At 41.5% G+C, this 50,766-nt stretch carries 46 protein-coding genes (1 of these 46 only partly in view); 40 read left to right on the forward strand and 6 right to left on the reverse strand.

Annotated elements, in window-relative coordinates; translation table 11 throughout:
• The 29 genes from bchE to dusB all read left to right on the forward strand — a co-directional run.
• Positions 1–577 carry the final stretch of a magnesium-protoporphyrin IX monomethyl ester anaerobic oxidative cyclase gene (gene bchE, locus F9B85_RS07305; protein WP_151619723.1) on the forward strand. Its footprint begins 1,103 nt before the window's first position, so the window shows 577 of its 1,680 coding nt (coding positions 1,104–1,680); its start codon lies off the left edge, out of view; it ends in the stop codon at positions 575–577.
• Positions 574–1,407 (forward strand): ferredoxin:protochlorophyllide reductase (ATP-dependent) iron-sulfur ATP-binding protein, encoded by an 834-nt coding sequence (bchL, locus tag F9B85_RS07310; RefSeq protein ID WP_151619724.1) that lies wholly within the window; start codon positions 574–576, stop codon positions 1,405–1,407. Before bchE ends, bchL begins: the two co-directional genes overlap by 4 nt.
• On the forward strand, positions 1,388–2,698 hold the full coding sequence (gene bchN, locus F9B85_RS07315) for a ferredoxin:protochlorophyllide reductase (ATP-dependent) subunit N (RefSeq protein ID WP_151619725.1): 1,311 nt from the start codon (positions 1,388–1,390) through the stop codon (positions 2,696–2,698). The genes bchL and bchN overlap by 20 nt, the downstream gene beginning before the upstream one ends.
• Positions 2,699–2,734: 36 nt before the next feature.
• A complete protein-coding gene (gene bchB, locus F9B85_RS07320) occupies positions 2,735–4,264 on the forward strand; it encodes a ferredoxin:protochlorophyllide reductase (ATP-dependent) subunit B (protein ID WP_170270291.1) in 1,530 nt (509 codons plus the stop codon).
• 43 nt (positions 4,265–4,307) lie between these two features.
• A complete protein-coding gene (gene bchI / locus F9B85_RS07325) occupies positions 4,308–5,402 on the forward strand; it encodes a magnesium chelatase ATPase subunit I (RefSeq protein WP_243138108.1) in 1,095 nt (364 codons plus the stop codon).
• Positions 5,399–7,381 carry a magnesium chelatase ATPase subunit D gene (gene bchD / locus F9B85_RS07330; protein ID WP_151619727.1) on the forward strand — a complete coding sequence of 661 codons (1,983 nt, stop codon included), beginning with the start codon at positions 5,399–5,401 and terminating at the stop codon, positions 7,379–7,381. The genes bchI and bchD overlap by 4 nt, the downstream gene beginning before the upstream one ends.
• A gap of 13 nt (positions 7,382–7,394) precedes the next feature.
• On the forward strand, positions 7,395–11,294 hold the full coding sequence (bchH, locus tag F9B85_RS07335) for a magnesium chelatase subunit H (protein ID WP_151619728.1): 3,900 nt from the start codon (positions 7,395–7,397) through the stop codon (positions 11,292–11,294).
• A gap of 61 nt (positions 11,295–11,355) precedes the next feature.
• A complete protein-coding gene (locus F9B85_RS07340) occupies positions 11,356–12,912 on the forward strand; it encodes a phytoene desaturase family protein (RefSeq protein ID WP_151619729.1) in 1,557 nt (518 codons plus the stop codon).
• Between the two features lie 195 nt (positions 12,913–13,107).
• The gene (locus F9B85_RS07345; RefSeq protein WP_170270293.1) at positions 13,108–15,666 is read left to right on the forward strand and encodes a SpoIIE family protein phosphatase; all 2,559 of its coding nucleotides are present in this window, start codon (positions 13,108–13,110) and stop codon (positions 15,664–15,666) included.
• A gap of 181 nt (positions 15,667–15,847) precedes the next feature.
• Positions 15,848–17,263, forward strand: a complete 1,416-nt coding sequence (tilS, locus tag F9B85_RS07350) for a tRNA lysidine(34) synthetase TilS (RefSeq protein WP_151619731.1) — start codon at positions 15,848–15,850, stop codon at positions 17,261–17,263.
• 113 nt (positions 17,264–17,376) lie between these two features.
• Positions 17,377–19,182, forward strand: a complete 1,806-nt coding sequence (ftsH, locus tag F9B85_RS07355; protein ID WP_151619732.1) for an ATP-dependent zinc metalloprotease FtsH — start codon at positions 17,377–17,379, stop codon at positions 19,180–19,182.
• 93 nt (positions 19,183–19,275) lie between these two features.
• Positions 19,276–19,725, forward strand: a complete 450-nt coding sequence (ndk, locus tag F9B85_RS07360) for a nucleoside-diphosphate kinase (protein WP_151619733.1) — start codon at positions 19,276–19,278, stop codon at positions 19,723–19,725.
• A 245-nt stretch (positions 19,726–19,970) separates the two neighbouring features.
• Positions 19,971–20,273, forward strand: coding sequence for an STAS domain-containing protein (locus tag F9B85_RS07365; protein ID WP_151619734.1), 303 nt, complete (start codon positions 19,971–19,973; stop codon positions 20,271–20,273).
• 97 nt (positions 20,274–20,370) lie between these two features.
• Positions 20,371–22,032, forward strand: a complete 1,662-nt coding sequence (locus F9B85_RS07370) for an ABC1 kinase family protein (RefSeq protein WP_151619735.1) — start codon at positions 20,371–20,373, stop codon at positions 22,030–22,032.
• Between the two features lie 23 nt (positions 22,033–22,055).
• Complete coding sequence (locus tag F9B85_RS07375) at positions 22,056–22,316, forward strand: hypothetical protein (protein WP_151619736.1); 261 nt, start codon at positions 22,056–22,058, stop codon at positions 22,314–22,316.
• Positions 22,317–22,436: 120 nt separating this feature from the next.
• Complete coding sequence (locus F9B85_RS07380; RefSeq protein ID WP_170270295.1) at positions 22,437–23,348, forward strand: TIGR01777 family oxidoreductase; 912 nt, start codon at positions 22,437–22,439, stop codon at positions 23,346–23,348.
• Positions 23,349–23,438: 90 nt separating this feature from the next.
• Entirely contained in the window at positions 23,439–23,831 is a 393-nt protein-coding gene (locus F9B85_RS07385; protein WP_151619738.1) for a thioesterase family protein, read from the forward strand.
• 27 nt (positions 23,832–23,858) lie between these two features.
• Positions 23,859–25,529: a formate--tetrahydrofolate ligase gene (locus F9B85_RS07390; protein ID WP_151619739.1), complete on the forward strand. Its 1,671-nt coding sequence runs from the start codon at positions 23,859–23,861 to the stop codon at positions 25,527–25,529.
• A 67-nt stretch (positions 25,530–25,596) separates the two neighbouring features.
• Positions 25,597–26,118, forward strand: coding sequence for an HD domain-containing protein (locus F9B85_RS07395; protein ID WP_151619740.1), 522 nt, complete (start codon positions 25,597–25,599; stop codon positions 26,116–26,118).
• A gap of 26 nt (positions 26,119–26,144) precedes the next feature.
• A complete protein-coding gene (gene folP, locus F9B85_RS07400; RefSeq protein WP_151619741.1) occupies positions 26,145–27,329 on the forward strand; it encodes a dihydropteroate synthase in 1,185 nt (394 codons plus the stop codon).
• A gap of 1 nt (position 27,330) precedes the next feature.
• Positions 27,331–28,206 (forward strand): 2-amino-4-hydroxy-6-hydroxymethyldihydropteridine diphosphokinase, encoded by an 876-nt coding sequence (gene folK, locus F9B85_RS07405; protein ID WP_151619742.1) that lies wholly within the window; start codon positions 27,331–27,333, stop codon positions 28,204–28,206.
• A gap of 213 nt (positions 28,207–28,419) precedes the next feature.
• Positions 28,420–29,268, forward strand: a complete 849-nt coding sequence (gene panC, locus F9B85_RS07410; protein WP_151619743.1) for a pantoate--beta-alanine ligase — start codon at positions 28,420–28,422, stop codon at positions 29,266–29,268.
• Positions 29,269–29,272: 4 nt separating this feature from the next.
• A complete protein-coding gene (panD, locus tag F9B85_RS07415; protein WP_151619744.1) occupies positions 29,273–29,662 on the forward strand; it encodes an aspartate 1-decarboxylase in 390 nt (129 codons plus the stop codon).
• Positions 29,663–29,786: 124 nt separating this feature from the next.
• Entirely contained in the window at positions 29,787–30,722 is a 936-nt protein-coding gene (gene nadA, locus F9B85_RS07420; protein ID WP_279237739.1) for a quinolinate synthase NadA, read from the forward strand.
• Between the two features lie 84 nt (positions 30,723–30,806).
• Entirely contained in the window at positions 30,807–32,408 is a 1,602-nt protein-coding gene (gene nadB / locus F9B85_RS07425) for an L-aspartate oxidase (protein WP_151619745.1), read from the forward strand.
• A gap of 34 nt (positions 32,409–32,442) precedes the next feature.
• Complete coding sequence (gene nadC, locus F9B85_RS07430) at positions 32,443–33,330, forward strand: carboxylating nicotinate-nucleotide diphosphorylase (RefSeq protein WP_151619746.1); 888 nt, start codon at positions 32,443–32,445, stop codon at positions 33,328–33,330.
• On the forward strand, positions 33,299–34,300 hold the full coding sequence (locus F9B85_RS07435) for a biotin--[acetyl-CoA-carboxylase] ligase (protein WP_151619747.1): 1,002 nt from the start codon (positions 33,299–33,301) through the stop codon (positions 34,298–34,300). The genes nadC and F9B85_RS07435 overlap by 32 nt, the downstream gene beginning before the upstream one ends.
• Entirely contained in the window at positions 34,284–35,066 is a 783-nt protein-coding gene (locus F9B85_RS07440) for a type III pantothenate kinase (protein WP_151619748.1), read from the forward strand. The genes F9B85_RS07435 and F9B85_RS07440 overlap by 17 nt, the downstream gene beginning before the upstream one ends.
• A 5-nt stretch (positions 35,067–35,071) precedes the next feature.
• The gene (dusB, locus tag F9B85_RS07445; RefSeq protein WP_243138110.1) at positions 35,072–36,085 is read left to right on the forward strand and encodes a tRNA dihydrouridine synthase DusB; all 1,014 of its coding nucleotides are present in this window, start codon (positions 35,072–35,074) and stop codon (positions 36,083–36,085) included.
• 119 nt (positions 36,086–36,204) lie between these two features.
• Here the strand turns inward: dusB and F9B85_RS07450 are convergent, their stop codons facing one another.
• The 5 genes from F9B85_RS07450 to F9B85_RS07470 are packed head-to-tail and all read right to left on the reverse strand — an operon-like array spanning position 36,205 to position 40,605.
• Positions 36,205–37,068 (reverse strand): chlorophyllide a reductase iron protein subunit X, encoded by an 864-nt coding sequence (locus F9B85_RS07450; protein WP_151619749.1) that lies wholly within the window; start codon positions 37,066–37,068, stop codon positions 36,205–36,207.
• A 28-nt stretch (positions 37,069–37,096) separates the two neighbouring features.
• The gene (locus F9B85_RS07455; RefSeq protein ID WP_170270296.1) at positions 37,097–37,375 is read right to left on the reverse strand and encodes a DUF3593 domain-containing protein; all 279 of its coding nucleotides are present in this window, start codon (positions 37,373–37,375) and stop codon (positions 37,097–37,099) included.
• 16 nt (positions 37,376–37,391) lie between these two features.
• Entirely contained in the window at positions 37,392–37,721 is a 330-nt protein-coding gene (locus F9B85_RS07460) for a DUF2499 domain-containing protein (RefSeq protein ID WP_170270298.1), read from the reverse strand.
• A gap of 11 nt (positions 37,722–37,732) precedes the next feature.
• The gene (locus F9B85_RS07465; protein ID WP_151619752.1) at positions 37,733–39,241 is read right to left on the reverse strand and encodes a nitrogenase component 1; all 1,509 of its coding nucleotides are present in this window, start codon (positions 39,239–39,241) and stop codon (positions 37,733–37,735) included.
• A gap of 2 nt (positions 39,242–39,243) precedes the next feature.
• Positions 39,244–40,605 carry a nitrogenase component 1 gene (locus F9B85_RS07470; protein ID WP_151619753.1) on the reverse strand — a complete coding sequence of 454 codons (1,362 nt, stop codon included), beginning with the start codon at positions 40,603–40,605 and terminating at the stop codon, positions 39,244–39,246.
• 394 nt (positions 40,606–40,999) lie between these two features.
• On the opposite strand from F9B85_RS07470, the gene F9B85_RS07475 reads away from it, so the two are divergent.
• The 6 genes from F9B85_RS07475 (at position 41,000) to F9B85_RS07495 (ending at position 45,230) form a co-directional block, all read left to right on the forward strand.
• Positions 41,000–42,463, forward strand: coding sequence for a cytochrome c (locus F9B85_RS07475; protein WP_151619754.1), 1,464 nt, complete (start codon positions 41,000–41,002; stop codon positions 42,461–42,463).
• 143 nt (positions 42,464–42,606) lie between these two features.
• A complete protein-coding gene (locus F9B85_RS07480) occupies positions 42,607–43,437 on the forward strand; it encodes an alpha/beta fold hydrolase (protein ID WP_151619755.1) in 831 nt (276 codons plus the stop codon).
• Positions 43,438–43,471: 34 nt separating this feature from the next.
• Positions 43,472–43,621, forward strand: coding sequence for a hypothetical protein (locus F9B85_RS14375; RefSeq protein ID WP_170270300.1), 150 nt, complete (start codon positions 43,472–43,474; stop codon positions 43,619–43,621).
• 19 nt (positions 43,622–43,640) lie between these two features.
• Positions 43,641–43,919 carry a hypothetical protein gene (locus tag F9B85_RS07485; protein ID WP_151619756.1) on the forward strand — a complete coding sequence of 93 codons (279 nt, stop codon included), beginning with the start codon at positions 43,641–43,643 and terminating at the stop codon, positions 43,917–43,919.
• Positions 43,920–44,027: 108 nt separating this feature from the next.
• On the forward strand, positions 44,028–44,258 hold the full coding sequence (locus tag F9B85_RS07490; protein ID WP_151619757.1) for a hypothetical protein: 231 nt from the start codon (positions 44,028–44,030) through the stop codon (positions 44,256–44,258).
• A 12-nt stretch (positions 44,259–44,270) separates the two neighbouring features.
• Complete coding sequence (locus F9B85_RS07495; RefSeq protein ID WP_151619758.1) at positions 44,271–45,230, forward strand: bile acid:sodium symporter family protein; 960 nt, start codon at positions 44,271–44,273, stop codon at positions 45,228–45,230.
• A gap of 86 nt (positions 45,231–45,316) precedes the next feature.
• Here F9B85_RS07495 and F9B85_RS07500 read toward each other — a convergent pair whose 3' ends face one another.
• Entirely contained in the window at positions 45,317–45,823 is a 507-nt protein-coding gene (locus F9B85_RS07500; protein WP_170270302.1) for a flavodoxin domain-containing protein, read from the reverse strand.
• Between the two features lie 168 nt (positions 45,824–45,991).
• Between F9B85_RS07500 and F9B85_RS07505 the strand changes: the two genes are divergently transcribed.
• The 5 genes from F9B85_RS07505 to F9B85_RS14590 all read left to right on the forward strand — a co-directional run.
• On the forward strand, positions 45,992–46,912 hold the full coding sequence (locus tag F9B85_RS07505; RefSeq protein ID WP_151619760.1) for a quinate 5-dehydrogenase: 921 nt from the start codon (positions 45,992–45,994) through the stop codon (positions 46,910–46,912).
• Between the two features lie 10 nt (positions 46,913–46,922).
• Positions 46,923–48,074: a shikimate dehydrogenase gene (locus F9B85_RS07510; protein ID WP_151619761.1), complete on the forward strand. Its 1,152-nt coding sequence runs from the start codon at positions 46,923–46,925 to the stop codon at positions 48,072–48,074.
• 178 nt (positions 48,075–48,252) lie between these two features.
• A complete protein-coding gene (gene greA, locus F9B85_RS07515) occupies positions 48,253–48,729 on the forward strand; it encodes a transcription elongation factor GreA (RefSeq protein ID WP_151619762.1) in 477 nt (158 codons plus the stop codon).
• 73 nt (positions 48,730–48,802) lie between these two features.
• Positions 48,803–50,272 carry a lysine--tRNA ligase gene (gene lysS, locus F9B85_RS07520; protein WP_207707069.1) on the forward strand — a complete coding sequence of 490 codons (1,470 nt, stop codon included), beginning with the start codon at positions 48,803–48,805 and terminating at the stop codon, positions 50,270–50,272.
• Positions 50,273–50,568: 296 nt separating this feature from the next.
• The coding region (locus tag F9B85_RS14590) for a hypothetical protein (RefSeq protein WP_207707070.1) at positions 50,569–50,766 on the forward strand (198 nt) is incomplete at its 3' end.

Here is a 50,766-nt window from a genome sequence, read left to right on the forward strand (position 1 = left end):
TATGGTGAACTGGAACATGTATACACCTTGGCCCTTCTCAGAGATGTTCGAAGAACTTGGTGAAAAAGTTGAAGTTAGAGATTACTCTAAGTACAACTTCGTAACACCGATCATGCAACCTGATGAAATGGATCGGGAAGAAGTTCTCAAAGGTGTATTGCGCAGTTATGCTCGTTTCTATATGCGCAAAAGTTTTCTTGACTACCCCTTTATTAAAGATCCCTATAAGCGTAAATACATGATGGGTTGCTTGAAAGCTTTCATCAAAATGACGGCTAACAAACGTTTTTATGATTTAGGTCGTGTTAAGCGCAAAGGCTTATCTGCTGACGTTGATCTTGGTTTCGATAAATCAAAAGTTCTTACAAAAGAAGAAATCAAAGTATTACGTGCAAATCGTCAGGAAGTAGAAGCAGACGTGGACTTCAAAGGTGTATCAGCATGTGGAGCTCCTCGAGATTTACCTGATTACAAAGAAGAGATTTCTGCTTGCGGTGCTCCTCGTGACTTACCAGAATACAAAGAAAATGATGACGACAAAAACAATCCTAATATGAGAGGCATGATTAAAATATGATCATCGCCAATTATGGAAAAGGCGGCGTCGGAAAATCAACAACAACATCCAACCTGGCTGTAGCTATGGCCAGGTTGGGTAAAAAAGTTCTTCAAATTGGTTGTGACCCCAAAAGTGACTCTACTTTTACTATTGCTGGTCGCATGATTCCTACAGTTGTAGAGATTCTAGACAAACATAACTACCATTATGAATCTATTGAACCAGAAGACCTCGTGTTTCCTGGCTATGCCGGTGTTCATGTCGTTGAAACAGGTGGCCCACCTGCTGGTAGCGGCTGTGGTGGTTACGTAGTTGGAGAAACAGTTAAGCTCTTAGAAAACCTTAACTTGTTGAAGAATTATGATGTAATCTTTTTTGATGTTCTTGGTGACGTTGTATGCGGTGGTTTTGCTGCACCTCTACAATACGCTGATTTAGCTTGTGTCGTATCGTCTAATGACTTTGACGCTCTTTTTGCGGCCAATCGTATATGCGATAGTGTTGTAGAAAAAAACATGTCAGGCTACAAAGTAAAGCTGGCTGGTCTGATTGGCAATCGTTGTGACCAAAAAGACTTATTACAGACTTTTTGTGAACAGACAGGTGCGCCTTTAATAGGTGTTGTCCCAAGAGCAGAAGATGTTCGGCAATCTAGAGTCAAAGGCTATACGCTCTTTGAACTAGAAGAAATGGGAGAACCAGTGCAAGAACTTACAGCAGAGTTTCTAAAAATGGCCAAGTATCTTCTCAATGATCCTCCCGGCGTAATTCCAAACGTTATTGGAACTAGGGAGATGTTTGAAATATTCCGAGGGGAGGATACAGGCCATGGACGGAATTCAGCGTGAAAACGGCTGTCTGAACACGTTTTGCCCAATCGCCAGCGTTGCATGGTTGCATCGGAAGATGAAAGATTCGTTTTTTCTCATCGTGGGAACTCACACTTGTGCACATTTCATTCAGACAGCTTTAGACGTCATGGTCTATGCTCATTCTCGCTTTGGCTTTGCAGTGCTTGAAGAGTCTGATCTCGTTGCACCTTCTATGACTGGTGAGTTGAGTTCTGTCATCGATGAAGTAGTAGCAGAATGGAATCCAAAAGTAATCTTTGTGATGACCACATGCAGTGTTGATATTTTAAAAATGGATTTAGAAGTTTCTTGCAAAGAAATTTCTAAAAAGTTAAACTTCCCTGTTTTACTTACTTCTGCTTCTGGGATTGATGGCATCTTTACGCAGGGAGAAGATAAAGTTCTAAAAGCGTTACTTCCTTTCTGTCCTACTGTAGAAGAGGAAGAGAAAGAGCAAAGTGAAGAGCGTAAAAGCAAGTGGTTTTTCTTTAACAAAGAAGAAGAAAAACCTGTAGAAAAGCCAAAGGTATCTAACCTTGTACTGGTCGGAGCTGTTACAGATGGAACAGCGCAACAGTTGCAATGGGAGCTGAAAAAGCTAGGCTTAGACAAGGTAGATGTTTTTCCAGAAGGCGATCTTGCCAAAATGCCTGTAATTAACGAGCGAACTGTAGTTGCACCATTGCAACCTTATCTAAACGATACACTAGCTACTATTCGTCGTGAACGAGGCGCTACAGTACTAACTACTTTGTTTCCTATAGGTCCTGACGGAACTGCACAATTTCTAAAAGATATTTGTCAGCATTTCCAAATCGATGCTAGTAGAGTAGAAGAGCGAGAAAAGCAAACCTGGCAGGAGCTAGAACCGCAACTACAGATGCTGCGTGGTAAAAAGATTATGTTTCTTGGTGATAACCTTCTTGAACTTCCTTTAGCACGTTTCTTAACTGCTTGTGGGGTAGAGATTGTTGAACTGGGAACACCCTATGTTCATAGCAAAGATATGAAAGCGGAGCTGGAAACACTTTTAGCAAAGCAAGTTCCTATTATTGAGGGCCCTGATTTTCATCTTCAATTGAAGCGGATTCAGGCTTACAAGCCTGACTTAATTGTAACTGGATTGGCCCTTTGCAACCCTCTTGAAGCAATGGGCTATAGAACAGCTTGGTCTATTGAGTTTACATTTGCACAGATTCACGGCTTTGTGAATGCCATTGACTTAATAAAAATGTTTACTAAGCCACTTAGAAAATGGCAGGCTTTACAAGAGCATGGATGGAATTAACAACGAAATTATATGTAACCCCAGGGGTGAATGGTATTGAAGTTAGCCTACTGGATGTATGAAGGTACAGCTTTATCTGGAATTGCCCGTGTAACGGGGAGTATGAAAAAGATACATACGGTAATTCATGGTCCCCAGGGAGACAGTTATATCAATGTTATGTTTTCCATGCTGGAAAGATTTCATGAACTGCCGCCCTTTACTTTATCGGCCATTGGACGAAGAGAAATGGCTAAAGGCTCAAGAGCAAGGCTTGTTGAAACAGTATTGAGAGTCGATGAAGAGCAAAAACCGGATGTTATCGTCATTACTCCGACCTGCTCATCAACACTGCTACAAGAAGATTTAGATGCTGTTGCCCATACATTACAAGCTCGAACTAATGCTACTCTCATAGTTCCCAAAGTAAACGCTTTTCGCGATTTAGAACATTATGCAATGGATCAATTTTTGACACAAATGGTTGCTACTTTTGCAGAAGAGCAAAGCAAAAGTGAGCGCTTTTCTGTTAATATAATTGGTCCATCTTATCTAGGCTTTCATCAAATTCACGACTTAGAAGAGATCAAAAAAACGTTACAGGACCTTGGAATTGAGATTAATTTAGTAGTTCCTTATGGCGCATCTGTAGAAGCTCTGCGGAATATAACGAAAGCACACTTGAATATTTCTTTATATCAAGAATACGGAAAAAGTGTATGCGACTATCTAAAGGAACGCTTTGGGATGGACTATCTATCCATAACGCCTTTAGGCATTCGACAAACAGGTCGTTTCCTAGAAGAAATAGGCGAAAAAGCTGGCATTGATGTACATGCTTATATTCGCCGTAATCTCAGTCCAGCATCTCTCATCTCACGTTGTGTCAATTCTGTAGATGCTCTTTCCTCTCTTTATGGAAAAAGAGCCGTTGTTTTTGGAGATTACAGCCATGCAGTTGGTGTGACCTACCTGCTACGCGAAATTGGTATACAAGTTGAGTGGGCTGGAACATACATGAAAGCAATGGAAAGCTCATTCAAGCAAGAACTTCAAGGTCAAGCAAAAGAAGTTTTTGTATGTGACGATTTCCAGAAGATAAGCAACAAAATAAAAGAGACACAACCTGATATTGTTTTTGGAACTCAAATGGAAAGGCACAGCTCAGCACGACACGATTTTCCTTGTGTTGTAATTAGCAGTCCTGCCCATATTCTCAACTTTCCACTACATGCTTCCCCCATACTCGGCTATAGTGGAATAACACGAATTCTTGACAATATTAACGGTACTATTAAGCTCGGCTTAGAAGAACACTTGGTTAATATGTTTGGTGAAGATTCACAAGAAGAAGAAGTGCAAATAGCAATAGCAGAAGTAGCAGCTAGCACTGAGAAGAAAGAGTTATCCGCTGGTGCTTCAGAAGAGATTAAATGGACGCCAGACGCTTTGAATACACTAAAGCAAATACCCTTTTTTGTTAGAGGAAAAGTACAGCGTAATACGGAAACATATGCTAGAGAAAAAGGACATAAAGAGATCACACTGGAAGTGATTTATGCAGCCAAAGCACATTTTGAAAAGTAGTGCTTTGGCGCAATGGTTATCGCTAAGGGGAGGAAAAAACGCAATGATACTAGCGGCCAACGAACAACGCAACAGGCAGCAATCAAAAGCGATGAAATCGCCAACCTATCCCTTTACCGCCATTATTGGGCAAGAAGAGATGAAATTGGCTTTGATTCTAAATGTAATTGATCCTCGCATAGGTGGAGTCATGATTATGGGCGATCGTGGTACAGGGAAGTCAACAACAGTTCGAGCACTGGCCGAGCTGTTGCCAGAAGTTCCTACGGTATCAGATTGCCCTTTCGGCTGTCATCCAGAAAGAAAAAATGAAATGTGCGCTAGTTGTAGGGAACGTTATGCTGAAGTGGGCGAACTACCTTCAATTTATCGTGAAACAAAAGTAATTGACCTACCACTAGGAGCGACAGAAGATCGTGTTTGTGGGACTATTGATATACAAAAAGCCTTGTCAGAAGGTGTCAAAGCTTTCGAACCTGGCTTGTTAGCTCAAGCTAACCGTGGTTTTCTTTACGTTGATGAAGTTAACTTGCTTGACGATCACCTTGTTGATGTCCTTCTTGACTGCGCTGCTTCTGGTGTAAACGTAGTGGAACGGGAAGGAATTAGTGTACGCCATCCTGCTCGCTTTGTTTTAGTAGGATCAGGTAACCCTGAAGAAGGTGAATTAAGGCCGCAATTACTTGATCGCTTTGGATTACATGCCCAAATTCGCACACTTAGAGATGCTTCCAAGCGGGTAGCCATCATTAGAAGTCGTAGTGAATTCGATCAAGACCCTGACATTTTCAATGAAAATTATAAAGTTCCACAAAAAGAGTTGCAAAATAAGATAGTACATGCTCAAGAAATGCTTGCTGATGTATTTATCAGCGATGAGCTTCTTGAAAAGATTGCGCAACTATGTATTGACTTGGAAATTGACGGTCACCGAGGTGAATTAGTTCTATCGAGAGCGGCTAAAGCACTTTCTGCTTTTGAAGGTAGAACAGAAGTATCCGATGAAGATGTATGCCGAATTGCTGTAATGGGTTTACGACATCGTTTGCGGAAAGATCCTCTGGCAACAATGGACAATGGCCGACGGGTTCAAGAAAAGGTAACAGAAATATTTGGAGTTGAGAAGGCGGGAGCATGAGAGCGCAAAGCTTGCCATTTGCGGCAGTAACAGGTCAAGAGGTAGCCAAACTAGCATTGATGCTCGTTGCCGTTGATCCTGCACTGAAAGGACTTTCTATAGCAGGTAGACGTGGCACTGGCAAGACTGTCTTAGCACGAGGTCTTCAATACTTGTTACCTGCCATTGAACAGTTAGAAGGCTGTCTTTGCCATTGTGATCCTGAGCAATCTCGTTGCTGGTGTAGCGACTGTCGGCAAAATTTCGCAGACGAAGATAATTTACCTGTTCGTAGAATGAAGGCTCCTTTTATGGAGTTGCCTCTAGGGACAACAGAGGATAGATTACTTGGTGCTATCGATGTAGAAAAAGCCCTAGGAGCAGGAGGGCGCTCTTGGCAACCAGGGTTACTTGGGGAAGCTAACCGAGGCGTCCTTTATATTGACCAACTTAATCTTCTTGACGATAGCCTTGTCAATTCTTTATTCGACGTAATGTCTGGTGTTACTCGTTTAGAGAGAGAAGGCATATCAGTACAATATCCTTCGGATTTCATCTTGGTGGGAACATACGATCCAGAAGAAGGCCCTTTAAGAGCTCACCTTGCTGATCGATTTGCTATTCATGTCAGTAGCGTAGCAATTTTAGATCTGGAAAAAAGAATAGAGATCTTAAGAAGACAAGAATTGTTTCATGAAGATCAAGAAGCTTTTGTAGAACTTTATCGAGAAGATCAAGAAGAGGTTTTAAAAAACATAGAGAAGGCAAGAAAGTTACTCAGTGACGTAAAAATTACGGAGGAACAAACGCTCTATTTAGTCGGTCAAGCCTTAAAAAGGCAGGTGCCAGGTCACCGTGCTGACCTCTTCGCGGTGCGCCTTGCTAAAGCCCATGCCGCTTTACAAGGAAGAAAAACAGTAGAGCCTATAGACTTAGCCATAGCACTAGAACTAGTTATAAAACCTCGCCAGCTTATTGATCTGCCAGAGAATGAAGAAATGGAACCACCACCTCCTCCACCGCCACCACCACCACCAGAGCCCGAAGAGAATCAACAAGATGAGACGCCACCAGATTCACCACAAAACAATGAAGAAACCATGATGTTACCAGAGGAATTCTTCTTTGATAGTGAAGAAGTGCCTGTTGATGATGAGCTTCTAGCTTTGCAGAACAAAGTGCAAAAGCAAGCAAGAGGCGGAGCTCATGGAAAACAAAAAAGTTTAGAACGAGGCCGTTACACACGAGCTCTATTGCCGCCACCAGGCAAGCCAACAAAAGTAGCCGTTGATGCGACCTTGCGTGCTGCTGCACCTTTTCAGGCCCAGAGAAGACAGTCTGGTAAATACGGTGATCGACAAGTAATTGTGACCGAAAGCGACCTTAGAACAAAACAATTTGTTCGTAAATCGGGAGCTTTGATTGTTTTTGTCGTTGATGCAAGTGGCAGTATGGCCTTCAATCGCATTCGCAGTGCGAAAGGGGCTGTGGCAACCTTACTTAATGAAGCCTATGTAAACCGAGATAAAGTGGCAATGGTCATATTCCGTGGTCAGGAAGCAGACGTAATTGTACCTCCCACACGCAGTGTAGAGCTTGCGAAGAAAAGATTCGATCAAGTTCCTGTAGGAGGTGCTTCCCCGCTAGCTAGTGCGATTGCCCAAGCCCTCGAACTGGGAGTCAAAGCCATAGGAGGCGATGTAGGGCAAGTTATTATCACCTTGCTGACCGATGGTCGTGGTAATATACCACTGAATTTGCAAGAAGGAAAAAAGATGAATCGTGAACAACTTAATGAAGAAGTTCTAGCCCTTTCTAGAATGGTGGCAGATAACGGCTTCTCCATGTTGGTCATTGATTCATCTAATCGCTTTACATCCACTGGTTTTGCTCAAAAAATTGCTGATGCTGCAAGAGGTCAATATTATTATTTGCCGAAAATGTCGGCTGAGGCATTAGCAGAAACCGTAAAGAGCGGTGTTCACGCTCTCAGAAAATAGAGGGGGAGAGCAAGTGTCAAATCGGATTATGCGCTTTGTCCATATCTATCTAGAACGGCAGATGTCTACTGCTTTTACTAGAGCAGTAGAGAGTATCAATAAAAGCGACCAACCTATATCGATTGAAATAGAAGCCTTTTGTGTTCACGAGTTAAAAGAAGCCGATAAAGTAGAAGCATTTCGAGAAGCTGTAATAAAGGCCGATTTGCTCTATATAGCGCACGTTTTCGTTGACGATGTAGCTAGAACAATTGCTTCAATTGTCCGTGAAGATGGCAAGAGCGTACCGACCGTTGTTATATTAAATGCTATGCCCGAATTGATGAAGCTTACTCGTATGGGTGGTTTCAAGATGGGCAGTGATCAATCTAGTGAATATGTAAAACTGCTCAAAAGATTTAAGCGTAGCAAAGACGAAGATAATCCAACGGCTAAAAAGTCATCGGGACCACCTCTGAAAACAGATCAGATGATGACTTTAATCAAAACAGTTCCCAAAGTTCTTAAATTTATCCCTGGCAAAATGCAAGATTTAAGAACTTACATGCTTTGCTATTTGTACTGGCTTAATGGTTCATCGAAAAACTTAACTAGCATGCTTCTGATGTTATCTAAACAGTATTTTGCTCCTGATGAAGCTATTACTTTTGATGCGCCTATAGAGTATGCCGAAGAAGGTATCTATCATCCTGATGGAGACCGTTGGTTTACTTCAAGAGCTGAATATGAGGCATGGTATCAAGATAAAGCTCCGTCAGACTTAAGAGTGGGTCTTATTGTCTTACGCACTAGTCTTTTAGCAGATAACCATGATCATTACGATGCTGTAATTCGAGCCCTTGAAAGCAAAGGAATCGGCGTTATGGCAGGAATTGCCAAAGGTTTAGACTATCGACGTGTTGTTGAAAACTTCTTTATGGCTAAGGGTAACTATGGAAAAGTAGATGGTGTAATTACCCTCTCATCCTTTAGCCTTGTGGGTGGTCCTGCTTCTAATGATGCTGAAAGTGCTGTAAAAGTACTTAAAGAATTAGGCGTTCCCTACTTATCAGCTATTCCATTGGAGTTTCAGACTATTCAAGAGTGGAAAGAGGACATGTCAGGCCTCAATCCTGTACAGGTAGCTCTGAACGTGGCTATTCCAGAGTTAGATGGCCTTGTAGCGCCTACTGTCTATAGTGGCTATCATATCCATGGCGCCTCAAAAGCTATTCCAATTGCAGACCGTATTGAACTGTTAACAGAAAGAATGCGCCGCATGTTGGTACTGCGCAAGAAAAAAAATAGCGAGAAAAAAGTTGGCATAGTGCTTTTCAGTTTCCCACCTGACAAAGGAAACGTAGGTACAGCAGCTTACTTAGATGTCTTTGAATCTCTCTACTTATTACTTCAAAGATTACAAACAGAAGGCTATACTGTGGAAATTCCTGAAAGTCGGGAAGCTCTGATCAAAGCAATTGTCGAAGACGAATCTTCCTTATTGCCTTCAGCAAACTTAAACGTTGCCGCTCGTCTTAAAATCGATGAGTACGAAAAAATAAATCCTTATTGGAAAGAAATAGCCCATAACTGGGGCGATCCGCCAGGTGAACTGAATACTGATGGTGCTGAATTACTCATCTTTGGTCGTCACTTTGGTAACGTCTTTATCGGAGTACAACCTTCTTTTGGTTATGAAAGTGATCCGATCAAACTGCTCTTTACTAGAAATGCTTCACCGCACCATGGTTTTGCCGCTTTTTATCGTTGGTTAGATCGAGTTTATGGTGCCGATGCTTTATTACACTTTGGAACTCACGGCGCCTTAGAATTTATGCCTGGTCATCAAGTGGGTATGACCGATGCTTGCTGGCCCGATCGACTCTTAGGCCCTGTTCCTAACTTCTATCTCTATAGTGTAAACAACCCTTCAGAAGGTACGATTGCCAAACGTCGTAGCGCCGCTACCTTAATTTCTTATCTTACGCCGCCAGCGGAAAATGCAGGACTCTATCGAGAACTGCGTGATCTGAAAGACTTAGTTAGTATGTGGCGAGAAAATCGTCACAATGCTCGTGGACAATCAATCTTAGAAACGATTGTTGAAAAAGTTATCGCCTTAAATCTTGATCAAGATGTACAGATACCAGAAGAACCAGGACAAGATTTTATCGGAAAACTATACGTTTATTTAACAGATCTAGAAAACAGACTTATACCTACTGGTTTACATATTCTTGGTCAAGCACCAGAAGTGGCAACTTTAGCAGACTACTTAACAGCTATCAGTTATTATGATCGTCCTGAATTCGATGTAAAATCCCTAGCGGCTTTATCAGCGGAAGCTATGAGTAAGAAATTAGAGGATTTAGAAAAAGCATCAGAAGCAGGCGATGAACAGGCTATTAAGGATCTTGAACTAGTCCGCGAAACCGTAAAAATCGGTGTTGAAAAAATGATGGAACAGTTCATGGAGCGCGATACAGGCGGTACTTTCCGCTTCTTACGCAGTAAGTCTGAAACGATTGCGGCTAAGACTATGCAAGAAAAACTTCGTCAATATGCGGCATCATCTGTGGAATTTAATGTGACAGCAGCGGCAAAAACTTTTGTCTATTTGCAAGGTGTTCTCAAAGACATCGTATTGTCTCAAGAAATGCCTAGTTTATGCCATGCCTTAGAAGGTAATTATGCTATTCCGGGTCCAGGCGGCGATCCTGTGCGTAATCCCAAAACATTACCGACAGGCAAAAACAGCCATGCTCTCGATCCTCAAGCTATCCCTACACCTGTTGCAGTTAGGGCAGGTAGACGAGTAGCTGATATGATGTTGCAAAAGCTTTACGATGCCAGTAAGACTTATCCAGAATCAATAGCTGTCGTCTTGTGGGGAACTGATAATATCAAAACTTATGGTGAAGGCATTGCTCAAGCTATGGCCTTAATGGGCGTTGAGCCTGTTCCCGATGACTTAGGAAGAATGAGTCGACTAAGATTAATACCCCTTGAAGAATTGGGAAGACCTCGAATAGATGTAGTAGTGACTGTGTCGGGTATTTTCCGTGACATTTTCCAAGGACAAATGGAATTGCTAGATGAAGCTGTTAAGTTAGCCGCTTTAGCAGAAGAATCATTAGATATGAATTATATTCGCAAACATACTTTAGCTCAGGCAGAAGAAATGAATATTCCTCTGGAAAGTGCAGCTACTAGAATATTTTCCAATGCACCAGGAAGTTACGGTGGTAACGTCAACCAGATGGTTGAGAATAGTGCTTGGGAAGAAGCAGGAGAGCTGGCCGATACCTTTATTAAGCGCAAAGGATTTGCCTATGGCAAGCAAGTTCGCGGTGAAGTAGCTGATGCTATTTATCGTTCTGCGCTCTCGAGTGTTGACACGAGCTTCCAGAACATAGATTCTTCAGAAGTTGGCATTGTTGACATTGATCACTACTACGAGTACTTAGGTGGAGTGACGGCAGCTGTGAAAAGCATTCGAGGAGAAAAACCGAATGTATTAGTAGCAGACACAACAACGCCAAAAGTACAGATTCGCGGTCTTGAAGAAATGATTCGTTTTGAAACTAGAACAAAAACCTTAAACCCTAAGTGGTATGAAGGAATGCTTAAGCACGGCTATGAAGGTGTGCGAGAGATTCAATCTCGTGTTGACAATACCTTTGGTTGGAGTGCGACAGCAGAAGCAGTAGACAATTGGGTTTATGATGAGATTACAGAAGTCTATGTAACAGATGAAGAAATGCGTAAGCGATTACAGCAGCTGAATCCCCATGCTTTACGCGGAATTGTCAGAAGGCTTCTTGAAGCGAATAGTCGCGGGTTCTGGGAAGCTGATGAAGAGAAGCTAGAAAAGCTTATGGAGATCTATCAGGATATAGAGGATGAAATCGAAGGTGTTAGTGTACCTGCTTGATTCTTTCTCTACCGCTGATAGAAGCTAAAAATGTGATAGACATAGTGGGGAGAAATTACGAGTGAATAGTAAATCAACTAGTAATAGAAAAGCGATTATCGTTGGTGCTGGCGTAGGTGGTCTTAGTACAGCAGTGCAGCTAGCTCACAAAGGCTGGAACGTTACCATTTTCGAAAAAGAACATAAACCAGGTGGTCGCCTTAGCGCTATTGAAGCAGAAGGATATACGATTGATATAGGACCAACAATATTGATGATGAATGATGTTTTTCATCAATTTTTCCAAGAGATTGATCGTGATCTGAATGATTATGTAGAACTCGTACGACTAGATCCCTGCTATCGTTTAAACTTCGCTGACGGTACTTCTATGTCACCATCAAACGACATCAAAGTTCATCTTGATGAGATACGCAAGTTTAGTCCTGACGATGTAGAAGGCTACTTAAAGTACTTGGCTCAAATCAATCCACGTTATCTTGCTGCACGTCATAAGTTTATTGAGAAATCTTTTAATAGCTTAAGTGATTTCATTAATGTAGAAACACTTGTTGGCATGTGGCAACTAAAAACTCTAAATAGCATGTACGATGATATTAGTCGCTACATCAAAGACGAAAGATTGCGCATTGCTTTGACTTTCCAGGCCATCTATCTGGGCATTTCACCTTATGATGCTCCTTCTATTTATACGATTATCGCTTATGTGGAACATGCCTTAACAGGCATCTGGTATCCCAAAGGTGGTATGAATGAAGTCTCCAAAGCACTAGTGAAAGTCCTTGAAGAACTAGATGGCAAACTTCATTTGAACCAAGAAGTTGAAGAGATCATAATTGAAAAAGGCCATGCTAAGGGAGTGCGCTTAGCTAACGGTGAAGTTCACTATGCTGATGTAGTTGTATCTAACATGGATTTCCCCATGACTATGGAAAAGCTTATTGCGAAACCTTATCGCGGCAAATACAGTACTTCAAAAATACAGTCCATGACCAACTCTTGTGGAACTTTGATGCTTTATTTAGGCACTAATAAGCGCTACGAAGATATGGATGTACACAATATCTACTTTACAAAAAGCTATAAAGAAACACTTGATCAAATATTTAAAGAGAAGGTCTTTCCTGACGATCCTGCTCTTTATGTGTATTCACCAACGAAAATTGATTCTTCAGTAGCGCCAGAAGGCAAAGACGTAATATATGTGCTCTGTCCTGTGCCTAATCTGGAAAGCTCGATCAACTGGAAGACCGATCTAGCAGGTTATCGAGAGAAAATTCTACAAAAATTAGAGCGTTCTGGCCTTACCGATTTGCGCAAGCACATAGAATTTGAAAGAGTTTATACACCAGAAACATTTCAGAATAACTACCACACTTACCAAGGCTCCAGCTTTGGCTTAGCGCCTACTATTTTTCAATCAGGCTACTTCCGTCCGCATATCAAATCAAAAGAAGTATCCAATCTCTACTTTGTAGGAGCTAGTGTCCATCCTGGGGGCGGTGTCCCTGTTGTTCTTGTCTGTGGACAACTAGCGGCAGGACAAATCAGAGTTGATTTTAAAGAAGCTCAGAGGGTGGAAAAAGTTTTTTCTATGCCAGTACAAGCAAAAGCATAAAAAAAGAAAAGCCTAATAAAAGAAGCAGAAACTACAACTTTGTTGCAGTTTCTGCTTCTTTTGTTGTTTTATAGCGAAAAAAACTTTTGATTAGCTTGCTTATGACGACAAAGTTTGCTCCCTCTTTTCAGTATAATGGAAAAGAATTCCAATTTATAACATTTATTTTTGTAGATGGGAAGTGAGGGATGCTTATTGTGGGATGAGCCTAACGTTTATCCTTTTCGTCGTGAAAGAGTAGAGGGAACTCACCAAAATCAGCTATCTATGAAAAACTGGTGGAAGCAAGGTCGTGAAAAAAGAGCAGGACCGCTCTTTTCTAGCACTACAGTTTTGAAAAAACCTTGGTTTTGGATGCAAAGTAGTGCTCAGAAAGTAAGTGCTTCCGTAAGTCAAACTATTCCCCAGAGTAAAAGGAATATCAAAAAGCTAGATCTAACAGGCTGGCTATGGTGGCTTACACTCTTTTTTCTAGCAAGAGGATCCTTACTAGGAGGTCTTTCAGCAGGAGCACCTGCTATGATAGCTGTAGTAGCCGCTCGAAGACCAGATCGACTTTTTTACGCACTAGCGGGATTAGTTGCTGGTTGGGCTTCTTTATGGATTCCAAAGGGTTTTGCTTATGGAACTATGGATCCTTTAAGTTTGAGTCCCCTGTGGCAAATTTCAGCTACGCTGATTTTAGCTTTGCTTGCCTTTAGCTTAGTACGTTATCTTAAAGAATCACTTTGGCCATTAACACTATTGACAGCCCTAACGATCTGGGTTGTCCAAGCTGTTGGCTTACTTTGGACAGGACCTACATTATATGGTTCACTGCTAATTTTCTTTGAGGGACTACTAGCGTCTTTGCTTATTGTGGCCATGGTTACTGTAGTTGATAATCTACAAGGTACTCCTGCAAAACCATGGAAAAAAGAGGTTATCATAAGTATAACGCTAATGATTGTACTCATTGCTTTGGGAATACCTGAAGAACCATTGTATGGGGTATCACCTTTAGCAATATTTTCTGGCCTGATGATTCTCCTCGGTGCCGCCACATATGGCGTAGCTGGTGGAACTATAGCAGGAGTTGTTTTCGGTTTGTTGCCTTCTATAGCCAACTTTGGTGCTCCTGCATCTATGGCCTTATTAACCATATCGGGCTTGTTGGCTGGTTTATTTCGTAATTGGGCGAAACCTGGAATTATAGCGGGCTACTTTATGGGGCATTTTCTTTTATCCATTTATCTGCTTCATTCCGAACAAATAGCTCAATTGCTTATAGAAGTCGCTTTAGCTAGTGCAATATTTCTTCTCCTTCCACCTCGTTGGCTAACTATGATGCACCAGCGGATCAAAAGTAACGTCGAGAAGAAAGGCGAAGAAGTGGCCCTTTCTGTAGCGGTTCAGCGCTTAGAAGAAATGGGTGGGATATTTCGCCATCTTGCTCAAACTTTTGCCGATATGTCACAGAAGCCGGAGCGGACTGAGAGAAATTGGACAGGCTTGTATGAAGCCATTGAGGAAAGAGTCTGTACAAAGTGCTCTAGCTATGGACTTTGTTGGGAAAGAGATAGAGAGTTAACCCATAAGCACTTACAAAGCTTGTTAGACGATCTTGAACAAAAAGGTGAAATAACACCTCGAGATCTGCAAGCACAATGTGTTCGTTGGGAAGAATTATCTTCTACAATTCGTTCTCTTTTTGAGACCGTAGAAGTAGATCGATACTGGCGAAGGCGGATGGAAGAAAGCAAAAACTTAGTAAGTGCCCAATTCAAGGGGCTCTCACAATGGATGGGTGCCTTATCTCGAGATATGGTCATGGAAAGTGCACCAGAAAAAGCTCTGGAGAAAGTTAGAGAAGTAATTAGGCAAAAAGGCTATCATCTGAAAAGTATAGAAAGAGAAAGTTTTCCTCAGCAATGGTTTTTAGAAGTAACAGGACCTGGCTGTGGTAGTCAATGGTCTTGTGCTGAGACTATTGCTCCTCTTGCGGCGCAAACGCTTGGAAAACCGGTAATAGTTAGCAATGCCTATTGTCCCGGTCAGAAAGGTAATTGTGCATTTACACTTACTTCAGTGAATCCTTACGGACTAGAAATAGCGATAGCACAAGTACCTCGTTATGGTAGTGCTGTGGCTGGTGACACTGTTTCAACTTGGGAAAGTGCTAGCTCCAAAAAGATTGTTGCATTGAGCGATGGCGCCGGCATTGGTCCAAAAGCGGCAAGAGAAAGTGGCGCTACCCTTGCTTTGCTGGAGCAACTGTCTAAAGCAGGTGTAGAAGCAGGTGAAACTGTTTCAGCTGTTAATGCGCTTGTTGGATTGACTACAGAAGATGACTCTTTTGCTACTGTAGATATGGCTCTTTTTGACTTGTCCTCTGCAGAGCTAGAACTAATAAAGTTAGGTGCCGCCCCAAGTTATCTAAAAAGAGGAAGAAAAGTACAGGTTCTACAAAGCTCTTCCTTGCCTCTTGGCATAATAAATACAGTAGAGGTAGATGCTCTTTCTCTTTCTCTTTTGCCAGGCGACTTGTTAATTATGCTTAGTGATGGCATCACAGATGGGAAAAATAGGCGTAAAGAACAAGAAAAATCAGGAAATGAAGATTGGGTACACCAATTTTTATTGGCAACTGAAGAAAGAGAGCCACAGAAGCTGGCGGATACAATCATGGATGAGGCTTTAAGAATCGATGATGGTCAGGCCAAAGACGATTGTACAGTCATTGTGGTGGCTGTTAGAAATCGTGTGGAAAGCTAAGTTAGAAAACAGGTCTACCGGGTGGGAGACCTGTTTTTTTATGGAAAGTTCAGGCAAAGATACTAATATCACTTTTTCAATGTAGAATTCTACTAAGGCTTTATTATTTTTCGTCTCTTCAGGGGAAGGGAAATAGTTAGAGATTGTAGAATTAGATGGCAAAAGAAGTATGGTGTGATATATGAACACATTGACCAAAGGCTTTTGTCAGTCTTTAGAAAACGTAGAGGGCTTTACAAAAGGTCAAAAAATTGTGTTGGCTATTTCAGGAGGCCTTGACTCTACCGCGATGCTCTGGCTTTTTCATGAAGTAGCTTACCAATATGGTCTCCAGCTTGTTGTAGCACATTATAACCATAATCTACGTGGGCTAGAGTCAGATGGAGATGAGGCCTTTGTAAAAGCTTTAGCAGAAACACTGCAGTTACCTTTTTATTCAGCTCGCCCTCAAGAAGGCTACTGGCAGTCTTCCCAAGGTAACAAAATGGATCGTGCCCGGAGATTGCGCTATGCTTTTTTTCAGGAACTAGCTCAAAAAGTAGATGCCCAATGGATAGCTTTAGCCCATCATGGTGATGATCAAGCAGAAACGATTCTATTTCAGCTACTAAGAGGAAGTGGCCTAAAAGGTTTAGCAGGAATGCCTTTATATCATGGTAATCTAATGAGACCTTTGCTACCTTTTCGTAGACAAGAACTAGAAGATTATATGAAGAGTCAGTCAAAGGCTTGGCGTGATGATAGCAGTAACGAATCACTTGAGTACAGTCGAAACCGTTTGCGACATCAGGTTATGCCACTGCTAAAATCTTTTAATCCTCGTTTCGTAGAATCAATAAATAGAACGGCTGAGCTTGTCAGAGCTGAAGATAGGTATCTTGAGCAATGTGCCATTGAGTCTTTTGAAAAGATTGTTGCCGAGGAAAGCATCCATGTACCTTCCTTACAAAAAGAAGCACTAGCTCTTCAAAGAAGAGTTTTGCAGATCTATCTACAAAAAAAGCTTCCCTCTGCCTTTATCGGACTAGAAAAAATCGATGAGATACTCCATAAATTACGTTTAGAAGTATCAGCAAACGGCGAGGTTACACAAGTAGCAGGACATCGAGTTATTCGAGAAGGCCAATTAGTTAAGTTGCTTAAAGATTTGCCGCAAAATGATTTGTCTTATGCTTATAAGCTTTCTTTACCTCTAATTAATGAGGGTAGAACTGTTAAGTCAATTCCTGAAGCATTTGGCACAGTAACATTAAGCTATTACGAGATTAATGAAGAGAAAAAGAGTTTTTTTGAAGCATTTACCAAGCAGAGTAACAAGCAGATTTTCCTAGATGAAAAAGTCTTACAAGCAGGGGACTTGGTCGTACGCAGTCGCCAACGAGGCGATCGCTTTTATCCTACAGGTATGGATGGTAGTAAAAAAATTAAAGACTTTCTCATCGATAAAAAAATTCCTCGATGGGAACGTCAGCATATCCCCTTATTAGTTGCTGGTAAAGAGGTTATCTGGTTAATGGGATATCGAGCTGATAGGAGGTATGTAGCTAATCGTGAAAGTCGAGGTGTAATTGAAGTAAGATGGGACAAAAATATTTGATATGCTGGTTAGAATTGTGATACAATAGCAAAGACTGGCTGAAATTTTCCAATAACTCGCTGGATGCCTAATAGTCGATTAAATAAAGGCAAAACAGTGATAGGAGGTTGCAAGTGAGCCGGATCGTCAAAAATCTTGCCATATACATTCTAATCGTCCTTCTGGCGATTGCTGTGCTGAGGATGACTACGCAGCCCGAACCTGCCCAAGAAAGGCTGAATTACACACAGTTTTACCAACTACTGGTCAATGATCAAATTAAGGAACTCACTGTAATTACAGAGGCAGACCGCAATGAGATCACCGGGGTTAAAGCAGACGGAACAACGTTCTTTACCTTAGGTCCAGTAGACATTAAGCGTGTAACAGACAATGTTCTCGATAAGCAGATACCATTCACGCAAGAGCCAGCTCCCAAACCACCTTGGTGGACTGGTTTGTTGACCTACATGTTGCCTATCCTCTTAATTTTTGGTCTATTTTTCTTTATGATGCAGCAATCACAAGGTGGCGGGTCCCGTGTAATGCAGTTCGGGAAAAGCAAAGCAAAACTACACAACGATGACAAGAAAAAAGTAACTTTTGCTGATGTTGCTGGCGCTGATGAAGTAAAAGAAGAACTTACGGAAGTCGTTGAATTCTTAAAACAGCCGAAGAAATTCATTGACGTAGGCGCTAAAATTCCCAAAGGTGTTCTTTTATTTGGGCCACCAGGAACAGGTAAGACTCTACTTGCCCGTGCAGTAGCTGGTGAAGCAGGTGTACCCTTTTTCAGCATCTCGGGTTCTGACTTTGTGGAAATGTTTGTCGGTGTAGGTGCCTCTCGAGTTCGTGACCTTTTTGAACAAGCCAAGAAGAACTCCCCTTGTATTGTATTTATTGATGAGATTGATGCAGTCGGTCGTCAAAGGGGTGCAGGACTTGGTGGCGGTCATGATGAAAGAGAGCAGACTCTAAACCAGTTGCTTGTTGAAATGGATGGCTTTTCAGCTAATGAAGGAATTATTATTGTAGCGGCAACTAACAGACCTGATATTCTAGATCCTGCCTTATTAAGACCTGGTCGCTTTGACCGCCAAGTTGTTGTCGATCGACCTGATGTAAAAGGTAGAAAAGAGATTCTAGATGTTCACATCAAAGGGAAGCCTTTGGAAGAAGGTATAGACCTAGAGATCTTAGCTCGTCGTACACCAGGTTTTACAGGTGCTGATTTGGCTAATATGGTCAACGAAGCCGCCTTGTTATCAGCGCGAAGAGGCCAGAAGAAAATTACTATGGATGAACTAGAAGATGCTATAGAACGTGTTCTAGCAGGTCCAGAGAAAAAGTCACGTGTAATTAGTGATTTTGAGAAAAAGCTAGTGAGCTACCATGAAGCGGGTCATGCTCTTGTCGGCGGTTTACTAGAACATACAGATCCCGTCCATAAGATTTCTATTATTCCTAGAGGTCGGGCTGGTGGTTATACACTATTGCTACCTGAAGAAGATCGTCACTACATGACGAAGTCGCAAATTCTAGATCAGGTTACGATGCTCTTAGCAGGTCGGGTTGCTGAGGCACTAGTATTGAAAGAAATTTCTACTGGTGCATCTAACGACTTAGAGCGTGCTACTGATCTGGTACGCAAGATGATCACCGAATTTGGTATGTCTGATGAACTGGGACCACTTATCTTTGGTCACAAGCAAGAAGCGGTCTTCTTAGGTCGTGACTTGGCCAGAGATAGAAACTACTCTGAAGCAGTAGCTTTTTCAATTGACAAAGAAGCTCGTCGTATCATCGAGGAATCTTATGATAAGGCGAAAAATTTGTTAGAGACTAATATGGATACATTGCATAAAATTGCAGATACCTTAATGGAAAAAGAAACAATTGAGGCTTCGGAGTTTTCTGAGATACTACAGAACGCTTCATAAAAAGAAGTTATAGAAAGAATCGGGAGCAGTGTCATCCCACTTGCGCCCGATTCTTTTTAATCTACACTGTACATCACAAAAGGAGAGAGCAAGATGGAACGCACTTACTTAATGATTAAGCCTGATGCAGTACAACGAGGCTTAATTGGAGAAATTATTTGTCGTTTTGAGCAAAAAGGATTCAAATTAGTGGCTATGAAATTTATCCGTTTAACTAAAGAAATGGCAGAGAAACACTATGGTGAGCATGCTGACAAGCCTTTTTTTGCAGGCTTAGTTGAGTATATTACCTCCGGACCTGTCGTAGCTATGGCATGGGAAGGTAAAGACGTTATCGCTGTTTCTAGAGAAATGATGGGAGCTACTAATCCTTCTAAAGCTGCTCCTGGCACAATTCGTGGAACTTTTGCTGTTGATATTGGACGTAATGTCATTCACGGATCTGATTCACCAGCATCTGCAGAAAAAGAACTGGCTATCTATTTTGAAGAAGCAGATTTCGTCGAGTGGAATCGTACCGTAGAAAGCTGGATAGTAGAATAATTGAAAAAAATGGCACGCCTCACAAGGCGTGCCATTTTTTTTGGCGAAATCTTTTTTAATTACAACGGACCATCTTTATCTTCTAAGCAGGAAGATATAGCCTTCATGGAGAAAGAAGATAGTGGTAAAACTACTTGTTAAAAAAACCTCATGACCAAACAAAAGGATGTTTCTTTGTTGATTAGTGAGCGTATAATAACGAGAGTCAGTAGTCATCAGCTACATAAAGGAAAGGAAGGCTATGGATGAAAGAAAATATTCAAATGATCAACAACCAAGTTACAGTTAGGCTTACAGGCAGTGTATCTGTCAAAGAGGCGACTGCTTTAAGAGAAGCACTTCTAGAGTATGTAGAGCAGGGTCATAACCGTTTTATCATTAACATGGAAAGCCTCGATTTTATTGACAGTGCTGGATTAGGTGTACTTGTAGCTATACACAAGCGAGCTCGTCAGCAAGGTGGAGAATTAATTTTACAAGGCGTAAAAGGAATGGTCAAAGAAGTTTTTGAACTGACTAGACTGACCAAAGTTTTCAATATACAATAAAATATTTTTCCTATCGAGTTATTGTAATTAGAAAAAGAAATTGTTATATTAATAATTTCAATTACGTACTTTCTATTGTCAAAAAAGGAGCAAGACCATGAATCGCTATTACCGTATCTGGCGCATTACCAGCATGTTTATATCATTTTTCATTAAAGTTTGGTGGTATAAGAAACGGGAAGAGCGGTTAGGTAAACGTGTGATGGCACCTCGTTGGACGGCGCTTTTTCAAGATATGGCTCATCGATTTTGTGAGACAGCTGTAGAACTTGGTGGACTACTTATCAAAGCAGGACAATTTTTTGCCACACGTGTCGACTTGCTGCCCTCAGAGATTACGAAAGAGCTCTCTCAATTGCAAGATGCAGTTCCAGCGGCTTCTTTTGACCATGTGCAAAAAACGATTCAAAAAGAATTAGGCAAACCTTTAGAAGAAGTATTTTTGAGCTTTAATAAAGAACCAATTGCGGCGGCATCTTTAGGACAGGTGCATCAGGCTGTTTTACCAAAGGGAGATAAAGTAGCTGTCAAAATTCTGCGACCGAAGATTGATCAGATCATCAATGCCGACTTTGCAGCCATACGTATAACCATGATCATGGCCAAATTTTTCACTGATCTCTCCAAACAGCTAGATTTAGACGCCATTTATCAAGAAATGCATCAGACTTTCTCTGATGAATTGGATTATCGCTTAGAAATCAAAAATGCTGAACGCTTTAGAAATAATCTTGCTGAATTTGAGAACATCTATATCCCTCGCATGTATAAAAGCCATTCAACATCGAAAGTTTTGACAATGGAATTTATCGAGGGACAAAAGATCGATAATTATGAATTTCTAAAAAAGCATAACATAGATCGAGAAGAGCTTGGACGTAGGCTTATTCAATCTTATTTACACCAAGTAGTAGTTGATGGATTTTTCCATGCCGATCCTCATCAAGGAAACCTTTATGTGAAAGCAGATGGTACCCTTGTATTCCTGGATTTCGGTATGGTTGGTGAGATTTCTAACAGAACAAAAGAAAACTTACGGAATCTACTTTTTTCTGTAGTAGAACGAGATAGTGAAAAAATGGTAGATGCTATGGCTAATCTCGGATTCTTACGACCTACAGCTAATCGCAATCTTGTTCGTAAGGCAATGCAGTTTTTCCTAGATAACCATACGCCTGAACAAATGAAAGAGATGGAGAAAACGAAGAATCTTGGACCTATTGGTGCTGATCTTCGAGAATTTATCTATGATCAACCAATGCAAATACCTGCTAATCTAATTTTTATGGGTCGTGCAGGCATTACCGCTTTCGGTGTAGCTTTTGGTCTTGATTCAACCATGGGCGCAGAAGTAGCAGGACCTTATATCAAAAAACTCATGGAAGACAAAGACGGAGGTCTTACTAATGTAGTTCTGCAACGAGTAAAAGACTACGGTACAACTTTAATTACCTTGCCCGGCTTACTGTCACGTACTTTGAAAAAAGCTGACTTAGGTGAGCTTTATGTAAAAGTTGGTAACCTAGGTGATATTCAGCGAGCCGTCCTTTTTCAGACTCGCTTAGCCAATCGACTCGTTCTAGCTTTGTTGACTTCGACGGCTACATTATGTGCTGTTATCTTCTATACACAAGATTTTTACTCGGAAGCTCGTGGAGCGGCTCTTATTGCCGCTTTCCTAGGAATCCTTCTCTTATGGCATTCCCGTAAAAAACCGAGAGACTCCAGTCAACCTTTTCATCGTAATGGTCCATTTTAGTGAGTAAAGGAGGTGAACCTCAAGTGAGCGAAGCTCAAAAAAATTGTCAGCAAGATGTTTCATCACAAGAAGATGAAAAGAAAAAGAGCTGTAGTCCTTGGGAGTTTTCTATCAAAGAAACTGATGAGGGCTTTTCCATCAACATTAAAGGCGATAAAGATAGATTAAAAGCTCGTCGGGAAGCCATTGAAGCTTTTAAGGAATTTCAGCAAAAAGCTAGAAAAGCTGGTTTTTATCATCCCTTTATGCAATTTTTCTCTCAATACGATTGCGACAAAAAGTAAATTTTTTTCTTAAAGATTGACCATCAGAAATTGGAGCATCGCATATAGCGTTGCTCCTTATTTTTATTGACTTCTCTTTCTTCTTATAATTAAAAATTAAAATTGAGAGGAGCAAGTAGGTTGAATATTTTCGTTACTGGTGGTACAGGCTTTATCGGCTCTGCCTTAGTAAAAAGACTTGTCCAAGAAGGTCATACAGTATGGGTTCTTTCACGACATGAGCAAAAATCTTCGACCTCTGTTAAGTACATAAAAACACCTTTATTGGGACAACCTTTATCTTCTGCTGTTTTTGATTCTGTTGATGCTGTTATAAATCTTGCTGGAGAAAATATTGCAGGCAAGCGCTGGTCTGAGCAAGTAAAAAAAGATATAGTAGTAAGTCGCCTAAATACAACAAGCACTATTGTAGAAAAACTAAAAGAAGTAGCTAGAAAGCAGAAAAAACCATTAAGCTTACTTAATGCATCAGCTATCGGTTTTTATGGCACATCACTTCAAAAAACTTTTACAGAAGATAGTGGACCTGGCAAAGGTTTTTTAGCGAATTTATGTCAGGAATGGGAAGCAGAAGCCTTAAAAGCAAAAGAATGGGGAGTATCAGTTGCTTTGCTTCGCTTTGGCATGGTGCTAGGTCCTAACGGTGGTGCTTTAAAGTCTATGGCTCTACCTGTTCAATGGGCTGTGGGAGGTATCATAGGTGAAGGTAATCAATGGATATCCTGGATTCACCGTGATGATTTAATCAATGGAATTATCTGGGCTCTTGATAAGAAAAAAGAAGGGCCATTAAACCTCGTAAGTCCTCAGCCTGTGACAATGAAATCTTTCATGGAAGAGCTGGGGAGAAGCTTAAACAGACCGTCCTGGACAGCCTTACCTGCTCCTTTAGCGAAGCTTTTATTTGGTGAAATGGCCCAAGAAATGTTGCTAGAAGGACAGAAAGTAATACCACAGCGATTATCAGAAGCAGGCTTTACCTTTACTTACAGTCAACTAGATAGGGCACTGCAAGCCATCTATAGTAAATAAGCAAAAAGCTATTGGACTTACCATTGAAGGATCGTATAATGGAAAAGACTATTAGGAAGAAATATTTGCAAAGGCTAGGTGAAAAGCACCATGGAAAACCTTAATGTAGGTCTCAAAGCAATCAAGGAAGAAATGGTTACGGAAGAAAAAACGGCTAAGAGCTATGGCTCTGGTGGTGTCGATGTTTATGCTACACCCGCAATGATTGGTTTAATGGAAGGAGCCGCTTTACAATCTGTAGATCCGCTTTTGCCAGAAGGAATGGCTACTGTAGGAATTCATTTGGATGTAGCTCACCTGTCTGCTACGCCAGTAGGCATGAAAGTCCGTGCCGAAGCAGAATTAATTGCTATAGAAGGCAAAAAACTTACTTTTCATATTACTGCCTATGATGAAGTCGATAAGATCGGGGAAGGACGTCATCAGCGCTTTATTATTTCATCAGATAAGTTCATGAGCAAGGTTACAGTCAAAGGAAAGTAAGCGCAAGATTAAGGAGTGGGCTATCGAATGAAGACGGACATTCAGATTGCACAACAAGCTGAGCTAAAGCCGATTATGGACATTGCCTCTACATTGTCCATTCCTGCTGAAGAAGTTGAGCTCTATGGTAACTACAAAGCAAAGATCTCCTTAAAAGCTTTGGAGCGTTTGCAGGACCAACAAGAAGGCAAGCTTATTCTAGTTACAGCTATTAATCCCACGCCAGCTGGCGAAGGTAAAACCACAACAACAGTAGGTCTCGGTGATGCCCTGAATAAACTTGGCAAAAAAGTAGTAATTGCTTTGCGAGAGCCTTCGCTCGGACCTAGCTTTGGCGTAAAAGGTGGTGCCGCTGGTGGTGGTTACGCTCAAGTTGTACCTATGGAAGATATAAATCTGCACTTTACCGGAGATTTCCATGCTATAACATCAGCTCATAATTTGCTGGCCGCTATGCTTGATAATAGCTTGCAACAAGGCAATCCATTAAATATTGATCCACGGCAAGTCGTTTTTCGTCGTGTGGTAGATCTAAATGATCGGGCCCTTCGTAATACAATAATTGGTCTCGGCGGTCGCAACAATGGCGTGCCTAGAGAATCGGGCTTTGATATTACTGTTGCTTCTGAAATAATGGCCATTTTATGTCTAGCCAAAGACTTGATGGACTTAAAAGAGCGCTGTGGTCGTATTGTTGTTGCCTATACCTATGATGGCAAACCTGTTACAGCCGCTGAATTAGAGGCGGCAGGTTCTATGGCTGTACTAATGAAAGATGCTATTAAGCCTAACTTAGTACAGACGCTAGAGCATACACCAGCATTCGTCCATGGCGGACCTTTTGCTAACATTGCCCATGGATGTAACTCTGTTATTGCCACACAAGTAGCTCTAAAGCTTGGCGATTACTGTGTCACAGAAGCTGGCTTTGGTGCTGACTTAGGAGCAGAGAAGTTTTTCAACTTAAAATGTCGCTTTGCTGACTTAAAGCCTGCTTGCACCGTTATTGTGGCAACTGTAAGAGCCTTAAAATCACATGGCGGTGTCAAAAAAGAAGACCTAGGTCAAGAAAATTTATCAGCCTTAGCTAAGGGCTTTGAAAACTTAGAAAAGCATCTAGAGAACGTAGCTAAGTTTGGTGTTCCTGCTGTTGTGGCTATTAATGCCTTTCCAACAGATACAAAAGAAGAGCTCAACTACCTCTATCAACGATGCCATGAACTAGGCATTGAAGTAGCTCTATCGGAAGTATGGGCCAAAGGTGGGCAAGGTGGCTTAGAACTAGCTGAAAAAGTTGTAAAAACTATCGAAAACAAAGAGTCTAAATTCCAAGTTCTTTATGAGAGTAGAGAGCCAATTAAAGATAAGATTCAAAAGATTGTGCAAGAAGTTTACGGCGGTCGTGATGTAGCTTTTACGGCAGAAGCCGAGAAGCATATTCAGAGATTTAACGAGCTTGGTTATAGTGACTTGCCTATTTGCATGGCAAAAACACAATACTCGCTCTCTGACGATATGACCAAAAATGGACGACCTAGTGACTTTACTGTTACTGTTCGAGAAGTAAGGCTTTCTGCAGGAGCTGGTTTTCTCGTTGTCATAACCGGTTCTATCATGACCATGCCTGGTCTTCCCAAACGTCCTGCCGCTTGCGCTATCGATATTGACGAACAAGGCAAGATAGTAGGTCTATTTTAGAGAATAAAAACCCCGGACCAGAGATTGTCCGGGGTTTTTCACGAGCCAATGAAGGGAAAGAACAAGATTGGAACGGATTGATCGCCTTTTAGAACATTCACTATTTATACAATGTCTACAGCAAAACGAAATGTGGGAAAGGCATCGCCCTTTCTGTCACCATGATCTAGCTCACCTCATTGATGTAGCTCGGATTGCTTACGCTATGGCCTTAGAACAAGAAAATTATACAGAATTTTCACAGAGTCTTGGTCACCTTAATCAAGAAAAGACGAAAGAAGTTATCTATGGAGCGGCCTTGCTCCATGATATGGGCAAGTGGAAACAGTACGAAGAAGGAATTGATCATGCCATCATCGGGGCAGAAATCTGCAGTGATGTACTTACAGAGTGCGGTTTTTCTACTTTAGAAATAGATACTATAGCAGAAGCTATTCGTTGTCACAGGCACAAAGGAAAAAAAATTAGCAGAACCTTTCTAGGACGTATACTAGCCTTGGCCGATTACCATTCTAGGCTTTGCTTTCGCTGTTCTGCCAAGGGAGATTGTAATTGGCCTGAGCGTAAACAAGGAAAGCTTGTCTACTAAAAAGCGTCAAAGGAAGGAACGATACGATGGGACCAGTGCAAATTATACAGATTAAAGAGCGGCAAAAAATTGCTGAGCTCGTTCAAGAAACAGGGTGCGATCCTGCTGGAACAGCCTTAATGGTTCCCAAAGCAGTGCACTATTTGATACGTATCTCTGATGTACCTGCGAAAGCCGCCAATCTATTAAAACAAGAAATGCTAGCTAAAGGCGGCGACTGTGCTGTATCGCGCTGTACTTGTTCCTTAGAAGTTGAGAAAACGACAGCTCTGCTCATGGGTACGGAGAAGCAATATAAAGCACTTTTGCAAAAGCTCAAAATGCAACCTTTTGGCTTAGTTCTTCTCGGTGAGGAAATTGCTAAAGCGATGAAGCAATATGAACAAAAGCGAGTTAGAAAGCTTTCCTGTCGGGGAAAAGAGATTAGCGTGGGAGAACGTAGTCTTATCATGGCTATCTTGAATCTAACGCCCGATAGTTTTTCAGACGGAGGATCTTATAAAGACGTAAAAAAAGCACTAGAGAGAATGGAAGAAATGGTTACAGAAGGGGCAGACCTTATTGACATAGGTGCTGAGTCAACGCGACCAGGTGCAATACCGCTAACGGCAGAAGAAGAAATTGCTCGTTTACAGCCTTTTCTTCAGGAGCTAGTGAAGCACTGCCCTCTACCAATCTCCATTGATACCTACAAAAGCCAGGTTGCGCGTTACGCTCTAGAAGAAGGTGCCCATATTATCAATGATGTATGGGGGTTGCGTTATGATCGAGAAATAGCTACTGTTGCCGCTCAATATGGTGCTCCTCTAATCCTTATGCATAATCAAAAAGAGAAAGTTTACCAAGATCTAATGGCTAATATCCTTGCGAGTTTAGCAGAAAGCATCAATTGGGCTCAGTCTGCAGGGCTAGCTGAAGAAGCAATTATCATTGATCCCGGCATAGGATTTGGCAAAACTTATGAACAGAACTTACAAGTCTTACAAAGCTTGCAGGAGCTTCGTGTTCTAGGCAAACCGATTTTGCTGGGAACATCACGAAAATCGGTCATCGGTAATACTTTAGATGTACCTATTGCAGAGCGCTTAGAAGGAACTTTAGCAACTTCCGTATACGGAATTATAGCTGGCGCAGATATTCTCCGCGTTCATGATGTACAAGCCCATGTAAGAGCGGCGAAAATGACGGACGTACTCGTCAGGAGGAATTAAAATGAATCAACAGAGGCAAAGTGATCGCATTTACTTATCGGCTATGGACTTCTATGGCTATCATGGTGTACTTGAAGCTGAGCGTATCTTAGGACAGCCTTTTCAAGTCGATCTAACTTTAGAACTAGACTTACAGAGGGCTGGCTTACTGGATGATCTGAATGAAACTGTTAATTATGCTCAGATCTATGAACAAGTTCGACAGATCATGGAAGGAGAGCCAAGAGCACTGCTTGAAAAGGTAGCAGAAGAAATTGCAGAAGAAGTGTTAAAGAACTTTTCAAAAATCAAAGGCCTAACAGTGAAAGTGGCCAAGCAAAAAGCTCCGATTCCAGGTCACTTCCAAGCTATGGCTGTTGAAATATATCGTACTGTTACAAAGGCTTATATTGGCTTAGGTAGTAATCTAGGTAATAAAGAAGAGAACTTGCAGAAGGCTTTAGAATGTCTAAATGATGGACCCAGTCTGAGTTTACGAGACTATTCAGCCTTCTATTTAACGCAACCAGTGGGCTTTACCGAACAAGATGCTTTTCTCAATGCTGTTGCAGAAGTAGAAACGTGGCTCACGCCGGAAGAGTTACTGCGTTTTCTGCAGGAAATTGAAAATAAATTAGGTCGCCTCCGTAAAGAAAGATGGGGTCCACGGACGCTAGATCTTGATTTACTTAACTATGGAAATGAAACTATCATAAGTGAAAAATTGATAGTACCTCATGAAAGAATGTACGAAAGAGCTTTTGTACTTGTACCTTTTCATGAAATAGCACCTCATTGGATTCATCCTAGTGGTCTAAGTACAAAACAATACTTGGAACAATTGGAAGATGAACAAGCTATAGTCTTGCAAGTACCGAAAGAGTCCATTACAATATAGATATTTGACATGACTTTCTGAAAAATCAACATCACTTCTGATGTTAATTTTATAAACGATACAAGTGTCCTGTTGGTAGCGTATGCCGCTTGGAGCCTTAGGGACCGAGACGGACAAGTAGGAAAGCAGGCCTTATTTCACTTTAGGTGAAGCCTCCTTTTTCTTGCCCTTGCCCTGTCTTTTTTTTGGTAGAAGAAGAAAGGAGGTTTTTTCGTGTTGCTTTTGACTACTCTTGCAGATATGAAAGCTTGGATTACGGCTCGTCGTAAAGAAGGGAAGAAAATTGGCCTCGTCCCTACGATGGGTTATCTTCATCAAGGCCATATGGCTCTTGTAACAAGTGCAAAAAGAGATTGCGACGCTGTTGTGCTCTCCATTTTTGTTAATCCTCTTCAGTTTGGTCAGGGAGAAGACTATGAAGTATATCCTCGTGACCTAAAAAGGGATAGCCAATTAGCGCAAGAAGCTGGTGTTGATGTCATTTTTGCTCCCACTGTGCCAGAAATGTACCCTCGTGGAAAGCAGAAAACTTTTGTGGAAGTAGAAAAATTAACAGAGCGTTTATGCGGTGCAAGTCGACCTGGACACTTTAGAGGTGTTACTACTGTTGTCACTAAGTTGTTTAATATTATTACGCCTGATTATGCCTATTTCGGGCAAAAAGATGCCCAGCAAGTAGCTGTTATTAGACGCATGGCAGAGGATCTCAATATGAATGTACAGATCGAGGTCCTTCCTATTGTGCGAGAAGCTGATGGGCTAGCCTTATCTTCTCGTAATGTGTACTTGCTAGGAACAGAGAGGGAATCAGCCAGAGTACTTTATCAAGCTTTAGAAAAAGCTCAACAAGAAATTGCTCAAGGAGAAAAGGATGCATCGATGTTGCTTAAGGTAATGACAAGGATGATTGAGCAATGTGATAAAGCGAAGATAGACTATATAGAAATTGTAGATGCTTTTACTATGGAACCAATACAAAAGCTAGAAGGGTCTTGTCTCATAGCTATGGCTGTATATATTGGAAAAACTCGCTTGATTGACAATGTCCTAGTGGAGGTGTAATAACATGTTTAGAACTATGCATAAGTCAAAAATTCACAGGGCTACGGTCACTGAAGCGAACCTTAATTATATGGGCTCCATTACTATTGATGAAGAATTGATGGAGCTTGCTGATATATTAGAGAATGAAAAGGTTCAAGTCGTGAACAATAACAATGGCTCACGCTTTGAAACTTATGTAATTCCAGGTCCTGTAGGTTCTCGCGTTATATGTCTTAATGGTGCGGCGGCCCGGCTCGTTCAACCAGGAGACGAAGTGATTATCATTTCTTACGGTATATACACAGATGAAGAAGCACGAAAACATAAGCCACGTGTGCTTTTTATGGATAAAGAGAATAATGTAATTGCTGAAGAAAATATAGAGCGTGCTGGTCAAGTAGGGCCACGTTAAGTTGATAAAAGTCGAAAAAAGGCCTTTTCTTGACAATAAGAAGTTGCCTAGGCTAGAATTATCTTAACTTTGCCCTCTGGCAAATTGTTCCTAGCGAAGAGGGGAATGAAAGGGGTTAGGCCAATTGAGTCCTCGAACGATAGATGCAGATAAATTTGCTTCCATGTCTCAAGCGATTCAGAAACTAAAAAAGGAACGCAATGCCGTTATATTAGCACATCTTTACCAGCGTCCTGAAATTCAAGATATCGCTGATTTTGTCGGGGATTCGTTGCAGTTATCTCAACAGGCGGCTCAAACGGAAGCCGATGTTATTGTTTTCTGTGGAGTTCATTTTATGGCCGAGAGTGCGGCTATTTTATCGCCACAGAAAATTGTCTTGCTACCTGAAGAAGATGCAGGCTGTCCTATGGCTGATATGGTGACAGCAACAGATCTGCAACGTCGTAAAGCGGAAATGGGAGACGTACAAGTAGTTGCCTATGTTAATACTTCGGCGGCGGTGAAAGCAGAAAGTGATATTTGCTGCACTTCATCGAACGCTGTAAAAGTCGTCTCATCGCTACCGCAAGATAAAAAGATTTTATTTATACCTGATCGTAATCTTGGTGACTGGATCTCTCGCAAAACTGGTAGAGAGATGGTCATGTGGGATGGATATTGTAATACCCACGATCGGCTTACTGTAGAAGATGTAGAAAGAGCTAAATCTAAATATCCAGAAGCCCTATTCCTTGCACATCCCGAATGTCGACCTGAAGTTGTGGAACTAGCTGACTTTGTTGCTTCTACAACAGGATTGATTAAATATGCTGTGCAATCAAAAGCTTCTTCTTTTATTATAGGTACAGAAGAAGGAATTCTTCATCAGCTTCGCAAAGAAGCTCCTGATAAGAACTTTTACCTGGCCAGTCCTCAACTAATTTGCCCTAACATGAAGTTAACAAGTCTGGAGAAAGTTCTCTGGTCTCTAGAAGAGTTAGAACCAAGAATTACAGTAGAGCCAAAGGTTCGAGAAAAGGCTTTGTCTTCTTTGGAACAAATGCTGGCTTTAGCATAGGCTTCTCCAGGAGAAAGAGATCTTTTTTTGCAACAGCTACTGGTATGAGCCAGTGGCTGTTGCTGTATTAAGGAGGCTTATGCCGTGACTTCGAGATATCTAGTAGAGTTTGACCATTCTAAATTGACAGCTTATGAGACCGATTTTTTGATTGTTGGAAGCGGCATTGCCGGTTTATATACAGCCTTAAAGGCAGTTGCTTATGGTCGAGTTACCATCTTAACGAAACGAAAAGTCTCAGACTCTAATACTCAATTAGCGCAGGGAGGCATCGCGGCGGCTATAGGCCGCCGTGACTCTCCTACATTACATCTACAGGATACTTTAACAGCTGGAGCTGGTTTAAACGATATTTCTGCTGTTAAAGTTATGGTCAGTGAGGGGCCCGGAAGAGTCGAAGAATTGATTCAAATGGGGACTCAATTTGATACAGTTGAAGGGGCGCTAGCTCTTACGCGTGAAGGAGCTCATTCAAGACGGCGCATACTCCATGCTAGTGGTGATGCTACAGGAGAAGAAATTCGTCGCTCTTTACTTGATCAATGTCGCAAACATAAAGATATTAATATTTTAGAAGATACACAGGTTTCTGATATTTTGCTAAATCGTCAAGGGCAATGTTTTGGCGTTGTAGCTTGGCATGCTGAGAAAGGTTTGCATAGCTTTTACTCTGCTGTTACCGTTTTGGCTACTGGAGGAAACGGTCAATTATATAAATACTCTACCAATCCAGAAGTCACAACAGGTGATGGCATAGCTGCCGCTTTTAGAGCTGGAGCAGAATTGATGGATCTAGAATTTATTCAGTTTCATCCTACTGCTCTGACTAAAGAAGGCATTCCTCCTTTTTTGATTTCCGAAGCAGTTCGAGGTGAAGGGGCGCAACTGTTAAATAGTGAAGGCATACGGTTTATGCCCAAATATCACCAACTAGCAGAGCTAGCTCCACGAGATGTAGTGGCTTTAGCAATCTGGAAAGAAATGATGAATACAGGAGCTCCATCGGTCTTTTTAGATTTATCCACTATAAAGTCTAACGATTTTGCATCCCGTTTTCCTGTTATTTATAAGACTTGCCGTTCCTTTGGCATAAATGTACCGGAAGAAAAAATACCTGTAGCTCCAGCGGCCCACTATCTGATGGGTGGTGTTCGTACCGATATTAATGGACGTACGAACATAGCGAGGCTTTTTGCTTGTGGAGAAGCGGCTTGTAATGGTGTACATGGAGCCAATCGATTGGCCTCAAATTCTTTGTTAGAAGGGCTAGTTTTTGGGAGTCATATCGTAGAAGCGGCACGTCCTTGGCTTAAAGAAAAACCTGATTATTGCTTAGAAACTCTTTCCACAGGTAGTGCTATTTACGATACCTTACCGACGGGAGAAGCTCCTTGGGAAGCAGATGAAGTGGCCCAAAGGATACAAAAAGTTATGTGGGAGTCAGTCGGTCTTTGGCGATCTAGCGATACTTTAGAGAAAGCAGCTCAAGAACTTGAAATAGTTGACCTACAGCAAGCAAGTCGAGGTAACGTTTCAAGAGCCTTTGAAGCGGCTAATATGTTACTATTAGGTAAGCTAACAGTACGAGCCGCAGAGTTACGCAAGGAGAGTCGAGGTGGACATTACCGCGTCGATGAACCGGAGAGTAAAAGTCTCTGGTTAAGGCATATCGTACAGGTACTGTAATGATTGGATGCCTCAAGAAAAGGAGTTGACCATAATGGGCCTTTTTGGGTCAGAAGTTCGTGAACTTGTTTCTCGGGCTCTACGGGAAGATATAGGCTATGGAGACTTAACAACATCAAGCCTCCTGCCGCCTCATGTAAAGACAAAAGCTTTTATTCACGTAAAAGAAGAAGGTGTCATTGCGGGCTTAGAAGTAGCAAGAGAAGTTTTTGCTACACTTGATCCTTCTGTAGTTTTTGAAGCCAAAATAGAAGAGGGAGAAAAGGTAAATTCTGGCGACATTATTGCCGAAATTACAGGACCTGCTCGTTCGATCTTAATGGCCGAAAGAGTTGCTTTGAATTTTTTACAACATCTTTCCGGGATTGCCACCAAAACAGCTCGTTGTGTAGAAAAGATAACTTATTATCAGGCTCGCATTGTAGATACACGCAAAACAACGCCTGGTTTGCGTGTCTTAGAAAAACATGCTGTGCGAGTTGGTGGAGGCAAGAATCATCGTTTTGGTTTGTTTGATGGTGCCATGTTGAAAGATAACCATATTCGTCTAGCTGGTGGAATTCAACAAGCAGTAAGCCAAGCTCGACAAACTATTCCTCATACGGTGAAAATTGAAGTAGAAGTGGAAGATCTTTCCGCAGTCACAGAAGCACTAGAAGCCAAAGCTGATATTATTATGCTTGATAATATGCCTCTAGATATGATGAAAGAAGCAGTTAGATTAATTAATGGAAAAGCTATTATAGAAGCTTCAGGTAGTATTACGGAAGACAATATTGTAGAAGTAGCCAAAACAGGAGTGCACTATATTTCCATGGGTGCTCTTACTCATACTGTGAAAGCCCTAGATATTAGTCTTGATGTGGAAAGGGTAAAGAAAGGGAGCGACCATGGCCAAGCAGGAAATCCTGAAAGCTCTTAAAGAAGCGTCAGACTATATCTCCGGTGAAGATATAAGTCGTGCTCTAGGCATGACTCGCTCCGCCGTCTGGAAGCATATTCGTACGTTACGACAAGAAGGGTACGATATTGAGGCTCATACTAGAATGGGCTATAAGTTGCGCACCTTGTCTAACTATCTATTGCCTGAGGAAGTTCTATCTGTTCTAGAGACGAAAAAATTTGGACGAAATTATATTTATTATCACAGTATAAATTCTAGCAACGAAAAGGCAAAAGAATTTGCTCGAGAAGGCGCTGAAGAAGGCACTGTTGTGCTGGCAGAAGAACAGCAAGCAGGCAAAGGCCGTCTAGGTCGAACTTGGCATTCACCTCTGGGATTAGGTCTTTATCTTTCGATTATTTTAAGACCTTCCATACCTCTGGCCTTGACGCCACAGATAACTTTACTAACAGCCTTAAGTATTGCTAAGACTATTGAAAAAATGACTAGTCTAGGCCCTGCTATTAAGTGGCCTAATGATATTCTCTTAGATGGAAAAAAAGTATGTGGCATTCTAACGGAATTAAGTGCCGAAATGGATGGAGTCAAACATATCGTTGTTGGAATTGGTCTGAATCTAAATCAAGAAGCTACTGACTTCCCAACTGCCGTTACTTCCCAGGCGAGTTCTGTAAGTATGCAGGCTGGCGAAAAAGTGGATAGATTAGCTTTTTTTAATAAACTCTTGATGCAATTAGAAGATGACTATGAACATTGGCTAGAGCAAGGTTTTTCCGCTATACGACAGCAGTGGTTAGATAGAGCTGTTGGCTTAGGTGATACTGTTCGTGTTATTGCTGGTTCTGCTCAGTGGCAGGGTCGTATGGAAGGAATCGATGATATGGGAGCATTGCTCGTGAGAAATAAAGCTGGAGAAATTCAACAGCTTATGAGTGGTGAAGTTACCTTGCGTCCGGAAGGAAGAGAAGATTATGATTTTGGCCATTGATGTTGGAAATAGTCATATCCTACTGGGCCTTTTCACCTTAAAGCCGAAAGCAGAATTGCTTCATCATTGGAAGCTTTCTACCGATCCATCTCGAACTGCTGATGAATATGCTATTCAATTGCGCAATCTTTTTCGCTTTGCCGAGCTAGATTATCGTGCTGTAACAGGCATGGTCATGTCTTCTGTTGTGCCACCTTTGATGCCTACTCTAGAGAGAATGTGTCAAAGCTATTTTCGTCTCAAACCTCTCGTTATAGGACCTGGTGTTTCTACAGGTATGAATATTCGCATGGAAAATCCTAAAGAAGTAGGTGCAGACCGAATTGTCAATGCTGTCTCAGCCTACGAACGTTATGGAGGACCTTTAATTGTTGTCGACTTTGGTACGGCCATGACTTTTTGTGCCATATCAGAAGAAGGCGACTATCTCGGTGGAGCTATCGCTCCAGGTCTGATGATTTCTACAGAAGCACTTTTTGCCAGAGCATCGAAGCTACCACGCATAGAATTAACTAAGCCAGCAAAGGTCATAGGTAAAAATACAGTTCAAGGTATGCAGTCAGGTATTTTGTATGGTTTTGCCGGTCAGATTGATGGCGTCGTGAGTGAGATGAAAAAAGAATTAGGCGAGAAGACGCGTGTTATTGCAACTGGTGAAACGGCTGAATTAATCGCACCTGAAACAGAGCATATTGACATGGTCGATCCCTTTCTAACTCTTCAAGGCTTACGCATTATCTATCAAAGAACCTTGCAGGAGGACTAGACCTTTTGTCTGCAAAAGATTTTTCGCAACTAATCAAGAACCTAAAACCGCTACAAATTGGTGATTATAAAATTGCCTCACCCTTTGTTGCCGCACCTATGGCCGGTGTTACGGACAAATCTTTTCGTTCCGTTTTAAGAGATCATGGATGTCCCCTTCTCTATACGGAGATGATTTCTGACAAAGCATTAACTTATGGCAATACAAATACTTTAGAATTGCTAGATATTTCAGGGGAAAGTAGACCAATTGTTGTACAAATCTTTGGTTCTGAACCTGACGTTATGGCCAAAGCGGCAGTCCTAGTTGAAGAAAAGGGAGCTTCTATCATCGACATCAATATGGGTTGTCCAGCTCCTAAGATTGTGCGCAATCAAGAAGGTTCTTGTTTGCTTAAAATGCCTGAAAGGGCCGTAGAAATTGCTAGGCAAGTAGTACAAGCTGTACAAGTGCCAGTAACAGTTAAGATGCGTATTGGTTGGTCTCCAGAAGAAATTGTAGTACCAGAACTACCTCAACGCTTAGAAGCTGTTGGTGTGCAAGCTATTACTTTGCATGGTCGTACGAGAGACATGTTCTATTCAGGAAAAGCTAATTGGTCAATGATTAAGCAAACAGCTCAAGCGCTAAGTATACCTCTAATTGGGAACGGTGACGTCTGGGAGCCTGAAGATGCTTTACGTATGCTTGAAGAGACAGGCTGTTCTGCTGTCATGATCGCTCGAGGTGCTATGGGCAATCCCTGGATCTTTTCACGACTAATTGGTTGGACTAAGACAGGTCAATTGGCACCACCACCTACAGCGAGAGAAAGAATTGAGCAAGGCCTAATTCATCTAGAGCGGATCGTAGCGCAAAAAGGAGAATATCGTGGCGTACGAGAGATGCGAAGTCATCTGGCCTGGTACTTAAAAGGTCTAAAAGGTGCTTCCAAAGTGCGTGGAGATATCAATCGAGCGCCGGACTATAATACGGTCATTGCTTTGCTAACAGAGGCTATGGAGCGTCTTAAGCAGTAAAAGCTAAGATACTAACTTAAACAACTAACCTTTCCTAATCAGCAGAAAAGTTAAGAAAAATAAAAAGAACTGCTTGTCTTTGTCAACAAGCAGTTCTTTTTATTTTTCTGTTTATACTTTTAGCGTGTAAATAACTCTGACTGAGTAACTCGATCTAGTTTGATCTGTGGTACATCACGATAAATGCGAGAGAACTGTTCAAAGTCCATAGGCTTAGGTAGAACACCTTGGCGAGTAGGCAATTGCTTAACAATATCTTGGAAGATTTGATCGTAAGGAGCTATGTCACTGATCAGTTGGAAGGCGGCATTCAATTTGGCGACTTCAGGATTATTAGGAATTTTGGCCAGAACGGGAATCTCTGTGCGCTGGCAGAATTGTTCTGCATAGCCTGTGCCATCATCTTTGTTAATGATCATGCCCATGATGCGAGATTTACCGCCTAATTGGGCAAAAGAGGAGACAGCATGACAAATGTTATTAGCTACATAGAGAGACTGATGATCATTGCCGGCAACGAGGATAATCGATTTGGCAATTGATTTGCTAATAGGTACACCAAAGCCACCGCAGACAACGTCGCCTAGAAAATCTAAAAATACATAGTCAAAGTCCCACTTGTAGAGGCCCATTTTCTCTAAGAGCTCAAAGCCAAGAGAGATACCGCGACCCCCACAACCGATGGCAACCTCTGGACCTCCGATTTCTAAGCCATAAACACCACGGCTTTTGAAAACAATATCTTCAATCTTAGGTGTTGCATCGACTTCATCAGACTCTTCTTGTAGCTCTGCCCAATACTCTAACAAGGTGGGCAAGTTAACACCATTGAACAGAATGACTGTTGAGTCATGCTTTGGATCACAGCCAATCTGCAGAACTCTTTTTTGGATACGAGCGGCACTATTGGAAAGGTTGGATATGACAAAGCTTTTACCACTGCCGCCTTTGCCGTAAACGGCATAGAAGTTCTTTTCTGACATGTCAGCCTCCTGTGTACTTTACTTGGTCCTAAAGTCTATCTAAATGTCTTTTTAAGCCCAAAACAATGATGAAATTAGTAATCGTCAAGCCAAATTCGGAGAGACCGTGTAACCAATCTATGTGTCCTAATCCAGGTTCTCCAAGAATCATGACAGCATAGTAACCTGTACCAGCTGTAAAAAGAACGAAGCCTATTAAGGAAAAGAAGCCAATTAAAGTTGTCTTATTAATTAAAGAACTATCAAGCTTGTAAATTTTGTAGATGCAGTAGAGGAAGAAGAGGTAAGGGAATATGGAAAACGTCATGACCAGATCTGCCATTTTAGGCTCGATAGGTCATCCCTCCCCTCTTAACATAGCGTCCTGTAAGGGAACGTAAGTAGAGGTATCCCCAGAGAGCAAAACATAGACTGCCTAAAAAAGTTAGATAGCCTTGAATATCGCTAAGCCATTGTACTGTATCGTGAGTTAGATGATAAAAAATAGCAAAAAAACCACTGAGCAAGTAAGGGATCATAGCCAAAGGCATGCGACGAAACCAGATATTATCTGATTTTTTGCCAATCATGTAGAAGAAAAGCATAGCTATGCCCCATTCTATGAGACTGGCAAAATGGACAATCCAAGTGGGAAGAGACAGATGATCGAACAAGGTCTCCCCTCCTATCGTTTGAAGCGACTGAAGATGGCATCTACATCTTCAGGTAAAACATACTCACGGAATTTTTCTTTGGCTAGTTTTTCGCTTTCCACTTTGAGCATTTTGGACGCACTTACGCGAACGAAGAAGGGAACTCTTTTGAGAACAACGTCCATTTGCTTTAATGCTTCTTCAGACCATTTAACTTCTCTGGCTACGGCTTGTCCCTTGAGCTCTTCTTCCCATTCTTTTCGAGACACTTCTCGTTCTTGACGGCGTTTATCTTTTTCTGTGGCATATTCAATATGAATATGGCTATAAAGGATATCAAAAAGTTCATTGCTTACGATTTGCGTCAAATACATAACGCCACCAAAACCCATATAAGGAGTGCCCGTAGCACGACAGACGATAGGCATGGGGTGAGCCGCGGGGATAAAGCGTGTCGATAGAATATGCTCTGTAATGTAGACTTTTTCGTTAATACTTCCAAACAAGAGGGTCGGCGTATTTTCAAGCAGTGCCTCTTCAATATCTAGAGCTTTTTTTGATTTCCAACGATCTGTTTTTACAGCAGAGATAGCTTCTTCAAAGCCCAATTCGTCACGCAAAAAGGTAGTCAATCCTTCTGTGTAAGTGCGATGGGCGTAAACACCAAAAGAGCTAGTACGGAAGATATCTTGGTGGGGAGAGCGCCATACGTCCCAGAAACCTTGTAAGGTTGTTCTTTTTTCTTCAGCGATGAAGGCCTTAGCTTCTTCTTCAAGACCAAGCAATTGCCCTAGCTCTGTAATAAATTCTGTTGTTGCCGCAATTCCAATAGGTCCAAAGAGCATAGGTTTACCTAGTGCTTTACCTAAGCCTTCACCATACTCTTTGTACATAATTATGTTAACAGCACCGTCGTCAAGACGGGTAATGTCATTAAGTGAACATTCAAATGGAAGAGCTACGTTAATATCAGCACCGATACTAGTAACGATACGTTTGATTTCAGCAAAGTCAGCATAGGCATTGAAATTCCCGAAAGTAGGACCAATGATATTAACTAAAGGCTTAGGACTTTCTTTAGCTGGCTGGGCTGGCAATTTGGGGCGAACGCGATTATACAGGAAAAGTAAGGTATCTTCGCGAGCCTGATAGTCATCAATATCAAGAGACGCTGTGTTTATGTACCATACTCTACGTCCATCAATTTCTGCTTCTAGCATAGCGCCTTCACTAGAGATGATTTCGCTTTCCTGGCAGGAAAGAATGAAGATATCATCATAATGTTGAAGCAGTTCGCCACAAAGTTTTCTTAATTTATGGAGTGTGCCATCTAGTGCTACATCTTTTTCGATAATGTGGGTGGCAAAAACATTTTGCAGATAAGGGATAGCATCAGTATAGTTCAAAGCGGAATCAACAGGAACATAATGACAGCCGATGGGGCCATCAATAACAAGGCAAAAGTTTCCTTTCATCGGCGTGAGAACAGCAAGAGCTCCCCAATAGCCGTTAGCTAAGTCAACGTCACGCATCATCTGCATGGTTATTCCTTCTCCTTCCTGCGGATGGTACTGTCGTCCTTTATCCCTAAGCAGGACAAGTCTGTATAGCTAGGACAGAGGTGTTGTTGTACATCCTGCACGGGGATAGAGCGAGGCATATCGAAGTCTTGGAAGAAGGTTCTCACTTTATTTAAGGAAGGGCTGGTTTTTAAGAGGCGGTGCATTAATTGTAGTAGATTTTCTGCACCGTGAGCTAGGAAAGTAGGTCTAGCTGCGATCAGGTTAGTGAAATAGACAGAAGCACTTCCAAGTTCTTTACCCATACCGGCTACATCTGTGGCAGCAAGAGCAATGTGAGGCTTGTACTCTTTTACAGCCATCAAGTCATCGGCCGCTGATTTGCGGAATTTCACATTGATGCCCCGCTCAAGTAACCAGGTCAGATCAGGTTCGCATAAGCTAGACCTGCCAATGGAAGTAGAAACATAAGGTACATCAGCACCTGCTTCTACAAGTAAGCGAGCGATAAGCAATTCAATACCTTCATAGCCAGCTACTAAAATACGATAACCTTTTAGAGAAAGAGGTCCAGATAGCACTTTTTGAACTGCATCTCGTTCTTCGAGGGCAATCTTTTCTGCTTTTCTACTATCAACACCAGCTGTTTCAGCAAAGTTCTTGACCCAATCATATGTACATTCCGCACCAACAGGCGCGCTGTTGACAGTATTGATGCCTAGCTCATTAAACTGTTTGGCCGTTTTAGTATAGAAGGGATGAAGACAAGCAACAGTAGACACGTTTAAGGCTTTGCGGAAATCATTAATATCTTTACTAGGTACGTTAGCTCTATATTTTAAGCCCATCTTCTCTACCAATTGCTCGATAGCAATTGTATCAGCAGGGAAGACCTCGCCGATAGAGGCTACTGTACCTGGCTCTTTTAGCTTATGGTCACCATTTTGTCGCAATTTCTTGAAGATACCGTCGATGGAGACATCTTTTGCTTCTGCGTGACTACGAGTGCCAAAGCCAGTAATAGTTAAGGGAATAATCTCAGGAAATTGGCGAGCCATTTCGTCAATATCTATTCCGACAGTTGTGGCTACGCAGAGATTGATTACAGGAACAAATTCAGGTTTTTCCTTTTCAATTACTTCTTCAATTGCCTTGGCCAGCTTATGTTGAAGATTGCGATCGGCGAAGTCAAGTGAATAAAGCAAAGGCGCGTAGGTCGACTTTCTGGCCGCATAGAAATGAGAAAGAAAGTTAAGACCGTAATAACAGCCGTGATTGCCCAACATAATGGGGAGAAAACCTTCTAAACGAGTGAGAATCCGTAACCCACCGAAAGCGGGACAGGGACTTTGGGTGGCCAATTTGATGGATTTGATTGGCTCCATTTACCCATCTCCTTTATTTATAGTGATAGGATAGTAATTAGAATTAAACTTTTACATTACATTGAAAATGCATTCTACCCTGTTAAACACTATTTAAAACCATAGGTCGTTAAAATGCAAGTGAAATGTCTGAATTAGCCTCCATCTTACTTAGAAAAAGAAGATAAGAAAAAAGGCTTTCCATATAATTCTTAGTTTGACTTAAAAAAGTAACATTGAAAAAACAAGTCTATTTGTGAAACTTTGAATATTCGTGACTTTTTCATTGAAATGCAAACTAACCCTCTATTATAATAAACATAGTTTTCCAAAATAGGCATAGGGGGTAGGGTATATAGAGACAAAGGCTATTAATACTAATGAGGATTAATACAAGTTCGGGGGGTAATGACAAATGGAGAGAAATACAAGAGAAAAAAAGAAGCTAATTACACCATTAGCAATGTCTCTGTCTGCCGTTTTACTTCTAGGTCTTTTGCTTACAGGATGCGCAACACAACCAAGTGGAAGCAACACGAAACAGCAAGGCCAAGTTGCACCAACAGAGCTCGGCGATTACATTATTTTGTCTTGGCAGACCATAGGAATGAAATGTACTAGTGATAATGATGCTTGGTTTAGCTGGCACACACCAGGTAATGATATGTGGGCTCAAGTAATTAAGCGGGGCGATCCACCCGTTGTCGTTACTGAAGGTATTAAGCTTACATACGAAGCACCGGAAGATCATCGCGATCCTTCAAAAACACTTAACTTCTGGGACTATGCACCAATCACGTTAGGAAAAGAAATACCTGTTAATACAGGTAGATCAGGTAACGCAGCTGATAAAGGTGAACTTACTCTCAATGAAGCGAAAAGTGCTTGGACTGCCTTAGGAATTCCTATTTCTCCTTTTAACGACCATGGTGAAGTATATGCTTACCCTATGTTTACAGTAACAGCTTCAGATGAGGTAACAGGTAAGGTTTTAGCTACAACAAAAGTGTCCATGCCTGTTAGTGCTGAGATAGGTTGCTATCTCTGTCACGGTGGTATAACGAAACAGCCAGGTATAGGGCTTGCCGATGAAACAGCTAAAAATATTTTAGCGGCTCATGACAAAAATACAGGTACAAACTTGTTAGCAGAAGCAGAAGCAGGCAGACCACAGTACTGTTTAGATTGTCATGCAGCGGCTAACGTTGGTGCTCCTGGCAAACCAGACGTACTTTCAATGTCAGCGGCTCTGCACGGTAAGCATGCTCAGTATATTCAAGGTGGAACTGTTGACTCCTGTGGCGTCTGTCACCCTTCTTCGAATAAAGGAGAAGTGTACTGTCAGCGAGATGTACACCGAGGATTTGGCATGGATTGTATGGATTGTCACGGTACTTTACCTCAGCACGCCGCTTCTGTCTTAACTAATGAACTGCATAAACCAGCAGCACAAGCCTCTTTAGAACGTCTAAAGCCTTTCTTAAATGATGTTGATCCCGTAGGTCGAGGACACTGGATCAACCAACCAGATTGTCTCTCTTGTCACGAAGACCATAAAAAAGCAAGCTTTGAGGCTTCTTCTTACAATGAGTGGATTTTTGAAAGAGATGAGCTTTATCGCTTTGAAAAGGCAGATAATGGTGATATGATGTGTGCGTCCTGCCATGGTTCGCCTCATGCAATTTACCCAGTATCGACTGTTTTTGGCTATGATCAGATAAACTATCAACCAGAATCATTGCAGGGCTTTGCTGGTCCAATAGGCGCTAATGGCAACTGTTCAGTTTGCCATACAGCACCTGTAACAGGGGACTGGCATCACAAAAATCAAGAACAGCCCTTTATTGCACCTTCCTTCGCTAACGATCCTAAAAGATAATAGCATCTTTTTGAAGAGCTCTGTGTCCTTGAGGCACAGGGCTCTTCTTTTTTTGAGGAAACTTTCCGTGCATAGACCTTAGCAGGTAGAGGTATTGTTAAGGTAAGAGATAGCTGAGGGGATGTATAAGAAGGAGAGAGAGTATGCCCATCGTAGCACTAAATGGTACGTCTTTGTATTATGAGATTCACGGACAAGGTCTGCCCCTCGTTTTCATCCCAGGAATAGCTGTATCTCACGGAATGTGGGCCCCACAACGAGATAAGTTTAGTAAAACCCATCAGGTCATTCTTTATGATATAAGAGGTACAGGACGCTCAGGTCCTTTAAGCTGGTCTAATCGTGTAGAAGATTTAAGTCGTGATTTATCACAGCTTTTACATTATCTAGGGATAAAAAAAGCTGCTATTTGTGGGCTTTCCTTTGGTGGAGTTATTGCTCAACGTTTTGCTTTAGATTACCCTCAAAAGTGCTCTGCCTTGATACTTGTAGATACTTTTAGCGAGCTTAGGCCTAGAGATTTGGAAGAGGGTTCTCTTTGGCTGATGACCTGGCTAGCTTCGCCTATGTTTTTACTACCTAAAGATTGGCTAACGAAAATGGTGCTTCGCTTTTATCAACAATGGCCGCTAGCCTTGCAATGCTTAGAAAAAGAAATGAAAAAAGTGCGAGGTCTTGAGGCGATGAAGACCCGTTGGCTGGTACGTGACGTAAACTATACAGAGCAATTAGAAAAAATCTCTTGTCCCTCTCTAGGTATAGTAGGAGATCAATCAGATTTGGCTATTCGTATGATGAAAAGGATTACTGATGCTATACCTCAGGCAGAACTACGTATTGTTTCCGATTCTTTTGATCCTACTTCACTCTGTCAAAGAGAAGCTTTTGATGATCTTCTACTAAACTTTCTAAATCGCCATTGGTGCTGGCAACCTCACCTTTATGCGGTTACACCTAAAGGTCTGTCAACATAAGTTAAATAATAGCCTTTTCAAGGTGGTGGAGATAATGATTTCTATGAGCGAAGAAAATAGAAGAAGTCTCTTGCTTTTTATAATTGCCGCACTTTTTATCATGATGGCTTTTGGTTTTTTGAATGGTAATAGCAGGAATGCCCGGCCCTTTCCAGAGATTATTGCTGTTCCAGATGTTTTTTAATATGTGAGGTGACTTACCTGTGGTCCGACGTAACGACAAAAGAATAACTCGCAAAGTCGGCAAGCAGGAGCAAAAGTCTTCGAGGCCTACAACGATAAAACCTGAAGTGGCTCTAGTTATATTAGGCTTGCTAAGCGATTCTCTACAGGTAAATTCTATTGTAGTTAATCGGGATCAAACGGTGCAGATTGTTTTGGATGGATCATTAAGGCGCAAAACATCACTTGACAACGCTCTAGATTTTGTAGGTCAACGTTCTTTTGAGGAAGTTATGAGAGCCTTTTTAAAAAGAGTATAAAATATTTTTACAAGGATTCTATTGTTCTTCTGTCGAAGGTAAAACTATACAAAGTACTAAAGTGCTCAAAGTACTTCTGAGTAGGTACCTTCACAGGAGGTGTAAAAAATGAGCAATAAAATTGATGTAGAGCAGTTAGCCCAAGATATCTTAGATGAGATCGGAGAACGTTATCTTGAAGAAATAGAAGAAGCGATTGCCATGATGGATGGTGGTAATCAAGATGAAGTAAATGCAATTTTGCTGTATGCCATTGTTTCGAGCTTAAAATGCCATACTGAACGTTTTGCTACACGTCTAGTACAGAAAGTTATCGATGAAATGAACAAGGACAAGTAGTTCTTTTTTGAGGTGAGCAACTTGGCTCATTGGCTTATTCGTTTTAATAGCTTATTCGATAGAGCCATGTTTTTTCTCGTACCTTCTGCTATCTATATAGGTTATCTTTTCTGGCCTTATCTTGAACAGGGGCGTATATGGGTCTATTTTATGTTTGCCTACATGACTTTTGTAGGCGCTTTAAACTGTTCACGACAACAGTTTAAGGCTTTATTAAAAGCACCAGGACTTTTTATTGCCGCTCTTGCTCTTGTTCACCTTTTTATCCCTTTGCTTGCTTTTATCTGTGGAAGCTTTTTTTTCCCTGATGATCCTTTAACTGTAGCGGGCATGATCATTGCCTCTACCTTGCCTGTAGCAATTACAGCAGCTATCTGGACCTACATCTCTGGAGGCAATAACCTTTTCGTTTTAGCTCTTGTGGTCATTGATACCTTACTAAGCCCTATCATTCTACCTATTACAACATACACCGTCTTCGGCACTTTTGGTATATTGCCTCTTGATAGGCTTATTCAGGACATGCTCCTCATGGTTGTAGTGCCTTCGGTCCTTGGTGTTTTATTACACCCTTATCGAACTTGGTCACCCCAAGGTCCGACGCAAGCAACCTTAAATATTTTTACTAAGCTTTTTCTATTGCTCGTTGTTGCTATCAATGTGGCTATCTTACATGAATTTTTTGTAATGACTTGGGCAGAGATCGGTAAGTTATTGACGGCTCTTGCCGTACTTGTTATCCTAGCCTATCTTTCTGGCTACCTACTAGGAAAAATGGTAGGAAAGTCTTTTGGTGATGTCATTGCTTTAACTTATACAGGTGGTATGCGTAATATTGCCCTTGGCGTCGTATTATCTGTTGGATACTTTGATCCAGCCGTTTCAATTCCTATAGTATTTCTCTCACTTATTCAGCAACCTATCGCAACAATTGCCCATAGCATTATCCAAAAAATAAAAAAAAGCAACTAAAAAAGACCAGTCCCTTAATAGCAGGGAAGCAGGTCTTTTTTTGATTGCCTTTTTGGCTTTTTGTCATTAAAAAGCATTAAAAAGATTTAATTGGCTTTGCTTTTCTTTGGTGCAATGTTGGCATTCATCCGCTCGGCAAAAGCGGCTATTTTCTCATCTGATACGTTAGAATAGTCAGTTTTGATTTTTGTAACCATGCGAAAAATAGGTCTTTCTAAAAAGCCAAGTTTGCTTTGGACTACAGAGCCTCCAAAGAGATCAGCTACTATCGCTTTTTTTAGTAACTGCTCTGGATAAGCCTTCTTCAGGCCAGCTAAACCTTTTTCTCCTTCAAAAAGGCCGCAAATATAAAGACCCAAAGGTTTGCCCATGATCTGAGGGAAGTTTTGGTGAACAAAATGCTTCATTTCTCTTTCAATATCACCGCCGTAGATAGGTACACCAAGAATAATCTTGTCGTAGCCCTGGGCAGTTGCGGCAGGATCTTTCTTGACATCGACGAGTGTTACAGAACCTTCAAGCTTTTCGGCTAACTTTTTTGCACAAGCTTCCGTTGTACCATGCTTAGTAACATAGGCAATTAATATATTCACGCATAACTCTCCAATCATCAGATTCATATCAAGCTTCTGTTGTTTAAAATACCATTTAAATGGATAACAAGCAAGATTGGCTCTACAAAACCTTTTGTTGTTACATAGAAAAGTAATGATCGGGTTAAGCTCATTTCAGCAGTGGTGATTCAGAAAGAGGTCATGATTATGAAAAAAGTCGTAAGTGTCTCCCTTGGTTCTTCCAAGAGAAATCATCATGTTCAACTTTCTTTATTAGGGCAAGAAGTATCCATAGAAAGAATCGGAACTGATGGTGATATGGAGCAGGCTATTCATTTAATAAAAAATCTCGATGGAAAAGTTGATGCCATCGGTCTCGGTGGCATCGATCTATATATTTTTGCAGGCAAGAAACGTTACCTGCTTAAAGATGGAGAAAGGCTAGCTCGAGCGGCACGTATAACACCTGTAGTTGATGGTAGTGGATTAAAAAACACCCTAGAAAGACGCGTCGTTTATCAATTAGCCCAAGAAGGTATCGTATATGAAGGACAAAGAGTACTTATTGTCTGCGCTGTCGATCGCTTCGGTTTAGCGGAAAGCTTTTCTGATCTAGGATGTCAAACAACTTATGGCGATCTTTTCTTTGCTTTGGGATTGCCTATTCCAATTAAAAGATTAACGACATTAAACCGTTGGGCTCGTCTGCTCATTCCTTTGATCAGACAATTGCCTTTTCGCTATCTCTACCCAACGGGAGCTGAACAAGACAAAAAAAGTACCATTCAAGTCCCCTTTTTTAGAGATGCAGACCTAATCGCTGGAGATTTTCATTATATTAAGCCTTATTTATCTAATCATTTAGGAGGAAAAGTTGTTTTAACGAATACCGTAACAGCAGATGATGTAGATTTATTAAAGGGCTCTGGTGTAAAGACGCTAATCACAACAACACCAGAAATCGAAGGACGGTCTTTCGGAACCAATGTAATGGAGGCTTTACTAATTGCTCTTGCCAGCCCCGGACAGAAGCAATTCTCAAAGGAAACTTATGAGTCCTTGTTAGAAAAAATAGGCTTTCAACCCCGCATAGATAACTACTACTGCTGTGAGACGGAGACGGCCTGAGGAGGTCAGCATGAAAAGATTTGCCTTCATTATCCACCCTATTACAGCTAACGACGTCATTAGGAAATTTCCCTGGATGGGCTTTTTCTCAGAGTCTGCAATAGAGATGGCGACCCGTTACATGCCTCCTGTAAAAACTTCTTACATTGAGGGTGTACGTTCACCTTACGGAACTGTAGATGGCTTTTTTATAGCCTGTCCGCTTACTTCTAAGCAGATGCTTTCTTTACCGGAAGAGTATGTAGTGGATCGAATCGAAAAAGCTTGTCATAAAGCAATAAAAATGGGCGCAGAAATTATTGGCCTTGGAGCTATGACATCAGTTGTGGGAGATGGTGGTGTAACCGTAGCCCGGCGATTACCTGTGCCTGTTACGACAGGAAATAGCTATACTGTTGCTACGGCTATTCAAGGTATTCATGAAGCAATGAACCTTATGGATCGCTCCATAGATGATTCCAAAGCAGTTGTAGTTGGTGCTACAGGATCGATAGGTGCTATCTGCTCTCGACTGCTAGCGAGAAATGTAAAAGAGCTAACTTTACTAGCAAGAAAAACAGAGCCTCTTCAAAGGTTGCGTTATCGTATCTTAAACGAAAGTGGTCTTGCCGTGAAAGTAACAACTTCCATGGAAGAAGCTTTGCGAGATGCTGATCTGATTGTTGCTGTTACTAGCTCTTCAGATGCTATAATTGAGCCTGAATATATAAAAACAGGTGCTATTGTTTGTGATGTGGCACGACCAAGAGATGTAGCCAAAGTTGTAGCTCATAAGCGACCAGACGTTCTTGTTATTGATGGTGGTATTGTTGAAGTACCAGCAACAGTAAACTTCCGTTTTAACTTTGGCTTTCCACCAGGCCTTGCTTATGCCTGCATGGCAGAGACGATGATTTTGGCCTTAGAAGATCGGAGAGAATCCTTTTCTTTAGGTAGAGAGCTTTCCTTAGAGAAAGTAGAAGAAATTGAAAGCCTAGCAATGAAGCATGGCTTTTCACTGGCTGGTTTGCGCAGTTTCGAGAGACCTTTGACAGAAGCAGATATAGGGAAAGTGCGGCAGGCTATGAGTAAGCAAATGAAAATGACCCAACAAGGTAACAATGTTCTGGTTGACAATATTTTGCAACCTAGATATAATACAAAACTAAAGATGGTGGAATAGAGTAAGCACTGCCCGGTCGCATTTTCCGCGGCTGTCTGGCAGTGCTTTATTAAGTATCACTTCTTATCCAAATTCTAGCATGTTTTTATTATTGATCCTTACTATAAACGGCATATTTAATGTTGTAGAGACATAGCATGATGTATCCATTTAGATTATAAGTTAGGGGAGCGGACGTATGGCAGACAAGCAAGTTATTCTAACGCCGGAAGGCTTAAAGAAGCTTGAAGAAGAGTTAGATTTTTTAAAGTCAAGCAAAAGAGGCCAAGTTGCTGAGCGCATTAAGCAAGCTATTGACTACGGCGATATCAGTGAGAACTCGGAATACGAAGATGCTAAGAATGAACAGGCTTTTGTTGAAGGGCGAATTATTACATTAGAGAAGATGATTCGCAATGCAAAACTAATTGACGATGCCGAGATTCAAACTGATATAGTAACTATAGGTGCTAAAGTTTTGCTTAAAGACTTAGAAGATAATTCTGAGTTTGAATACACTATCGTAGGTTCTGCAGAAGCAGATCCTTCACAAAGCAAGATTTCCAATGAGTCACCTGTGGGAAAAGCTGTCTTAGGTAAGAACAAAGGCGAAACAGTTGAGGTACAAGTTCCAATGGGGAAAATTAAGTACCAGATTCTTGACATCACAAAGTAATAACGGTAAAAGGCCAGGATATCCTGGCCTTTTTTGAAGTTATATGACCGGGAAGCAATGGGAGGAGCAAGTTATGGAGCAAGAACTGAATGAATTGATGCGCATGCGAAGAGAGAAGCTACAAGAACTTTACCAGAAGGGAATAAATCCTTTTGGAGACACCTATGAAGTGACGCATCATGCCCAAGAGATTGTGGACAACTTTGAAGAATTGGAAAAGAAAGAGGTACGCCTAGCCGGTCGTATGATGGCTAAGCGACACCAGGGGAAAGCTGGCTTTGGCAATCTTCAAGATTTCTCAGGCAACATTCAGATTTATGTACGACGTGATGAAATCGGTGAAGAAGCTTATGATCTTTTCAAAAAAGCTGATATTGGAGACATTTACGGTGTAGCCGGTCAAGTTTTCAAAACGCAAAAAGGTGAGACATCGATCTGGGTAAAAGAGTTTACACTACTGACCAAAGCGCTTCATCCCTTACCAGAAAAGTGGCATGGTTTGAAAGATGTGGACCTACGGTATCGGCAACGCTACGTAGACTTGATTGTAAACCCAGAAGTTAAAAGAACCTTTGTAACTAGAAGTAAGATTATCCGTGCAATTCGAAAGTATTTAGACGAGCAAAACTTCTTAGAAGTAGAAACACCAGTCTTGCACCCTATTGCAGGCGGTGCTACGGCGCGCCCCTTTATTACGCACCACAATGCCCTCAATATGAGTTTATATATGCGCATCGCTTTAGAACTTCACCTAAAGAGGCTTGTTGTAGGCGGTTTGGAACGAGTTTACGAAATCGGCCGTATCTTCCGCAATGAGGGTATTTCCACTCGTCATAACCCTGAATTTACGATGATCGAGATTTATCAGGCCTACACAGATTATCAGGGCATGATGGAGCTGACAGAAAACCTGGTAGCTTTTGTGGCCCAAGAAGTGTTGGGTACAACTAAAGTAACTTATCAAGGTGAAGTTATTGACTTAACACCACCGTGGCCTCGATTAAACATGTTAGAAGCTATCAAAAAGTATACAGACGTTGACTTTGCTGACACCACAACAGATGAAGAGGCTAAAAAGATAGGCGAACAGTTAGGTCTTTCTATCAAACAGGGAATGTCTAAAGGTGAAATCATTAATGAAGTGTTTGAAGAAAAAGTAGAAAGTCATCTGGTACAACCGCACTTTATCTATGGCCATCCTGTAGAAGTATCACCGCTAGCTAAACGTAACAAAGATAACCCTGCTTTTACAGACCGCTTCGAAGTCTTTGTGACTCGTCGTGAACTAGGAAACGCTTTTTCGGAGCTAAACGATCCTATTGATCAACGAGAACGATTTGAGAATCAATTATCTCTACGTGAAGCTGGGGACGATGAAGCCCATATGATGGATGAAGACTTTTTAACAGCTCTTGAATATGGACTACCGCCAACAGGTGGACTGGGCATAGGTATCGATCGACTTGTTATGTTACTTACCGATGCGCCTTCTATTCGAGATGTCATTTTATTCCCCACCATGCGTCAACGAGAAGAAGGGTAAGTCTGAGTCTTCACATAACAAAAGCAAGCCTATCACCAGATAAAACAGGAACAGCAGTAGCTAGAGTAGTAGCTGGTTTTCTTATAAGGACGAGAGTCTATTAAGTCTCTCGTTCTTTTTGATTTCTAACCTTAATTTACCTATTGCATTTATCCTTCAGTGCTGGTATAGTATATATCGTTGCTCCTGCAAACGAGTAAAAAACATCTTGACAAGCAAGAGTAACTAATGATACAATAACTATCCAAACGAAACACCGGTCCTTGAAAATCAAACAGTTGTAAAAAAAGTCAAGCGTGCGAAACGTCGAAGCCGAAAGGCAGAGACACCAATCAATTCTGAAACTATTGCTTGAATTAGCCTTCTGCGTTGTCGTAATAGACAATGTAGAACTGAGGAAAGTAACAGTTATCATTAAAGTCTATTTAGAGCTTGTCAAAGCTCCGGGATATAAGGATATAAAGGATGTTAACCGCTATTGCCATCCATGGCGC

Source organism: Heliorestis acidaminivorans (assembly GCF_008933955.1).
Lineage (GTDB): Bacteria > Bacillota > Desulfitobacteriia > Heliobacteriales > Heliobacteriaceae > Heliorestis > Heliorestis acidaminivorans.

What these genes read in the sequence shown, in the direction of transcription:
- bchN (WP_151619725.1), top strand. Translation starts at nt 1,388, where the DNA reads ATGGACGGAATTCAGCGTGAAAACGGCTGTCTGAACACGTTTTGCCCA.
- nadC (WP_151619746.1), top strand. Translation starts at nt 32,443, where the DNA reads ATGGGCCTTTTTGGGTCAGAAGTTCGTGAACTTGTTTCTCGGGCTCTA.
- F9B85_RS07480 (WP_151619755.1), top strand. Translation starts at nt 42,607, where the DNA reads ATGCCCATCGTAGCACTAAATGGTACGTCTTTGTATTATGAGATTCAC.
- F9B85_RS07390 (WP_151619739.1), top strand. Translation starts at nt 23,859, where the DNA reads ATGAAGACGGACATTCAGATTGCACAACAAGCTGAGCTAAAGCCGATT.
- greA (WP_151619762.1), top strand. Translation starts at nt 48,253, where the DNA reads ATGGCAGACAAGCAAGTTATTCTAACGCCGGAAGGCTTAAAGAAGCTT.
- bchI (WP_243138108.1), top strand. Translation starts at nt 4,308, where the DNA reads ATGATACTAGCGGCCAACGAACAACGCAACAGGCAGCAATCAAAAGCG.
- F9B85_RS07470 (WP_151619753.1), bottom strand. Translation starts at nt 40,605, where the DNA reads ATGGAGCCAATCAAATCCATCAAATTGGCCACCCAAAGTCCCTGTCCC.
- folP (WP_151619741.1), top strand. Translation starts at nt 26,145, where the DNA reads ATGGGACCAGTGCAAATTATACAGATTAAAGAGCGGCAAAAAATTGCT.
- F9B85_RS07440 (WP_151619748.1), top strand. Translation starts at nt 34,284, where the DNA reads ATGATTTTGGCCATTGATGTTGGAAATAGTCATATCCTACTGGGCCTT.
- F9B85_RS07370 (WP_151619735.1), top strand. Translation starts at nt 20,371, where the DNA reads ATGAATCGCTATTACCGTATCTGGCGCATTACCAGCATGTTTATATCA.
- F9B85_RS07435 (WP_151619747.1), top strand. Translation starts at nt 33,299, where the DNA reads ATGGCCAAGCAGGAAATCCTGAAAGCTCTTAAAGAAGCGTCAGACTAT.
- F9B85_RS07490 (WP_151619757.1), top strand. Translation starts at nt 44,028, where the DNA reads ATGAGCAATAAAATTGATGTAGAGCAGTTAGCCCAAGATATCTTAGAT.
- panD (WP_151619744.1), top strand. Translation starts at nt 29,273, where the DNA reads ATGTTTAGAACTATGCATAAGTCAAAAATTCACAGGGCTACGGTCACT.
- F9B85_RS14375 (WP_170270300.1), top strand. Translation starts at nt 43,472, where the DNA reads ATGATTTCTATGAGCGAAGAAAATAGAAGAAGTCTCTTGCTTTTTATA.
- ndk (WP_151619733.1), top strand. Translation starts at nt 19,276, where the DNA reads ATGGAACGCACTTACTTAATGATTAAGCCTGATGCAGTACAACGAGGC.
- F9B85_RS07510 (WP_151619761.1), top strand. Translation starts at nt 46,923, where the DNA reads ATGAAAAGATTTGCCTTCATTATCCACCCTATTACAGCTAACGACGTC.
- lysS (WP_207707069.1), top strand. Translation starts at nt 48,803, where the DNA reads ATGGAGCAAGAACTGAATGAATTGATGCGCATGCGAAGAGAGAAGCTA.
- F9B85_RS07505 (WP_151619760.1), top strand. Translation starts at nt 45,992, where the DNA reads ATGAAAAAAGTCGTAAGTGTCTCCCTTGGTTCTTCCAAGAGAAATCAT.
- F9B85_RS07455 (WP_170270296.1), bottom strand. Translation starts at nt 37,375, where the DNA reads ATGACGTTTTCCATATTCCCTTACCTCTTCTTCCTCTACTGCATCTAC.
- tilS (WP_151619731.1), top strand. Translation starts at nt 15,848, where the DNA reads ATGAACACATTGACCAAAGGCTTTTGTCAGTCTTTAGAAAACGTAGAG.
- bchL (WP_151619724.1), top strand. Translation starts at nt 574, where the DNA reads ATGATCATCGCCAATTATGGAAAAGGCGGCGTCGGAAAATCAACAACA.
- F9B85_RS07365 (WP_151619734.1), top strand. Translation starts at nt 19,971, where the DNA reads ATGAAAGAAAATATTCAAATGATCAACAACCAAGTTACAGTTAGGCTT.
- folK (WP_151619742.1), top strand. Translation starts at nt 27,331, where the DNA reads ATGAATCAACAGAGGCAAAGTGATCGCATTTACTTATCGGCTATGGAC.
- F9B85_RS07450 (WP_151619749.1), bottom strand. Translation starts at nt 37,068, where the DNA reads ATGTCAGAAAAGAACTTCTATGCCGTTTACGGCAAAGGCGGCAGTGGT.
- F9B85_RS07385 (WP_151619738.1), top strand. Translation starts at nt 23,439, where the DNA reads ATGGAAAACCTTAATGTAGGTCTCAAAGCAATCAAGGAAGAAATGGTT.
- F9B85_RS07465 (WP_151619752.1), bottom strand. Translation starts at nt 39,241, where the DNA reads ATGCAGATGATGCGTGACGTTGACTTAGCTAACGGCTATTGGGGAGCT.
- bchD (WP_151619727.1), top strand. Translation starts at nt 5,399, where the DNA reads ATGAGAGCGCAAAGCTTGCCATTTGCGGCAGTAACAGGTCAAGAGGTA.
- F9B85_RS07475 (WP_151619754.1), top strand. Translation starts at nt 41,000, where the DNA reads ATGGAGAGAAATACAAGAGAAAAAAAGAAGCTAATTACACCATTAGCA.